Source organism: Planococcus sp. YIM B11945 (genome assembly GCF_050864155.1).
Lineage (GTDB): Bacteria > Bacillota > Bacilli > Bacillales_A > Planococcaceae > Planococcus.
Genome location: NZ_JBOZWR010000008.1, coordinates 113,849 through 170,930, shown reverse-complemented (window position 1 = coordinate 170,930; position 57,082 = coordinate 113,849). Strand labels below are relative to the sequence as shown.

The 57,082-nt window shown below is 47.0% G+C and carries 58 protein-coding genes and 1 tRNA gene (1 of these 59 only partly in view); 49 read left to right on the top strand and 10 right to left on the bottom strand.

All coding sequences use genetic code 11. The annotated features are described in order from the left end of the window. Window positions 1-83 precede the first annotated feature (83 nt). The 3 genes from ACRRQV_RS16150 to ACRRQV_RS16140 are packed head-to-tail and all read left to right on the top strand — an operon-like array spanning window position 84 to window position 2,196. Window positions 84-233: a hypothetical protein gene (locus ACRRQV_RS16150; protein ID WP_432532749.1), complete on the top strand. Its 150-nt coding sequence runs from the start codon at window positions 84-86 to the stop codon at window positions 231-233. Window positions 234-263: 30 nt separating this feature from the next. Then, complete coding sequence (locus ACRRQV_RS16145; RefSeq protein ID WP_432532747.1) at window positions 264-1,013, top strand: ABC transporter ATP-binding protein; 750 nt, start codon at window positions 264-266, stop codon at window positions 1,011-1,013. Continuing rightward, a complete protein-coding gene (locus ACRRQV_RS16140) occupies window positions 997-2,196 on the top strand; it encodes an ABC transporter permease (protein ID WP_432532745.1) in 1,200 nt (399 codons plus the stop codon). The genes ACRRQV_RS16145 and ACRRQV_RS16140 overlap by 17 nt, the downstream gene beginning before the upstream one ends. Window positions 2,197-2,240: 44 nt before the next feature. Here the strand turns inward: ACRRQV_RS16140 and ACRRQV_RS16135 are convergent, their stop codons facing one another. Beyond that, window positions 2,241-3,419 carry a M20 family metallopeptidase gene (locus ACRRQV_RS16135; protein WP_432532743.1) on the bottom strand — a complete coding sequence of 393 codons (1,179 nt, stop codon included), beginning with the start codon at window positions 3,417-3,419 and terminating at the stop codon, window positions 2,241-2,243. Window positions 3,420-3,585: 166 nt separating this feature from the next. Beyond that, entirely contained in the window at window positions 3,586-4,095 is a 510-nt protein-coding gene (locus ACRRQV_RS16130; protein ID WP_432532741.1) for an antibiotic biosynthesis monooxygenase family protein, read from the bottom strand. A 210-nt stretch (window positions 4,096-4,305) separates the two neighbouring features. Here ACRRQV_RS16130 and hemE point away from each other — a divergent pair, with 210 nt between their 5' ends. Genes hemE through ACRRQV_RS16110 form a run of 4 tightly spaced genes read left to right on the top strand, consistent with a single transcriptional unit; the run spans window position 4,306 to window position 8,231 of the window. Further along, a complete protein-coding gene (gene hemE, locus ACRRQV_RS16125) occupies window positions 4,306-5,349 on the top strand; it encodes a uroporphyrinogen decarboxylase (RefSeq protein WP_432532879.1) in 1,044 nt (347 codons plus the stop codon). Window positions 5,350-5,391: 42 nt separating this feature from the next. Further along, on the top strand, window positions 5,392-6,309 hold the full coding sequence (gene hemH / locus ACRRQV_RS16120) for a ferrochelatase (RefSeq protein WP_432532739.1): 918 nt from the start codon (window positions 5,392-5,394) through the stop codon (window positions 6,307-6,309). A gap of 16 nt (window positions 6,310-6,325) precedes the next feature. Next, a complete protein-coding gene (gene hemY, locus ACRRQV_RS16115) occupies window positions 6,326-7,732 on the top strand; it encodes a protoporphyrinogen oxidase (RefSeq protein ID WP_432532737.1) in 1,407 nt (468 codons plus the stop codon). A 28-nt stretch (window positions 7,733-7,760) separates the two neighbouring features. Next, window positions 7,761-8,231 carry a FixH family protein gene (locus ACRRQV_RS16110; RefSeq protein ID WP_432532735.1) on the top strand — a complete coding sequence of 157 codons (471 nt, stop codon included), beginning with the start codon at window positions 7,761-7,763 and terminating at the stop codon, window positions 8,229-8,231. A gap of 512 nt (window positions 8,232-8,743) precedes the next feature. Here the strand turns inward: ACRRQV_RS16110 and yhfH are convergent. After that, window positions 8,744-8,869 carry a protein YhfH gene (gene yhfH / locus ACRRQV_RS16105; RefSeq protein WP_432532733.1) on the bottom strand — a complete coding sequence of 42 codons (126 nt, stop codon included), beginning with the start codon at window positions 8,867-8,869 and terminating at the stop codon, window positions 8,744-8,746. 144 nt (window positions 8,870-9,013) lie between these two features. On the opposite strand from yhfH, the gene ACRRQV_RS16100 reads away from it, so the two are divergent. The 7 genes from ACRRQV_RS16100 (at window position 9,014) to ACRRQV_RS16070 (ending at window position 18,264) form a co-directional block, all read left to right on the top strand. Beyond that, window positions 9,014-10,006 carry a lipoate--protein ligase gene (locus ACRRQV_RS16100; RefSeq protein WP_432532731.1) on the top strand — a complete coding sequence of 331 codons (993 nt, stop codon included), beginning with the start codon at window positions 9,014-9,016 and terminating at the stop codon, window positions 10,004-10,006. Window positions 10,007-10,078: 72 nt separating this feature from the next. Continuing rightward, window positions 10,079-10,783, top strand: a complete 705-nt coding sequence (locus ACRRQV_RS16095) for a response regulator transcription factor (protein ID WP_432532729.1) — start codon at window positions 10,079-10,081, stop codon at window positions 10,781-10,783. Further along, window positions 10,783-11,805, top strand: coding sequence for a sensor histidine kinase (locus ACRRQV_RS16090; protein ID WP_432532727.1), 1,023 nt, complete (start codon window positions 10,783-10,785; stop codon window positions 11,803-11,805). The genes ACRRQV_RS16095 and ACRRQV_RS16090 overlap by 1 nt, the downstream gene beginning before the upstream one ends. Then, window positions 11,786-12,559, top strand: a complete 774-nt coding sequence (locus ACRRQV_RS16085) for an ABC transporter ATP-binding protein (RefSeq protein ID WP_432532725.1) — start codon at window positions 11,786-11,788, stop codon at window positions 12,557-12,559. Before ACRRQV_RS16090 ends, ACRRQV_RS16085 begins: the two co-directional genes overlap by 20 nt. Further along, complete coding sequence (locus ACRRQV_RS16080) at window positions 12,531-14,468, top strand: FtsX-like permease family protein (RefSeq protein WP_432532723.1); 1,938 nt, start codon at window positions 12,531-12,533, stop codon at window positions 14,466-14,468. Before ACRRQV_RS16085 ends, ACRRQV_RS16080 begins: the two co-directional genes overlap by 29 nt. A 99-nt stretch (window positions 14,469-14,567) precedes the next feature. Beyond that, on the top strand, window positions 14,568-16,121 hold the full coding sequence (locus ACRRQV_RS16075) for a fatty acid--CoA ligase family protein (protein WP_432532721.1): 1,554 nt from the start codon (window positions 14,568-14,570) through the stop codon (window positions 16,119-16,121). 166 nt (window positions 16,122-16,287) lie between these two features. Further along, window positions 16,288-18,264: a S9 family peptidase gene (locus tag ACRRQV_RS16070; RefSeq protein WP_432532719.1), complete on the top strand. Its 1,977-nt coding sequence runs from the start codon at window positions 16,288-16,290 to the stop codon at window positions 18,262-18,264. A gap of 692 nt (window positions 18,265-18,956) precedes the next feature. On the opposite strand, the gene ACRRQV_RS16065 is transcribed toward ACRRQV_RS16070, so the two are convergent. Continuing rightward, complete coding sequence (locus ACRRQV_RS16065; protein WP_432532717.1) at window positions 18,957-19,733, bottom strand: enoyl-CoA hydratase-related protein; 777 nt, start codon at window positions 19,731-19,733, stop codon at window positions 18,957-18,959. 100 nt (window positions 19,734-19,833) lie between these two features. Between ACRRQV_RS16065 and ACRRQV_RS16060 the strand changes: the two genes are divergently transcribed. Beyond that, the gene (locus ACRRQV_RS16060; RefSeq protein WP_432532715.1) at window positions 19,834-21,450 is read left to right on the top strand and encodes an ABC1 kinase family protein; all 1,617 of its coding nucleotides are present in this window, start codon (window positions 19,834-19,836) and stop codon (window positions 21,448-21,450) included. 114 nt (window positions 21,451-21,564) lie between these two features. Further along, window positions 21,565-21,930, top strand: a complete 366-nt coding sequence (locus ACRRQV_RS16055) for a hypothetical protein (protein WP_432532713.1) — start codon at window positions 21,565-21,567, stop codon at window positions 21,928-21,930. Here the strand turns inward: ACRRQV_RS16055 and ACRRQV_RS16050 are convergent. Next, entirely contained in the window at window positions 21,927-22,484 is a 558-nt protein-coding gene (locus tag ACRRQV_RS16050) for a competence protein ComK (RefSeq protein WP_432532711.1), read from the bottom strand. The genes ACRRQV_RS16055 and ACRRQV_RS16050 overlap by 4 nt on opposite strands. A gap of 176 nt (window positions 22,485-22,660) precedes the next feature. Between ACRRQV_RS16050 and ACRRQV_RS16045 the strand changes: the two genes are divergently transcribed. The 4 genes from ACRRQV_RS16045 to ACRRQV_RS16030 all read left to right on the top strand — a co-directional run bounded on the left by ACRRQV_RS16045 (window position 22,661) and on the right by ACRRQV_RS16030 (window position 29,208). Then, window positions 22,661-22,903 (top strand): IDEAL domain-containing protein, encoded by a 243-nt coding sequence (locus ACRRQV_RS16045; protein ID WP_432532709.1) that lies wholly within the window; start codon window positions 22,661-22,663, stop codon window positions 22,901-22,903. Between the two features lie 138 nt (window positions 22,904-23,041). After that, window positions 23,042-25,024, top strand: a complete 1,983-nt coding sequence (gene uvrB / locus ACRRQV_RS16040) for an excinuclease ABC subunit UvrB (RefSeq protein ID WP_432532707.1) — start codon at window positions 23,042-23,044, stop codon at window positions 25,022-25,024. A 5-nt stretch (window positions 25,025-25,029) separates the two neighbouring features. Further along, entirely contained in the window at window positions 25,030-27,912 is a 2,883-nt protein-coding gene (gene uvrA, locus ACRRQV_RS16035) for an excinuclease ABC subunit UvrA (RefSeq protein WP_432532877.1), read from the top strand. Window positions 27,913-28,014: 102 nt separating this feature from the next. Beyond that, window positions 28,015-29,208: a DUF4097 family beta strand repeat-containing protein gene (locus tag ACRRQV_RS16030; protein ID WP_432532705.1), complete on the top strand. Its 1,194-nt coding sequence runs from the start codon at window positions 28,015-28,017 to the stop codon at window positions 29,206-29,208. A gap of 124 nt (window positions 29,209-29,332) precedes the next feature. Here the strand turns inward: ACRRQV_RS16030 and ACRRQV_RS16025 are convergent, their stop codons facing one another. The 3 genes from ACRRQV_RS16025 to ACRRQV_RS16015 form a co-directional block, all read right to left on the bottom strand. Further along, window positions 29,333-29,761, bottom strand: coding sequence for a DUF1801 domain-containing protein (locus ACRRQV_RS16025; protein ID WP_432532703.1), 429 nt, complete (start codon window positions 29,759-29,761; stop codon window positions 29,333-29,335). A gap of 28 nt (window positions 29,762-29,789) precedes the next feature. Next, on the bottom strand, window positions 29,790-31,742 hold the full coding sequence (locus ACRRQV_RS16020; protein ID WP_432532701.1) for a GTP-binding protein: 1,953 nt from the start codon (window positions 31,740-31,742) through the stop codon (window positions 29,790-29,792). An 81-nt stretch (window positions 31,743-31,823) separates the two neighbouring features. Then, window positions 31,824-32,369: an N-acetylmuramoyl-L-alanine amidase family protein gene (locus ACRRQV_RS16015; RefSeq protein ID WP_432532699.1), complete on the bottom strand. Its 546-nt coding sequence runs from the start codon at window positions 32,367-32,369 to the stop codon at window positions 31,824-31,826. A 169-nt stretch (window positions 32,370-32,538) separates the two neighbouring features. On the opposite strand from ACRRQV_RS16015, the gene hprK reads away from it, so the two are divergent. The 17 genes from hprK to ACRRQV_RS15930 all read left to right on the top strand — a co-directional run bounded on the left by hprK (window position 32,539) and on the right by ACRRQV_RS15930 (window position 47,193). Further along, the gene (gene hprK, locus ACRRQV_RS16010) at window positions 32,539-33,465 is read left to right on the top strand and encodes an HPr(Ser) kinase/phosphatase (protein ID WP_432532697.1); all 927 of its coding nucleotides are present in this window, start codon (window positions 32,539-32,541) and stop codon (window positions 33,463-33,465) included. A gap of 21 nt (window positions 33,466-33,486) precedes the next feature. Beyond that, complete coding sequence (gene lgt / locus ACRRQV_RS16005) at window positions 33,487-34,296, top strand: prolipoprotein diacylglyceryl transferase (RefSeq protein WP_432532695.1); 810 nt, start codon at window positions 33,487-33,489, stop codon at window positions 34,294-34,296. Window positions 34,297-34,394: 98 nt separating this feature from the next. After that, on the top strand, window positions 34,395-35,330 hold the full coding sequence (locus tag ACRRQV_RS16000) for a nucleoside recognition domain-containing protein (protein WP_432532693.1): 936 nt from the start codon (window positions 34,395-34,397) through the stop codon (window positions 35,328-35,330). Beyond that, window positions 35,327-35,980, top strand: a complete 654-nt coding sequence (ppaX, locus tag ACRRQV_RS15995) for a pyrophosphatase PpaX (RefSeq protein WP_432532691.1) — start codon at window positions 35,327-35,329, stop codon at window positions 35,978-35,980. The genes ACRRQV_RS16000 and ppaX overlap by 4 nt, the downstream gene beginning before the upstream one ends. Continuing rightward, window positions 35,977-36,492, top strand: a complete 516-nt coding sequence (locus ACRRQV_RS15990; protein WP_432532689.1) for an acyltransferase — start codon at window positions 35,977-35,979, stop codon at window positions 36,490-36,492. The genes ppaX and ACRRQV_RS15990 overlap by 4 nt, the downstream gene beginning before the upstream one ends. Window positions 36,493-36,752: 260 nt before the next feature. After that, a complete protein-coding gene (locus ACRRQV_RS15985) occupies window positions 36,753-37,916 on the top strand; it encodes an ATP phosphoribosyltransferase regulatory subunit (RefSeq protein WP_432532687.1) in 1,164 nt (387 codons plus the stop codon). Further along, window positions 37,909-38,535: an ATP phosphoribosyltransferase gene (hisG, locus tag ACRRQV_RS15980; protein WP_432532685.1), complete on the top strand. Its 627-nt coding sequence runs from the start codon at window positions 37,909-37,911 to the stop codon at window positions 38,533-38,535. Before ACRRQV_RS15985 ends, hisG begins: the two co-directional genes overlap by 8 nt. Further along, on the top strand, window positions 38,532-39,815 hold the full coding sequence (hisD, locus tag ACRRQV_RS15975) for a histidinol dehydrogenase (RefSeq protein ID WP_432532683.1): 1,284 nt from the start codon (window positions 38,532-38,534) through the stop codon (window positions 39,813-39,815). The genes hisG and hisD overlap by 4 nt, the downstream gene beginning before the upstream one ends. Beyond that, a complete protein-coding gene (gene hisB, locus ACRRQV_RS15970) occupies window positions 39,812-40,399 on the top strand; it encodes an imidazoleglycerol-phosphate dehydratase HisB (RefSeq protein WP_432532681.1) in 588 nt (195 codons plus the stop codon). Before hisD ends, hisB begins: the two co-directional genes overlap by 4 nt. Next, window positions 40,396-41,049, top strand: coding sequence for an imidazole glycerol phosphate synthase subunit HisH (gene hisH, locus ACRRQV_RS15965; protein WP_432532679.1), 654 nt, complete (start codon window positions 40,396-40,398; stop codon window positions 41,047-41,049). The genes hisB and hisH overlap by 4 nt, the downstream gene beginning before the upstream one ends. After that, window positions 41,018-41,746, top strand: a complete 729-nt coding sequence (gene hisA, locus ACRRQV_RS15960; RefSeq protein ID WP_432532677.1) for a 1-(5-phosphoribosyl)-5-[(5-phosphoribosylamino)methylideneamino]imidazole-4-carboxamide isomerase — start codon at window positions 41,018-41,020, stop codon at window positions 41,744-41,746. The genes hisH and hisA overlap by 32 nt, the downstream gene beginning before the upstream one ends. After that, the gene (hisF, locus tag ACRRQV_RS15955) at window positions 41,740-42,492 is read left to right on the top strand and encodes an imidazole glycerol phosphate synthase subunit HisF (RefSeq protein ID WP_432532675.1); all 753 of its coding nucleotides are present in this window, start codon (window positions 41,740-41,742) and stop codon (window positions 42,490-42,492) included. Before hisA ends, hisF begins: the two co-directional genes overlap by 7 nt. Next, a complete protein-coding gene (gene hisIE, locus ACRRQV_RS15950; protein ID WP_432532673.1) occupies window positions 42,489-43,115 on the top strand; it encodes a bifunctional phosphoribosyl-AMP cyclohydrolase/phosphoribosyl-ATP diphosphatase HisIE in 627 nt (208 codons plus the stop codon). Before hisF ends, hisIE begins: the two co-directional genes overlap by 4 nt. Window positions 43,116-43,196: 81 nt before the next feature. Then, window positions 43,197-44,723 (top strand): tetratricopeptide repeat protein, encoded by a 1,527-nt coding sequence (locus ACRRQV_RS15945; RefSeq protein WP_432532671.1) that lies wholly within the window; start codon window positions 43,197-43,199, stop codon window positions 44,721-44,723. A 67-nt stretch (window positions 44,724-44,790) separates the two neighbouring features. Continuing rightward, entirely contained in the window at window positions 44,791-45,744 is a 954-nt protein-coding gene (trxB, locus tag ACRRQV_RS15940; protein WP_432532669.1) for a thioredoxin-disulfide reductase, read from the top strand. A 432-nt stretch (window positions 45,745-46,176) separates the two neighbouring features. Next, window positions 46,177-46,683 carry a DinB family protein gene (locus ACRRQV_RS15935; protein WP_432532667.1) on the top strand — a complete coding sequence of 169 codons (507 nt, stop codon included), beginning with the start codon at window positions 46,177-46,179 and terminating at the stop codon, window positions 46,681-46,683. 129 nt (window positions 46,684-46,812) lie between these two features. After that, window positions 46,813-47,193: a YciI family protein gene (locus ACRRQV_RS15930; protein ID WP_432532665.1), complete on the top strand. Its 381-nt coding sequence runs from the start codon at window positions 46,813-46,815 to the stop codon at window positions 47,191-47,193. A gap of 178 nt (window positions 47,194-47,371) precedes the next feature. Here the strand turns inward: ACRRQV_RS15930 and ACRRQV_RS15925 are convergent, their stop codons facing one another. Continuing rightward, the gene (locus ACRRQV_RS15925; protein ID WP_432532663.1) at window positions 47,372-47,719 is read right to left on the bottom strand and encodes a hypothetical protein; all 348 of its coding nucleotides are present in this window, start codon (window positions 47,717-47,719) and stop codon (window positions 47,372-47,374) included. A gap of 334 nt (window positions 47,720-48,053) precedes the next feature. On the opposite strand from ACRRQV_RS15925, the gene ACRRQV_RS15920 reads away from it, so the two are divergent. From ACRRQV_RS15920 to ACRRQV_RS15900, 5 genes are read left to right on the top strand one after another with little or no spacing between them, the layout of a single operon-like run. Continuing rightward, a complete protein-coding gene (locus tag ACRRQV_RS15920) occupies window positions 48,054-48,542 on the top strand; it encodes an NUDIX hydrolase (RefSeq protein ID WP_432532875.1) in 489 nt (162 codons plus the stop codon). Beyond that, on the top strand, window positions 48,532-49,413 hold the full coding sequence (gene rapZ, locus ACRRQV_RS15915) for an RNase adapter RapZ (protein ID WP_432532661.1): 882 nt from the start codon (window positions 48,532-48,534) through the stop codon (window positions 49,411-49,413). The genes ACRRQV_RS15920 and rapZ overlap by 11 nt, the downstream gene beginning before the upstream one ends. Before the next feature lie 4 nt (window positions 49,414-49,417). After that, window positions 49,418-50,413, top strand: coding sequence for a gluconeogenesis factor YvcK family protein (locus ACRRQV_RS15910; RefSeq protein ID WP_432532659.1), 996 nt, complete (start codon window positions 49,418-49,420; stop codon window positions 50,411-50,413). Window positions 50,414-50,435: 22 nt separating this feature from the next. After that, a complete protein-coding gene (whiA, locus tag ACRRQV_RS15905; RefSeq protein ID WP_432532657.1) occupies window positions 50,436-51,386 on the top strand; it encodes a DNA-binding protein WhiA in 951 nt (316 codons plus the stop codon). Window positions 51,387-51,442: 56 nt separating this feature from the next. Further along, window positions 51,443-51,700, top strand: a complete 258-nt coding sequence (locus tag ACRRQV_RS15900) for an HPr family phosphocarrier protein (RefSeq protein WP_432532655.1) — start codon at window positions 51,443-51,445, stop codon at window positions 51,698-51,700. A gap of 190 nt (window positions 51,701-51,890) precedes the next feature. Here the strand turns inward: ACRRQV_RS15900 and clpP are convergent, their stop codons facing one another. Then, window positions 51,891-52,493 (bottom strand): ATP-dependent Clp endopeptidase proteolytic subunit ClpP, encoded by a 603-nt coding sequence (gene clpP, locus ACRRQV_RS15895; RefSeq protein ID WP_432532653.1) that lies wholly within the window; start codon window positions 52,491-52,493, stop codon window positions 51,891-51,893. Between the two features lie 178 nt (window positions 52,494-52,671). Here clpP and ACRRQV_RS15890 point away from each other — a divergent pair. The 7 genes from ACRRQV_RS15890 to ACRRQV_RS15860 form a co-directional block, all read left to right on the top strand. After that, window positions 52,672-52,743 (top strand) — tRNA-Arg (locus ACRRQV_RS15890). A gap of 152 nt (window positions 52,744-52,895) precedes the next feature. Next, the gene (locus ACRRQV_RS15885) at window positions 52,896-53,474 is read left to right on the top strand and encodes a LemA family protein (RefSeq protein WP_432532651.1); all 579 of its coding nucleotides are present in this window, start codon (window positions 52,896-52,898) and stop codon (window positions 53,472-53,474) included. Beyond that, window positions 53,471-54,244: a TPM domain-containing protein gene (locus tag ACRRQV_RS15880; RefSeq protein ID WP_432532649.1), complete on the top strand. Its 774-nt coding sequence runs from the start codon at window positions 53,471-53,473 to the stop codon at window positions 54,242-54,244. The genes ACRRQV_RS15885 and ACRRQV_RS15880 overlap by 4 nt, the downstream gene beginning before the upstream one ends. A 17-nt stretch (window positions 54,245-54,261) precedes the next feature. Further along, window positions 54,262-54,492, top strand: coding sequence for a glutaredoxin family protein (locus ACRRQV_RS15875; RefSeq protein WP_432532647.1), 231 nt, complete (start codon window positions 54,262-54,264; stop codon window positions 54,490-54,492). Between the two features lie 108 nt (window positions 54,493-54,600). Further along, window positions 54,601-55,644 carry a sugar-binding transcriptional regulator gene (locus ACRRQV_RS15870; RefSeq protein WP_432532645.1) on the top strand — a complete coding sequence of 348 codons (1,044 nt, stop codon included), beginning with the start codon at window positions 54,601-54,603 and terminating at the stop codon, window positions 55,642-55,644. Beyond that, window positions 55,645-56,649, top strand: a complete 1,005-nt coding sequence (gene gap / locus ACRRQV_RS15865) for a type I glyceraldehyde-3-phosphate dehydrogenase (RefSeq protein ID WP_432532643.1) — start codon at window positions 55,645-55,647, stop codon at window positions 56,647-56,649. It begins immediately after the preceding gene. Window positions 56,650-56,760: 111 nt separating this feature from the next. Next, window positions 56,761-57,082, top strand: the start of a protein-coding gene (locus ACRRQV_RS15860) for a phosphoglycerate kinase (protein ID WP_432532641.1). Its footprint extends 863 nt past the window's final position; only the first 322 of its 1,185 coding nucleotides appear in the window; it begins with the start codon at window positions 56,761-56,763; its stop codon lies off the right edge, out of view.

The window sequence follows — 57,082 nt, the reverse complement described above, 5'->3', positions numbered from 1 at the left end:
CCACAAGGAGCGAAGCGGCCGAGAAGGCTTGGCGCTCGTCAGTAGGAAAGGCATTGACTGAAGGCAGTTCGGGCCATACCTTTTTGACAAAGCGTGTAACGCTGCAAGAGCATACGGTTTTCGCACAGCTGTTTTACGGAATATCGACAACCCTATATATGAAAAATGATTATTTTTTAGTAGTGAAAAATATCACAACCTACACAGAAAAAGAAATCACGCGGAAGTTTTGATACAATATATGAAAGAAAGAGGTGTTGGCAGTGGCTATTTTAGAAGTTGAGTCATTAACGGGCGGCTACACGCGCAAACCCGTATTGCAGGATGTGTCCTTTTCAATCAAAAAAGGCGAACTTGTCGGATTGATTGGATTGAACGGAGCCGGGAAAAGTACAACCATCAAACACATAATCGGGTTGATGCAGCCCAAATCTGGAGAAATCCGCTTGAATGGAAAAACGTTTGAAGAAGATATGGACGCCTACCGGTCGTCGTTTTCGTATATCCCGGAAACGCCAGTCCTTTACGATGAATTGACGCTGCGTGAACATTTGGAGCTGACGGCAATGGCGTACGGCCTCGATTCAGCTGTTTTTGAAAAACGTTCAGCAGAATTATTGAAGGAGTTCCGGATGGAAAAACGGCTGCGCTGGTTTCCGTCCCATTTTTCAAAAGGGATGCGCCAAAAAGTGATGATCATGAGCGCTTTTTTAGTGAATCCTGCTTTGTACATTATCGATGAACCGTTTGTTGGATTAGATCCGCTTGGCATCAAATCGCTTTTGGACCAAATGGAAAAGCAAAAGAAAAAAGGGGCATCGGTCCTTATGTCGACCCATATTTTGTCGACAGCGGAACGCTATTGCGACCGCATCATTTTGCTTCATAACGGGCGTGTTCGCGCGAGCGGCACAATGGACGATTTGCGGAAAGCGTTCAATATGCCGGATGCATCATTGGATGATTTGTATATTGCGATGACTGAGGATGAACTTAATGAAGAATTTGCATGAAGTATGGTCCAGCCGGCTTCAAAAATACACGATTGAAGTCCAAAACTATTTAAAATACATCGTGACCGGGCATATTGCGGTTGTGCTGCTGTTTGCGCTAGGCGCTGCCGGGTATGCTTACAGCGAATGGGTCCACAACATTCCAGAAGGATTTCCGGGAGCTTGGGTAATGGCGGTTGTCTTGGGGATTTTATTGGCCTACAGCCCACCGACCACATTATTAAAAGAAGCGGATGCGGTGTATTTGCTGCCGCTTGAAAGCAAGCTTGATGAATTTTTAAAACCCGCGTTAAAATGGACATTTTTCTCTCAATTGTATTTGCCGGTCATTGCATTCATCGTATCGCTTCCGATGGTAAATGCTTTGTACGGCTTGGATACGTCGATGTTGATCGGACTGCCGATTTTGCTGTTGCTGCTCAAGTGGTGGAATGTCCAGACGGAATTTTCATACCGCAAAATGAACGCCGGGCAGAATGCGTGGGTGGACCGGCTAATCCGTTTTGCTGTTGTGCTGCTTTTCGTTTATTTTTATGTTGAAGCCCAGATTTTATTCGCCGGCCTAATGTTGTTTGCCACCATTATTTACGGCAGATGGGTGCAGCAAAAAGCGAGCGGCAAGCCGTTTGCGTTCGACCACTTTATCGGCTTGGAAGAAAACCGCATGCTGCGGTTTTATCAATTTGCGAATTATTTTACAGACGTGCCGCATATAAGAGGCAAAATCAAAGCTCGGTCTTGGTTGAACTGGGTGTACCGGATAGTGAAACCGGGAGCGAAAAACGCCCATTTGTATTTGGTTTGGCGCACGTTTATCCGGTCGGATGAACTGTTTTATCTGTGGGTGCGATTGACGGCCATTTCCATGCTCGGAGCTTGGCTCATCCCGTTCCCGATTGCAGTCGGCATTTTTTCCGCTGCACTGGCTTTTGCTTCAGCCATCCAGATTTGGCAAGGCTTGACGAAGACGCAGCATTTTCGTATGGACAATTTGTTCCCGTTGTCGAAATTCAACAGGGAACAAGCTGTATGGAAATTGGTGCTGGTGATCCAAGCCGTCCAAGCGCTGCTCACAGCTGCCATAGTGATTGTAAAAGGCGACATGCTGCTGGCGCTTGCTGCCTTTGTGGTGATTTTGTTGGTGTCGATCGTTACGTTATCAGTATCGAAGAGGAAGAAATAGAAAGAACCTCCGCAGAAAAAATGCGGAGGTTCTTTTTAATGGAATCATTTATCTTCGCCATGATATTGGATGGCAGCGGATCCTAATGTTTTAGCCGCAATCAACATTGCTTCTTCTTTAAAATTGAATTTTGGATGGTGGTGCGGGTAAACGTCGCCGTCTGGCATGGCGCCAGTGAAGAAGAAGGTGCCGGGCACTTGTTCCAAGTAATAGGAAAAATCTTCGCCGCCCATTTGAGGCGGGGCGTCATATACTTCTTCAACGCCTGGAACGGTTTCGGCAATGTTCTTCAAATACAGCGTCTCGGCTTCGTGGTTTACTACCGCCGGATAGCCTCTTTCATACGAAAACTCGTATGTGCTGTCAGTTGCCAAACTCGTTCCTTTGATGACGCGTTCCATTTCCACTTCCATCAGCGTCCGGATGTTTTCGCTGAACGTCCGTACTGTTCCGGTCAACGCCGCTTGGTCCGCGATAATGTTAAATGGATTTTCTGCGATAAATGAGCCAACCGATAAGACGGCAGACTCAAGCGGGTCAACGCGACGCGCCACTAATTGCTGCAAATTTGTTACGATTTGAGCACCGATCACGACGGCATCTTTTGTTTCATGCGGGCTCGCTCCGTGGCCGCCGCGGCCTTGGATTTTTAATCGGAACGTATCCGCTGCTGCCATGATGGGTCCAACTCGGTAATCGATGCGACCGAATGGAGTCGTCGACCATAAGTGGGTGCCAAAAATGGCATCAACTCCGTCGAGCGCCCCAGCGTCGATCATTGATTTTGCGCCGCCAGGCACTAGTTCTTCGGCATGCTGATGAATCAAGACGTACGTGCCTTCTAGTTCCTCGCGCAGCGTGTGCAAGGTTTTCCCAAGCACGAGGAGCGTTGCCGTATGGCCATCATGTCCACATGCGTGCATAACGTTTGGCACTTGCGATTTATAGGGAATATCTTCTTTTTGGTCTTGGATCGGCAAGGCATCAAAATCGGCACGCAATGCCACCGTTTTTCCCGGTTTAGCTCCACGGATAGTGGCAATTACGCCATTGCCGCCGACGCCGTGCCTTACTTCCACACCAAGCTTTTCATAAAAGCTGCGAATATACTCTGCTGTTTTTTCTTCATGAAAAGACGGTTCAGGGTTCATGTGCAAATACCGGCGGATTTCCACCATTTCCGCATAACTGCCATCTAATTCAGCAAAAAGTTTTTCAATCATTTGGTTGGCCCCTTTCATAGCGTAAATCCGCTGTATTAAGAATATCACAAAAAAATAAGAATTCATTCTATTTGAACAATAGAAAGGGGGATTTACTATAGAAGAAAACCGATCACATAAAAAACCGCCTTTGCTCCGGGTAGGGAACAAAGGCGGCTGCAAGTATTTATTCGTCTTCCGGTTTTGCAGTATAAGTCGTAACATACGATGAGCCGGAGAAAATATTCGGGCGTTTTTCTGCTGATCCGCCTTCAGGCTTCGCATGGGCTTTCGAAAAGGCCTGGGATTCTTTCCATTTTTCAAAGAATGCAGGAGATTCCCATTCGGTCAACACCACATACGTATCGGAATCCAGCGGCCGGAGCACGCGGAACGCCACGTATCCGGGTTCGTTTTCAATGGCTCCTGCCCGGTTTTTAAAACGGTGTTCAAATATCGGACGGCCCTCGTCGGTCACCGGAATGTTATTGAAAACAAAAAATCCTTTTTCCTTGAACTCACCGGTGCCATCCACCACTTCGTAGCGGCGCGGCGTTTGGAAAACAGTCTTGCCTTCCGTTTCGTGAATCACCAGCGTAGTATTCTCGCCTTGCATGACCACCATGTTTTCGTTGGCGTGTTTTTCGCGCAGTTTCTTCATATATCCGTAAGTTCCTGTCGTCATAAATAAATTCAAACGATTCGCCTCCAATGCTTTTCTTCTACTATACCGTTCCCTGAAGAAAATTGCATGAAACGCAAAATGGCAATCTGGTGAAGGCATAAGAGTCTAATTTATGACATTTGCTCAAGGAATCTATACAATAAAGAACAGACCGTCTATAGTATAAAGCGATATGGAAGCGATATACAAAAGGATAAGCAGATTGAAGGGATGAGTAGACATATGACGTTTAACGATACTTTTTTACGTGCGGCGCGCGGAGAGAAAACGGATCATGTACCGGTATGGTATATGCGCCAAGCAGGGCGTTCTCAGCCGGAATACCGCAAAATTAAGGAAAAATATTCTTTGGAGGAAATCACGCATCAACCGGAGCTATGCGCTTATGTGACCAAATTGCCTGTTGACCAGTACAACGTCGACGCAGCGATTTTATACAAAGACATCGTAACACCGCTTCCGGCAATTGGCGTAGACGTGAAAATCAAAGCGGGCATCGGCCCGGTCATCGATAACCCGATCCGTACGATGGCGGACATTCAGCGCCTTGGCGAAATCAATCCGGAGCAGGATGTGGATTTTGTCCTTGAAACGATTCGCTTGCTGACGCAAGAACAATTGAATGTGCCGTTGATCGGATTCTCGGGAGCGCCTTTTACACTTGCTAGTTATATGATCGAAGGCGGCCCTTCAAAAAGCTACAACAAAACAAAAGCGATGATGGCATCAGAGCCCGAAATGTGGTTTGCGTTGATGGATAAATTGGCAGACACCATCATTCCTTATGTAAAAGCGCAAATCAAAGCAGGAGCGAAAGCGATTCAAATTTTTGATTCGTGGGTAGGGGCTTTGAATGTTGAAGATTACCGCATTTTTATCAAACCGGTAATGACGCGCATTTTCACTGAACTGCGCACTGAAGGCGTTCCATTGACCATTTTTGGCGTGGGCGCAAGCCACTTGGCAAAAGAATGGCATGACCTTCCAGTGGATGTGGTTGGTTTGGACTGGCGGCTTCCGATTTCGGAAGCGCGGCAAATGGGCCTCACTAAATCGCTGCAAGGAAACTTCGACCCTTCGTATTTGCTGGCAGACTGGCCGGTAATCGAAAAACGCGCGAAAGCAATTTTGGATATGGGCTTGCAGCAAGATGGCTATATTTTCAACCTTGGCCATGGCGTTTTCCCAGAAGTAAATCCGGATACATTAAAACGATTGACATCATTCGTGCACGAATACAGCGCAGCTTACAAAGCGCGCATTTAATGCAATATAAATTCTCTTGAGGTGAGCAAATTGAAAAAGACAATGGGATTATTGGTAATGGCGTATGGCACGCCTTACGAAGAAGCAGATATTGAACGCTATTACACACACATTCGCCACGGCCGCAAGCCGAGCGAAGAAAGCTTAGAAGACCTTCGCAGCCGCTATAAAGCGATCGGCGGATTGTCGCCGCTTGCGAAAATTACAAAAGATCAAGCGGAGGCTTTGGGTGCTCGTTTGAATGAAGTGCAAGACGATATCGAATTTAAAGTATACCTGGGCTTGAAACACATTGAACCGTTTGTTGAAGACGGCGTAGCCGAAATGGAACGCGACGGCATCAAAGAAGCTGTTTCGATCGTATTGGCTCCGCATTTCTCGACGTTCTCCGTGAAATCATACAATGGCCGCGCGGCAGAAGCTGCTGAAAAAGCGGGCATTCAATTGACATCAGTGGAAAGCTGGTACACAGAGCCGAAATTCATCCAATACTGGAGCGAAAAAGTAAGCGCGGCATTTGCTGAAATGTCAGAAGAAGAACGTGCGAAATCATGCTTGATCGTTTCTGCACATTCCTTGCCAGAAAAAATTATCGCTAACGGGGATCCGTACCCAGACCAATTGAAAGAAACAGCGCAATTGATTTCGCAGGCTGCTGGCGTTGACCATGTCGAAGTCGGCTGGCAAAGCGCTGGGCAAACTCCAGAACCTTGGATCGGACCGGATGTACAAGATTTAACGCGCGAACTTTTTGAGCAAAAAGGCTATACGTCATTCGTTTATACGCCAGTTGGCTTTGTTGCAGACCATTTGGAAGTCTTGTTTGACAACGACTATGAATGCAAAGTAGTCTGCGATGAAATTGGCGCAACTTATCGACGCCCTGAAATGCCAAATGTTCAGCCGTTGTTTATCGATGGCTTGGCTGACGTCGTTTTAAACAAATTAGCGGGAAAGTAAATTTCTTTTGAAAGCGATGATAAATGTGGAGGAACGTACGCGCCATGTGGCAGTCATTGGCGGAGGCATCACAGGTTTGGCTGCTGCATACTATTTGCAAAAACAGGCGAAAGCGCAAGAAAGGCCACTTCAGATTACTTTGATCGAAGCCACACACCGTTTAGGCGGAAAGATCCACACACTTCGAAAAGATGGCTTTGTCATAGAGCGCGGCCCGGATTCTTTTTCCTCCAGCAAAGACGGAATACAGAAACTGGCAAAAGAGCTGGGAATTGAAAGCAAATTGGTAGCAGGGGCGAGCGGGCAATGGTCCATTATGGCTGAAGACCGCTTGCAGCCCATACCCGATGGAACTATGATGGGCATCCCCACAAAGCTTGGCGCGTTTCTTGCTTCCGATTTGTGTTCATGGAGCGGCAAAGTAAGGGCCGCAGGAGATTTGGTGATGCCTAAATTGTCTTCTTACCGGGACCAAGCGCTTGGCGCCTTTATGCGGAAACGTTTTGGCCAGGAATTGGTGGAGAATTTGATTGAGCCGCTGCTGTCGGGAGTGTATGGCAGCGACATTGACCGAATCAGTTTGGAAGCTGCGTTTCCCGAATACTTGGAAGTGGAACACCGGCACCGGAGTTTGGTGCTGGGCATGAAAAAGACAAAAGCGGCGATAGCCGAGTTGAGTAGCGATAAAGCAGGTTTTCAAACGTTTCAAGGCGGCATGCAGACACTTGTCGAAGCGCTTGAAAAAGAACTTGGCGGCTGTACGGTTTTAAAAGGCGTGAAAGTTGAACGTGTGGCAAAAGAAGCTGCTCAAGCGGTGCTTTATTTGAACAATGCATCTTCGATTGCTGTAGACGAAGCGATTTTTGCGCTTCCTCATTCAAAACTGCAGCCTTTGTTCGAGCCGTTTGGTTTGTTGGATGGTTTAAAGGAAATGCCGATGACTTCGGTTGCGACAATCACAATGGCTTTTTCCGAACAAGCCATCAACTATCCGGACAATCTTGGATTTATCGTTGCACGGACGAGCGACTATACCATCACGGCTTGCAGCTGGGCTGACCGTAAATGGCCAGGAATGGCTGCACCGCCAGGTAAACAGCTGGTGCGCGCCTATATTGGGCGTGTGGGAGATGAAGCTGTCGTCGATTTATCCGATAAAGAAATTGAAAAAATTGTCCTGGCCGATTTGCAAAAAGCAATCGCTATTGAGGCGCACCCCGAATTTACCGTTGTTTCGCGTTGGAAAGACGCCATGCCTCAATACATCGTTGGACATAAAGAACGGATTGTTCAAGCAAAAGCGGAATTGGCTCAAGCTTTTCCGATGCTGCAAGTTGCCGGAAGCTCATTCGGCGGATTTGATTTGGCTGACTGCGTCGAACAAGGCGAAGCAGCTGCTCGCGAACTGCTAAACCGTCTGTAATTGGACAATTCGGGTGGAGGTTAAGGAAATGAAGAAAGTTGCTTGGCTTGTAATGGTGATGCTGCTATTGGGCGCTTGCGGAACAGACGAACCCGCTTCATCTGGCGCTGGCACTATGCCGGAAGAAGTGAAAGTGTCATTTAACACCGAACAAACGGCGGAAGCAATTCAACCAGTCGTTTTATCAGTTACCGTCACGCAAGGCGAAGAAGCAGTAGAAGATGCTGACGAAGTGGTTTTTGAAGTATGGCAGTCGGGCCATCGTGAACATAGCGAGATGATCACCGCTGAACATACGGAAAAAGGCATTTACGAAGCGGTCACTGAATTTGACGAAGACGGCTTGTATTTTGTACAAGCCCATACCACAGCCCGCCGCCTTCATGCCATGCCAAAACAAGAAATCACAGTCGGCAGTCCGGATCCTGCATCCATAATTCCCGATGATAGTGACGATTCCCAAGGCATGGATAAAATGAATGAGCATATGGGGCATTAAGAAAAAACGAAAAGGCAAGCGCAAATTGCGCTTGCCTTTTCAGCTTGTTGAAAAACTCTTTTCAAATGGCAGAAAGCATTCGTTTGTAGTTGCTATTCCGCAAACCAGCTGCGCTTGCCGCGGGCTCGTGCCGAACTAACTCGGGCGAATGCCCGAGTGGATTTCGGCACTTCGCTTTCCCGCAGGCGTCTCCGCTGGTTTGCTCCATAGCTTAAGTGGATAACTTTTCACCAAAAAAGCCGCTACAAGTAAGGAAGCCCATGGGTACACGGGCTCTTATTTACTTTCTATTTCCGGAACTACATCGAGTAAATTCTCTCTTCGAATGAAGCGGAAGGCGGCGACTCCAGCGGGAAAGACGTGAGCCTGAGACCCCGCAAGACGCGCAGCGGCTGAGGAGGCTTAGGCCGCGTCCCGCGGAACGCGTCCGCCTGAAGCGGAATGAGAAGGGTATGCTACTTTCTCGACAGCCTGAAAAGGCAAGCGCAAATGGCGCTTGCCTTTTTTATGTTTTATAATTCGCTGCATGATTCGCATTGCGAGCCGTAGCATTCGTGCTGTTCTTCCACTTTTTCTCCGCAGCTTGTGCATTGTTTAGGGGGCAGGTTCTTGAAATACTCTACGACATTTTCAATCATTCATTCCAGCTCCTTTTTGTTATAGTACTGTTGTTGTTTAGTTAATTGTATTATAACAGAAAAGATTCGTCAACCCTAACCCGTGATTAATATGAATAAATCCGTTAAACTAAAGAGAGTATGGAATCTAAAGGAGAGAAACCCATGTATTTTGTAGACAATAAAGGCATTACTGACCCACGAATCAACTTGGCGATTGAAGAATATTTATTGAATACGATGGATATAGAGAAAGATTCTTTTTTGTTATTTTACATAAATGAACCAGCGATTATCATTGGCAAAAACCAAAATACAGCTGAAGAAATCAATACCGACTATGTTGATTCCAACGGCATTCACGTGGTTCGGCGCTTATCAGGCGGCGGGGCAGTTTACCATGACCTCGGCAATTTGAACTACAGCTTTATCACAACAGACGACGGCAACAGCTTCCGGAACTTCCGCAAGTTTACGGAGCCTGTCGTCAAAGCGCTGCAAAGCCTTGGCGTCAACGCTGAGCTTTCGGGCCGCAACGATTTAATGGTGGAAGGCCGCAAAATTTCAGGAAACGCCCAATTTTCCACAAGAGGCCGCATGTTCAGCCATGGAACATTGATGTTTGATACAGAAGTGGACGCGGTTGTATCTGCATTGAAAGTCAGCAAAGACAAAATCGAATCGAAAGGCATCAAGTCGATCCGCAGCCGCGTGGCCAATATTTCAGAGTTTCTTGCCGAGCCGATGAGCGTTACAGAATTTCGTTCTGCCATCCTTCACTCGTTGTTTGAAGGCGAAGCGAATGTGAAGTATTGGGAATTGACGGATGAGGATTGGGACAATATCCGTGCGTTGTCGAAAAAACGCTATGGCAATTGGGATTGGAACTATGGAAAATCACCGAAATTCAACGTCAAGCATTCTCACCGCTTCCCGGTAGGAGGCATTGATGTCCGCTTGCAAGTAGAAGGCGGCGTTGTAAAAGATGCGAACATTTACGGCGACTTTTTTGGAGTCGGCGATGTAGCGGAAATCGAAAATGCCATCACGGGCATCAAATACGAACGGGCTTCTTTGGATGAAGCAGTAAGCGGATTTGATATTCCGACCTATCTTGGCGGCATCACGAAAGAAGAGTTTTTAAAATTAATTTATTAAGAATTTCTGAAGAGCCTGCTTTTAAGCAGGCTCTTTTGTTAAAATGGAAGAAAACAGGAAGGGGGAATCAGCATGGCAGCTCAACGGATCTTCATCGTAGAAGATGATTTCAAAATTGCGGAATTGTTGGCGGATACGCTGCGCAAATATCATTACGAAGTGGAAACCGCCAAAGATTTCGATCGAATTCTCGATGAGGTGGATGCCTTTGATCCCCATATGATTTTGCTTGATATTAATTTGCCTTCTTATGATGGCTATTATTGGTGCCGCCAATTGCGGTTAAAAACAACATGTCCAATTTTGTTTATATCGGCGAGGTCTGGGGATATGGACCAAGTGTTTGCATTAGAAAATGGCGGGGATGATTTCATCACGAAACCTTTCCATTACGAAATCGTCCTTGCAAAAATAAGAAGCCATTTGCGGCGCGCATACGGAGAATACGCTCCAAAGCAAGAAGAACGCTCGGTCAAGGTGGGGCGCATGGCGCTGTTTATGGAACGGATGGAACTTCACGTGAAAACGGAAGTGATTCCGCTGCAAAAGAAAGAATCGACGATTTTGGAAATGCTGCTTGCGCATTACCCGAAAGTGGTGACGAGAGAGCAGCTATTAGAGGAATTATGGGATGACCAGGCATTTGTTGATGAAAATACATTGAATGTCAACATGACGCGCGTGCGCAAGAAATTGGCGGACTATCATGTATTGTCAACTATCGAAACCGTACGCGGCGCGGGGTACCGCCTGCTTCTTCATGAGGAGGAAGCGTAATGCTGCGATTGTTTTTAAAAGAACATGCGGCATTCATCGTCTTTGAATTGCTCCTGGTCGCATTCATCATGATGTTGTATTGGCTCGACGGATTCCGCAATGTCGACACGGCCGTTTATTCGTTTGTCATCAGCACCCTTTTGATCGTTTCTTTTTTAGCGGCGCGTTTTATCAAACGCTACCGCTATTACCAGAAAGTGATGGCGAAGCCGGGAGACATGGAGCACATGCTGCAGCGGGAAGGGCGGTCGCCTGAACATATCCAAGCGGATTTGTATTTGCAGCAATTGTACAAACTCTATCAATACGAAGTGCAGGCATTATACGCTTCCCAAAACCGGCATTTGCAATTTATGAATCAATGGGTGCATCAAATGAAAACGCCGCTGTCGGTCATGCAATTGCTGCTGCAAGAAGAGCAGGAACTCGACAAAAATAGCGTCCGCGAAGAAGTCGAGCGGCTAAAGTCGGGGCTTGATACCGTATTAATGAACGCACGTCTTGACACGTTTGAACAAGATATCCAAATTGAAAAAGTGAAATTGCGCGGACTTGTTTCCGAAATGGTTACCGAGAACAAACGGTTGTTTATTTCAAAACGCGTTTATCCTGAAATCGACATTGACGATTCGTGTGCCGTTTTGACCGACCGGAAATGGATGAAATTTATCATTGGTCAGTTTTTGACGAATGCCGTAAAATACACCTTTGAACCGAATAAAAAAGTGTATATTTCTGCAGAATGCGAAGAAGATCAAGCAGTGTTAACGATTCGGGACGAAGGAATCGGCATCCCGAAATCGGATTTAGCGCGTGTAACGAAAGCATTTTTTACGGGCGAAAATGGACGGAAAACCGGAGAGTCGACCGGAATGGGCTTGTTTTTGGCAAATGAAGTTTGTGAGAAATTGGGGCATAAATTGACGATATCCTCAGAACGCGGGAAAGGGACGACGGTCTCCGTCAAGTTTTACAATCAAGAAGCAACACAGGAGGAAACAAATGACCTTATTAAAAATTGACGAAGTGACGAAAGTGTATGAAGGCAAAGTGACGCACCGGGCACTGAATCAATTGAGTTTTGAAGTGGAAAAAGGCGAATTTTTAGCGGTCATGGGACCATCAGGAAGCGGCAAAACGACGTTGCTGAACTTGATCTCAACTATCGACACATTGACTTCTGGCGATATTTTAATTGATGGGACAAACCCTCATTCGTTTGATAAAAACGAGTTGGCGCTGTTTAGAAGACGGAAGCTTGGCTTTGTTTTTCAGGACTTCAATTTGCTGCAAATGCTGACGGTTGAAGAAAACCTCGTCTTGCCGTTGACGTTGGATTACATCCCGACAGACGAAATGGCCAAGCGGGTTTTAGACATAGCGAAACGATTGGATTTAACGTCGATTTTGCACAAGCGGCCAAATGAGATTTCCGGAGGAGAAGCGCAGCGGACGGCAATCGGCCGGGCCATTATTCATAAACCGGCGCTGATTTTAGCGGATGAGCCGACAGGGAACTTGGATTCAAAAGCATCCCGCGATGTTTTAGAAGTGTTGTCGGCCATCAGCAGCGAAGAAAATGCGACGATTGTGATGGTGACGCATGATCCAATTGCGGCTAGTTATTGCAACCGCGTGCTGTTTATCAAAGACGGCGAATTTTTTAACGAGATTTACCGCGATGACCGGCGCCAGACATTTTACCAAAAGATTTTGAACGTGCTGTCGTTGTTGGGAGGAAATGTCAATGACCTTTCGGCAACTCGCTTACCGTAACGTCTTTCGAAACCGCCGGAGCTACGCGGCTTTTTTCTTAGCCAGCGTTTTTTCGGTAATGGTGTTTTTTGTCTACTCGATGTTTATTTTCCATCCGCTTTTTGAAGAAGAAGGGCTGCGTTTGCTCGCGGTGCGCGGCATGTTCATTGCAGAAATCGTGCTGTACGTGTTTACGCTGTTTTTCTTGTTTTATTCGATGAGCGCTTTTTTGCAGGCCCGTTCAAAAGAATTCGGCGTGTTGATGCATCTGGGCATGACCAAGAGGCAATTGAGCAAATTGGTCTTTTTTGAAACACTGATTTTAGGCGCTGTTTCTACGGTGGCAGGCATTGCGTTCGGCTTCGCTTTTTCGAAGTTTTTCTTTATGATCGGCCGTGAATTGATGGACTTGGAATCGCTGCCGCTGTATTTGTCTTGGCAGCCGTTCCTTTTGACAATTGCTGCTTTTGCGAGCTTGTTCATCATCATTTCATTGGTCAGCGTCGGATTTATCCGGACAAAGCGCATTGTCGATTTGCTGCAAGGCTATTGGAAAACGGAAGAAGAGACCAATGCGTCAACGATGCTGTCGATTCTCGGACTGTTTTTGCTGGCGGCTACGTATATTTTGGCGGCGACTGTTTCTGACCGGACCGTTGTGCGCATGGTGCTGATCGTGCCGCCGCTGGCGACGCTTGGCACGTATTTGTTTTTTACCCATTCGATTCATTTTTTGCTGAATATTTATAAAAAGAAAAAAAGTATTTATTGGAACAAGACACGGCTTGTGTCGCTTGCTGAAGCTTCAGTTAAATTAAAAGACAGCGCGCAAATGTTCTTTATCGTGACCATCGTATCCACGGTCGCTTTTTTGACGGTCGGGACGCTTGCGTCGTTTACATCGTACACGGGCGATTACCGGCAATTAAATCCGTTAAGCTTAGTGTACATTTCCTTTGAAAACAATGAACTAGAAGAGCAGCACATCAATCAGCTAGTCACGGAATTGGAAGAAAAGCAATTGGCATATGCCCTTGCCCCGCTGACGATCAAGCGGCAAACTTCTGAATTTACCGGAAATGTCGTGGATATTCTAAGCGAATCTGATTTTAACCGGTTGGCTTATGTGCTTGGTTTTGAACCCATCGCCCCCAAAAAAGGGGAAGCGATGTTTATTGCCAATTCCAAGGAATCATTGAATGCGTTGAAAAATAGCCAAGTCCAAACGACGCTGCAAGAAAGTGATGTGCCGGTTTCAATCCGTTCGGTATACCCGTATATTTTATTTCCCAGCAATACATTGAACTCTAACAGCATTGTATTGGAAGACGGCGACTTTGAAGCCATTACAAAACCATTGAGGGGATTTGAAAAAGAAGAGTCCAATTTCACATACTACGCATTCCATATTCCGGATTGGACAAAAACGACCGGCATCGGCGCCAACCTAAAAGCCCAAATGGAAAGTGCGGTAAAAGCGAAAGATTTCAGCAGCATCAATTTCTTTTTTGAAAATCCAGGAGACGATTACCATTGGTTCAAGTCGTCGTTCGCCCTGCTGTTGTTTATCGGGCTGATGGTCGCCGCTGTATTCTTGCTGGCAGCCGGCAGCTTTATCTACTTTAAACTGTACACGGGCCTTGAACGCGACCGAAAGCAGTATTTGCTGCTTGTCCGGCTCGGCATGACGGAAAAAGAGTTAGGGAAAATCGTCAACCGCCAATTGATCCCGCAATTTTTCCTGCCGTGGGCATTGGCGCTTTTGCATAGTGCGTTCGCCTTCATATCACTTCAAGTGGTGTGGGACGAATTTGCCGAACTGTCCATTTTAGGGGAGATGGCATGGGTGCTCGCAGGTTTTACGCTTGCCCAAATTTTATATTTCTTTTTGATTCGGTGGCGCTATGTCGTCCATCTTCAGGCATCGTAAATTTTACGGTGCCTGTTGTATTGTCTGAACATTTATTTTATAATGAAAATAGCGTGAAATATGAATGAGGATTCATTCAATATGAAAGAGGGATGGAAAATGAATTTAGTCGAAAGTGTTCAACGCATTGCTGTACAGAACGCAAGCAAGACTGCTTACCATTTCATGGGCAAAGATACGTCCTATGCTGAATTTGAAGGGACGGTTGCGAAATTTGCAAATGCCTTGGAATCGCTTGGCGTTAGAAAAGGAGATCACGTGGCCTTTCTACTAGGCAATACACCGCATTTTTTGATTTCACTTTATGCTACGATGCGCATTGGGGCGACAGCCGTGCCGATCAACCCTATCTATGCACCTGATGAAATCGCTTACATATCGAACAATAGCGACGCTAAAGTCGTGATTGCTTTGGACGCACTATTGCCGCTTGTTGAAAAAGCCCATATGGCTTTGCCGGCAGTCGCATCTTACGTGATTTGCGAAACCGATCCAGCAACCGCTGAAAAGCTGGCGCAGCTGCCGGAAGCGGTAAAAGGAAAAGTGCATCCATTTTCCGAGCTATTAGCCAAATCATCTACAGCGCACCAAACGGTTTCTGTTGAAACGGATGATACCGCGGTGATTTTGTATACGTCTGGCACGACAGGGAAACCAAAAGGCGCCATGCTGACTCATGGGAACCTATATTCCAATGCACGCGACGTCGGCGAGTATTTGAAGATGTCCGAAAGCGACCGCATCATTGCAACGTTGCCGGTCTTCCACGTATTCGCTTTGACAGTGGTGGTCAATGCACCGCTATTGCAAGGGGCAACCGTGATTTTATTGCCGCGCTTCACGCCAAAAGACGTGTTTGATGCAATAACGGCGCATAAAGCAACGGTTTTTGCCGGAGTACCGACGATGTACAACTTCATGAATCAATTCCCGGAAGCCACAACAGAAGACTTCGAATCAATCCGTATTGCCGTATCGGGAGGCTCGGCCATGCCGGTTGCGCTGCTTCATAGCTTCGAAGAAAAGTTCAACGTGAAAATTTCTGAAGGCTACGGTTTATCTGAAGCATCGCCGGTGACATGCTTCAACCCAATTGATCGTGAACGCAAAGCCGGATCCATCGGCACATCGATCGTCAATGTGGAAAACAAAGTAGTCGATGAGCTTGGCGATGAAGTGGCGGTCGGAGAAGTGGGCGAGCTGGCTGTCCGTGGGCCAAACGTTATGAAAGGCTATTACAAAATGCCGGAAGAAACGAATGCGACCATCCGCGACGGTTGGCTGTATACAGGAGACTTGGCACGCGTTGACGAAGAAGGCTATTTTTACATTGTCGACCGTAAAAAAGACTTGATCATTGTCGGCGGCTACAACGTCTATCCGCGTGAAGTCGAAGAAGTGCTGTTCGCGCATCCTGGAGTTTTGGAAGCGGCAGTCGTCGGATTGCCGGATTCAAATTTCGGCGAAGCGGTGCACGCTTACGTCGTGCTAAAAGACAGCAGCCTGACAGAGGCGGATATCGAAGCATATTGCGCGAAACACTTGGCAAAATACAAAGTGCCAAAGCATTACGAAATTCTGGCAGAATTGCCGAAAAACACGACCGGAAAAATTCTTCGCCGGTCATTGAAAGACAAAGCGCTAAGCAAGTAATAAAAGAAGGTGGTTCTGGGGCGGGGGGCCTGGAACCACCTTTTTGATGCATCGGCATTATTGACGCTTATGAAACAACATTTGATTGAAAAAACTAAAACATTTCCTTATAGTTAAGAAGCATGTATTGCGAGTGTCGAAATAATTTTCACAAGGAGGACTTTCATTGGCGAAAAAAGCAGTAGAAATCAACGACTTGACGAAGTTGGTGTCGGTCACCAACCCCCATATTTCCCCGGACGGCAAAGAAGCCGTATTTATTCGGACGCATATGGATGAAGAAGAAAATACGTACATAACGAATCTGTATCATGTGAATTTGAAAAATGAGGAAATTACGCAGTGGACTCATGGGAAAGAGCGGGTATCGTCTCCGGCTTGGTCGGCAGACGGAAAGTTTGTAGCATTTTTATCAACGCGCAGTGAAAAAAACCAATTATACGTCATGCCTGCGGCAGGCGGTGAAGCGCGTGCTTTGACCGAATTCGAGAATGGCGTCAACGGTTTTCTCTGGTCGCCGTGCGGCACGAAGATTTGGTTTGATGCCGAAGTGAAAGAAGGCAAGGCGTTTACCGACCAAGAAGAAAAAGAAGAAAAGAAAAAGCCGGAACCGTATATCGTCGATAAGATGAAATACAAAATGGACGGGGCGGGGCTGTTGCCAAAAGATGTCCACCGCCACATCGGCGTCATCGACATCGCCACAAAAAACGTGGAACAGCTGACAGAAGGCACGTACCATCACAGCCTTGAAGCGGTTTCGCACGACGGCACGAAATTGGTATACGGCGTAACGCGCGAAGAAAATCTCGATTTTGTTTTCCGCCAGCCGCTGTTTTTGTACGATGTGGAATCAAAAACGGAAACACCGATCATTGAAGAAGAAGGCTATTTCGGCGGCGCAGCGTTTTCGCATGATGATTCAAAAATCGCTTTTGAAGGCAGTACACGCCAATACGAGAATGCTACACACGACAATATTTACGTCTACGATATCGCGCAAAAATCTTCCTTTTGCCTGACGGAAAGTTTAGACGCGCCGATTGGCGACATGGCTGTGGCCGACCATCAGCAAGGAGCATCAGCCCCTTCGGTCGTTTGGACAAAAGATGATCATTTGTATTTCCTGGTTTCAACAATGGGCGATGTGCGTCTGTATTTTGCTTCGCTTGATGGCGCCATTTATCCAGCCTCACCGGAAATGGAGCATATTTACAGCTTTGACATTTCCCGTGACGGCTTGTTCGCCATTATTGCAGCAAGCAACCCGGTCAATCCGGGAGAGTTATATAAACTGGCCATCTCAACAGGCGAACGCACAGCGCTGACGGATTTCAATAAAACCTATTTGGAAGAAACGGAATTGATCCTGCCCGAATCGATCGTGGCGAGTGGAACAAAAGATTGGCCGGTCCACGGCTGGCTCATGAAACCGTTCGGCTTTATCGAAGGGGAGAAATACCCGCTCGTCGTCAATATTCACGGCGGGCCGCATGCGATGTATGCGAACTCTTTTTTCCATGAAATGCAGCTTCTTGCAGCGCGCGGATTTGGCGTGCTGTATGTCAATCCGCGAGGCAGCCACGGCTATAGCCAGGAATTTGTTGACGCAGTCCGCGGAGACTATGGCGGAGGCGATTTTGAAGACATCATGCAATCGCTCGACAGCGCGATTGCAGAAAATAGTTGGATCGATACCGAACGCCTTGGCGTAACCGGAGGCAGCTACGGCGGCTTTATGACCAATTGGGTTGTCGGCCACACAAACCGCTTTAAAGCGGCAGTGACGCAGCGTTCGATTTCCAACTGGATTTCCTTTTTCGGCGTATCGGACATCGGCTATTATTTCAGCGAATGGCAAATGGGCGCAGATATGACGGACGTGGAGAAATTGTGGAAGCATTCGCCGCTCAAATACGCAGCAAACGTAGAAACGCCTTTATTGATTTTGCATTCGGAAAACGATTACCGCTGTCCGATTGAACAAGCCGAGCAATTGTACGTGACGCTGAAAAGCATGGGCAAAGAAACGAGCTTTGTCCGATTCCCGGAAGCGGACCACAATTTGTCGCGCACCGGCAAACCGAACCTGCGTTTTGCGCGTTTGGAGCAAATTGCTAGTTGGATGGAAACGTATTTATAAGAAAAAGAGGCGCCTGGCCATCAGGCGCCTCTTTTTGAGGGGAATTTTTTCTTATGCAGGCGTTTGTTTGCAGAATCCTGAATGTTGTTTGCGGAATACCGGCGTTTATTTGCAGAATTCGGCGATTTGTTTGCAGAATAGCAGACTTTATTTGCAGAATACCGCAGTTTATTTGCAGAAACCAAAAATCCCAGAAAAAAGCCGTGCATCCCTGCACGGCTTGAGCATGTAGACAAAAGAATTTTTATTAAGAGTAGGAACTTGTTATACAAGTATAGAAGTGAAATCTGGACCCTGCGCTTCAGCCGGACGCTTGCCTCGGGCTCGCGCCGAACTAACTCGGGCGAAACGCCCGAGTTAGTTCGGCACTTCGCTGTCCCGCAGGCGTCGCCGGCTTTCGCTCCAGATCCTCAAGTGTCGCACACTAAAAGATATCTTACTTATTCATTTGATGAACTCTAACTCATTCGTCGCCTTGAATTGAAAGCGACGCCCTAACCGGTTCGGCCACGGAGACTCCTGTGGGAGCAGCGAAGCGACACGAGCCGCAGACCCTGGAGCGAGTTTGCGAGTGAAGCGGCTAAGGCCGTGCCCACGGAAAGCGGAGTGGCCGGACCGTTTGGGTTTATTCATTCAAGAATTTGTCTAAAGTCTAAAGCCGTGCATCCCTGCACGGCTTTTCAACACTCAAATCATTTCCCTTTAAATACCGGTTTGCGTTTTTCGCCAAAAGCCACTAACGCTTCAATGCGGTCTTCTGTCGGAATCGTCAGCTCGTAAGCTTTCCGCTCAATGTTAAGCCCCGTCTGCAAATCGGCGTTCATGCCGTTTTTGATGGCGTATTTCGCTTGTTGCAGCGCAATCGGCCCGTTGGCGAGCATCATATCGGCGAACTCGCCGGTAACCGTCGCCAAATCGTCGCGGCTTGCCACACGTGTAACCAAACCGTATTCAAGCGCTTCGGCCGGCTTTAAGCGGCGCGCCGTCAAAATCAGTTCCATCGCTTTCGACTCGCCGATCAAACGCGGCAAACGCTGCGTCCCGCCGGCGCCTGGAATAATTGCCAAGCTCGTTTCCGTCAAACCGAGCAGCGTGTCGTCGGCAATGATGCGGAAGTCGCAAGCAAGTGCAAGTTCCATGCCGCCGCCAAATGCAAAGCCGTTGATCATCGCAATCGTTGGCTGCGGCAAATTCTCGATGACCGAAAACACTTCGCCGATTTTGAAAATATTGCGCTTTACGTGCTGGTCGGTCAAGGTTTTACGTTCTTTCAAATCGGCACCGACGCTGAAGGCCTTGTCGCCAGCCCCTGTAAAAATGACGACGCGGATATCCGGATTGATGCGGATCGCTTCAACCACTTGGCCAAGCTCCGTGAGCATATCGTAATTAAAGGCGTTCATGGAATCCGGCCGGTTCAGTGTAATAAAGGCCAAATTTCCATGTTGTTCGTAGCGAATTGTTTCCATATCCATCCCCCATTCAAAATAGTCCATCCGTTAAAAACATACCACTTTTTGGACTATTGTGCTATCAGTCTCTATAATTAAGCGCAGGAGGGATCGTCTTATGAATCAACTTGCATTTATTCGCATTTTCCGCATTGTTTTTATGGCGGTTAAATTTTACACACAAGCGATGCTCTTCCAGCGCCGCAACCGCGGCAAATGGGATCCCATTGTCCAAGAGAAGTGGGAAAAGATGGTGACGAAGCAAGCAAAAGAATACAAAATTCTGGCGCTAAAACTTGGTGGGCTGATGATTAAGATGGGCCAGTTTTTATCGACGCGCGCAGACATTATGCCGCCGTCGTTTCTTATTGAGTTAGAAGGGCTGACGGACCGGGTGCCTTCAATTGCCCGTGAAAAAATCGTGTCAGTTCTAGAAAAAGAATGGAATTCGCCGCATAGCCGTTTTTTGGCCAATTTATCGGAAGAAGCCGTAGCTTCTGCTTCAATCGGAGAAGTATACAAAGGCGTGCTGAAAGACGGAACAGAAGTGGCGGTAAAAGTGCAGCGGCCGGGCACCGACCGGATTTTGCGCGCGGATTTTCAAGCCATGCGCATCGTCATTTGGTTTTTGCGGACGTTCACCCCTTTGTCCAAGCAAATCGATTTCCGCCAATTGTACAGAGAAATGACGGAAACGATTGGGGCGGAGTTGAATTTCCAGCAGGAACTGCAAAGCGGCCGGGCGTTTTCCGATCGCTTTAAAGAAATGGAAGGCATCCGCTTTCCGGTTTATTTTGACGAATTTTCGACTCGGCATGTTTTGGTGATGGAATGGATCGAAGGAGCGCGCATTACGGATCTGGCGTTTATTGAAAAACATGGACTGGACCGCCATGCGCTTTCGGAACGGCTATTTATTTTGTTTTTAGAGCAAGTGTTGTACGGCGGGCAATTCCATGCGGATCCGCACGGCGGCAATATTTTATTGGAGCCTGACGGAACGATTGTCTTGATCGATTTTGGGATGACGGGCACCATTTCCCAATCGGATGCCCAAGCCGTGCTGCGGATTGCAGAAGGGGTTGTATTCACTAATTATGACCAAGTGCTCGATGCGCTTGAAGAACTGCGCTTTTTGCTGCCGCAGGCCAATCGAGAAATTTTAGCCGATACCATTGCACGGCTCGTAGCGGCTTACGAATCAAACGAACTGATGCAAATGGACAGCTTTGTCGCAGAAAGGCTGCTGCGCGACTTGCAGGAAATCGTCCGTACCCAGCCGGTGCAATTGCCGGCAGAATTCGCTTTTTTCGGCCGAGCCGCTTCCATTTTTGTTGGCGTGCTTCATGTTCTGGATCCGGGAATCGATTTATTGGGCCTTGCGCGGCCGCGCATCCTGGAATGGGCTTCTTCCCAAAAAGAAGGCAAGCGGGTTATCGGGAAAGAAGACGTACTGCGCTGGGCGCTTCATGCAACGGGGCCGCTTCGCGCATTTCCCCAAAAGCTCATCAATTATTTGGAGGAGCCGGAACGGATGCGCCATTACTTGGAGAATCGCGACGGGCGCGTACGGGAGCACCAACGGGATTTGCAAAGCCGGATGTTTGCCGGCATCTTCACAATTTTATCGTTTTTCGGCATTTCCGCCGGTATTTGGTTTTCCCATGAAGCCTTTTTATGGGTATCATCCGCGTTCTTTGTGGGATCGCTGTGGACATATCGGTCAATTAAATAAAAGACTGTGCCGGCATTGGCACAGTCTTTTTTCCTTTTCAAGGCTTGCTTTTTTAAAAATCCCCGGTACAATAAAAATAAGAACAAACGTTCTCTTTTTTAAGGGGGTGTAAACATGCCGTTAATCTCACCAGAAGAAGCCGCCCATTTTGAAAACATGATTTATTTGCCGATGGTTCTCATCATTTTAGAGCGAGACCGTGCTTTGATCGAAAAAGGCTCTTTTAAGTTGAAGAAACCTTATATCGAACTGGTGGATGGAGCAATCAAACAAGTGCAAAAAGAACTGAAAGAAACGAAAATCCATATGCGGAAGCATCACATGAAAATGCTGCGGGGCACAGGCGACGATACATTTACCGAGTACATCTTTTACCATGGAGGATATGAGGACCATCGGCGCTATTTGAATCTGCGCCTCCGCAACCGGGTCGAAGAACTGATGCGGGTCTATTTAACCTTTTCGTATAAAGAACTTTAGTCGCTCGGATATTGGATTCTTGGCGGATAGGTCCGTTTTGTGACGTACGCCATCTGGTGCTTGTGCATTTCTTGTGCCCGTTTAAAATAACGGCGCAGCGAACCGGCAAACGAATGCTGGTTTCTTAAAGCGATGGGCGATACATCCAAATGGACGGTTTCTCCATTGCTCAAATAAACAATGCTGCCGCCTCGTTCGCTGTCATCGCTTTCCACTAAATCGACCGCATCAAAATTAAACCAAACGGCGTCTTTGTTCTTGGGTGAATGAGTCGGAAAGAAAATGAGCGGATTGCCATAGTATTCGCCAACGATAATGGGGGGCTTGTGTTTCACACGAACCGCTTTTTGCGCATATAAAGTGGCACTTTCCAAAGAGCCGCGGTAAAAAGTGCAGGAAGAGCTGATTGTTTTATAGGTAGACTCTTCAACCACAAATTCACTTCGGTCTTCAATTACCCGCGTCCACGTACGGCGGCCATCGTTATATGGCAACAGCGCAAAGGTATTGCTGCAGATTGTATAAGATAAGGGCCTGTGATCATTTTTGCCCATGTAAAAACACCCCCATAATTTACTTTACATATACAATTATAATAAAAAATGGAAATTCTGCAACTGGATTAGTGGGAAAATATATTTTTTTCTATTTCATCGGAATTTTCAAAAAACAATTGATTCTTTATAGCTTTATCATGTATACTAATGAAAAGCATTTGGGGTGAAGCAGAATGGAAAACTATTATTCTTATGCTGATTTCATGAAAGCGATGGCTCAAACAAAAAAGATTACCGAAGCGGAAAAACTGCTTAACGATATCTATTTGGATTTATTTTTAAAGCATGTTCACCGCTCCCAACAAGAATCGCAGCTGATGGCCTTGATCGATGAAGCCCTGGACAATAATGATCGTGAATCTTTTACTACTTATACTGCTCAATTACAGGCTCTAAGGTACGAAGAAGAAGCCTAACATAATGAAACCGCTCCTTGTGAGCGGTTTTTTATTTTGTTTATTTTTCTTGTAAAAAACATATGTTCGCTTTTTGTTAGGGGTTTTTTAGGGCATATGTTAAAATAGAGAGACTGAAAGAACGGGAGGACCTCACACATGAAACAAGAATTTAATCTGCAAGCGCCCTACAAGCCTGCCGGAGATCAGCCTCAAGCGATTGCCGAATTGACTGAAGGCATCATTAACGGCAAACGCTGCCAAACCTTGCTGGGGGCAACAGGAACAGGGAAAACCTATACCATGTCCAACGTTATCCAGCAAGTGAAAAAACCGACACTTGTTATGGCACACAATAAAACATTGGCCGGCCAGCTATACAGCGAGTTCAAGGAATTCTTTCCAGATAACGCTGTCGAGTATTTTGTCAGCTATTATGATTACTACCAGCCAGAAGCCTATGTGCCCCAATCCGATACATTCATTGAAAAAGATGCCAGCATCAATGATGAAATTGATAAATTGCGCCACTCGGCCACCAGTTCATTATTTGAACGAGACGACGTAATCGTCATCGCCTCGGTTTCGTGCATTTATGGCCTCGGATCCCCGAAAGAATACCGGGAGCTTGTCGTTTCGCTTCGCAAAGGCATGGAAATTGAACGCAATCAATTATTGCGAAAGTTAGTCGATGTCCAATATGAACGCAACGACATCAGCTTTACTCGCGGAACATTCCGCGTACGTGGAGACGTTGTGGAGATTTTCCCAGCGTCGCGCGATGAACGGTGTTTGCGCGTCGAATTTTTTGGCGACGAAATTGACCGAATCCGCGAAGTGGACGCATTGACGGGCGAAATTATTGGCGAGCGCGAACATGTCGCCATTTTTCCGGCATCCCACTTCGTAACCCGTGAAGAAAAAATGGTCAAAGCGATTGAAAACATCGAAGCGGAATTGGAAGAACGCTTGAAAGAAATGCGTGCAGAGGACAAATTGCTAGAAGCACAGCGTTTGGAGCAGCGCACGCGCTATGATTTGGAAATGATGCGGGAAATGGGCTTTTGTTCAGGCATTGAAAACTATTCCCGCCATTTGACACTGCGCCCGCCCGGCGCTCAGCCGTACACGCTCATCGATTATTTTCCGGAAGACTTCTTATTGGTCGTGGATGAAAGCCATGTAACGTTGCCTCAAGTACGCGGCATGTTCAATGGCGACCAAGCGCGGAAAAAAGTATTGGTTGATTACGGCTTCCGTTTGCCTTCGGCGATGGACAACCGGCCGCTTACTTTTGACGAATTTGAAAAACATATTTCCCAGGCAGTGTTCGTTTCTGCAACCCCAGGGCCTTATGAACTTGAACACACTCCTGAAATGGTTGAACAAATCATCCGCCCAACCGGACTGCTCGATCCAACAATTGAAGTCCGGCCGATTGAAGGGCAGATTGATGATCTGATGGATGAAATTCATCAGCGTACAGAGCGCGACGAGCGGGTATTGGTAACGACGCTGACGAAAAAAATGTCGGAAGATTTGACCGCTTACTTGAAAGAAGCTGGCATCAAAGTAAACTATTTGCATTCCGAGATCAAAACGCTCGAACGGATTGAAATCATCCGGGAACTGCGCATGGGCGTTTACGATGTGCTGGTCGGCATCAACTTGCTTCGTGAAGGGCTTGATATTCCGGAAGTGTCGCTTGTAACCATATTGGACGCTGATAAAGAAGGGTTCTTGCGTTCAGAACGTTCGCTGATCCAAACGATGGGGCGCGCTGCGCGTAACTCGAATGGACACGTTATCATGTATGCAGACAAAATGACCGATTCCATGAAAAAAGCGATTGATGAAACCACGCGCCGCCGGACGATCCAAGCGGAATACAACGAGAAACACGGCATTACGCCAGTGACAATCCAAAAGAAAATCCGGGACGTTATCCGTGCGACAGTGGCTGCGGAAGATGCGGAAGAATATGTATCAAAAGCGGCAGCAGGCAAGAAGCTGAACAAAGAAGACCGCATGAAGCTGATTACATTGATGGAAAAAGAAATGAAAGAAGCAGCAAAAGCACTCGATTTCGAACGGGCGGCCGAGCTGCGTGATACAGTTCTTGAATTGAAGGCGGAAGGATGAGCAAAGTGAAAAACCAGGAAATTCGAATACAAGGCGCCCGCGCGCATAATTTAAAAAACATTGATGTAGTAATCCCCCGAGATCAGCTGGTTGTTATGACTGGTTTATCGGGTTCAGGAAAATCTTCATTGGCGTTTGATACGATTTACGCAGAAGGGCAGCGTCGCTACGTCGAGTCCTTATCTGCTTATGCACGCCAATTTTTAGGACAAATGGATAAACCGGATGTCGACTTGATTGAGGGCTTATCGCCTGCAATTTCGATCGATCAAAAAACCACTAGCAAAAACCCGCGCTCAACCGTAGCGACGGTTACGGAAATTTACGATTACATGCGGCTCATGTATGCACGCGTCGGAAAACCGATATGCCCGAACCATGGCATTGAAATTTCATCTCAAACAATTGAGCAAATGGTCGACCGGTTGGTGGTTTATCCGGAAAAGACCAAAATGCAAATTTTGGCGCCGATTGTATCCGGGCGTAAAGGAACACACACAAAATTGCTGGACGACATCAAAAAACAAGGCTATGTCCGGGTCCGCGTCAATGGAGATTTGATTGACCTGGATGATGACATCAACTTGGATAAAAACAAAAAGCATTCAATTGAAGTGGTCATTGACCGCATTGTCATGAAAGATAACATTGCACCACGCCTCAGCGATTCCCTTGAAGCGGCCTTGCGCCTTGGAGAAGGGCGGGTACTGGTCGATGTCATGGACCAAGAAGAACTGCTGTTCAGCGAACACCATGCATGTCCGATTTGCGGATTTTCCATCGGTGAACTAGAACCGCGCATGTTCTCATTCAACTCCCCATTTGGCGCTTGCCCTGAATGCGACGGAATCGGGCATAAACTGGAAGTGGATCCTGAATTGGTCATCCCAGACCCGAGCTTGTCATTAAACGAAGGTGCAATTGTTCCATGGCAGCCAACCAGCTCGCAATACTATCCACAGCTGCTCAAAACAATCTGCAAGCATTACAACATTGACATGGATGTACCGGTAAATGAATTGCCGGAAGAACAGCTGAAAGTACTGCTGAAAGGATCGGGAACAGACAAAATCCGATTCCGTTATGAAAATGATTATGGCCAAATTCGCGACAATCACATTTATTTTGAAGGAGTTTTAGCCAATGTGGACCGCCGCTACCGGGACACAGCATCTGACTGGATCCGTGACCAGATGGAAAAATATATGGGCGAACAGCCATGCCCGACCTGTGAAGGGTACCGCTTAAAGCCTGAATCGCTTGCGGTTAAAGTAAACGGCCTGCATATTGCCGAGGTCTCGCAATATTCCATTATGGAAGCTGATCAATTTTTTGCTAATCTGAAGTTGAGTGAAAAAGACCAACAAATCGCAGCGCTAATTTTGCGGGAAATTGCTGAGCGTTTGGGATTCCTAGTCAATGTCGGCTTGGATTATTTGACGTTGAACCGTGCTTCAGGAACTTTATCGGGCGGAGAGGCGCAGCGGATCCGCTTAGCTACTCAAATCGGTTCAAGGCTGACGGGCGTGTTGTATATTCTCGATGAACCATCAATCGGCCTGCATCAGCGCGACAATGAACGGCTCATCAGCACACTAAAAAACATGCGGGATATCGGCAATACGCTAATTGTCGTGGAACACGATGAAGACACCATGCTTGCGGCCGATTATTTGATTGACGTTGGCCCCGGAGCAGGTGTGCATGGCGGTGAGATCGTTGCAGCTGGAACACCGGAAAAAGTGATGAAAAACAAAAAATCGCTGACTGGCCAATATTTAAGCGGCAAAAAATTCATTCCGCTGCCGGCAGAACGCAGAATACCGGAAGAACGCAAAATATCCATCCGTGGCGCCAGTGAAAATAATTTAAAGAAAGTGAATGTTGATATTCCACTTGGCGTATTTACCGCAGTAACAGGTGTATCGGGATCCGGAAAAAGCACCTTGGTCAACGAAATTCTTTATAAGTCGCTTGCGCAAAAGCTCAATCGGGCAAAAACGAAACCTGGCCGCCATGAATCACTGGAAGGCATCGAAGGCCTCGAGAGAGTAATCGATATTGACCAATCGCCAATTGGCCGAACTCCGCGTTCAAATCCGGCGACGTATACCGGCGTTTTTGACGATATCCGCGATGTGTACGCTACGACAAATGAAGCGAAAGTGCGCGGCTATAAAAAAGGCCGGTTTAGTTTTAACGTCAAGGGCGGGCGCTGTGAAGCTTGCCGCGGGGATGGTATTATAAAAATAGAAATGCATTTCCTGCCCGATGTTTATGTGCCATGTGAAGTATGCCACGGCAAACGGTATAATCGGGAAACACTGGAAGTAAGGTATAAAGACAAAAACATCGCAGATATTTTGGAAATGACAGCAGAAGATGCTTCCGTGTTTTTTGAGAACATTCCCAAAATCAGCCGTAAATTGAAAACGATTGTGGATGTGGGCCTTGGCTATGTTACACTCGGCCAACCAGCAACTACGCTGTCTGGCGGAGAAGCGCAGCGCGTCAAATTGGCATCTGAACTTCATAAGCGCTCAAATGGCAAGTCCTTTTATATTTTGGATGAACCGACAACGGGTCTGCATGCCGACGATATTTCCCGCTTGTTGGCTGTATTGCAGCGTTTGGTTGATAATGGCGACACTGTGCTGACAATCGAACATAATTTAGATGTCATTAAAACCGTCGACCATATTATCGATTTGGGGCCAGAAGGCGGCGATAAAGGCGGAACCATTTTAGCGACCGGAACGCCTGAAGACATTGCCAAAGTAAAAAATTCCTATACCGGAAAATACTTGAGCCCAATCCTTGAACGCGACCGTGCGCGGATGGATGCCCTTGTCACCAAAGCAACGCGCAAGAAAAAAACCGCAAAGTGAAACCTTTTCGTGTACGAAACGTATCAATTAGAAGAATACACTGTCCAATTGAAAAGCAGCAGCTTTGCTTTTCACTAACCGGACAAGAGGAGGCCGCACTACATGCAAAGCGAAAAAGAACGAATATTGGACATGGTGGAGAACGGAACCATTTCAGCAAGAGAAGCAGTGGAATTGCTGCGCGCAATTGACGGCGGCGATTCACAGCGAGATTCTTCTTATGGCCGCAATCATCGTGATCGCGACAGAGACCGAGACAGAGATCGACGCGGCAGCAAGCGGGGCTTTTTCCGGCCGGAAGACATGATCAAGAAGTTTACGAAAGACGTATCTCGTGATATGTCCCGTGACTTTTCGAAAAACGTCTCCAAGGATATCAATCAATTAGGCGACCGCATGATGCACTTTGTGCAATCATCCGTCGGCAAATTGAAAACGATGGAATTCGATTCTCCATTTGGCGAAGCTATCCAATTTGAGCATACGTTTACAGAAGAAAATACAAACGTCAGCAAAATTATTGCGGATATTGCCAACGGCCAGTTGGAAATTTTCCCTTCGCAGGACAATATGCTTCGCGCGCATTGCACAGTCAAAGCTTATCGGTCTGAATCGGAAGAGCAGGCAAAACATGACTTTTTTGAGAAGTTCATTTTTATTGCCGATGACCAAAAATTGCGGATCATCAGCGATTTAAAAACGACTCAAGTCAATATCGTTTTGTATGTGCCAACAGCTACTTATGATGAAATGATCGTTCGCTTGTTCAATGGGGGCTTTTCAATGAAACGCATTGATTCCAAATTGATCAAAGTGAAAACGGCCAATGGCAAAATCGATTTGAAAACTTTGGCGTTTGACGATGCTGAATTGGAAACGGCGAACGGAGCGATTCAAGTGATGGAAGTGACCGGCAAAGTGCTGGAAGCGGAAACCTTGAACGGCCGCATTTACGTAGACGGGGACATCCAGACAATCGAAGCGAAATCATTGAATGGCAACGTGGTCGCCACGTCCCGATGCAAAGAAGCCCGCAAAGTAGAAGCCAAAACATTGGCTGGCAATGTTGAACTTTACATTCCTTCGCATTTGCCGCTTAAAGGCGAAGTGTCATCCAATCTAGGCAAACTCGATGTGCTGTTATCAGATGTCGACAACACACACGAGCAAGGCCAATTCATGCAAAAAACCATCCGCTTCTCGAAAGAAAGCGGCCAAGCAGTAGCAGCGCCATTGCTTGTTTCCGGCGAAACCAAAACCGGATCGGTTCTTGTACGTTATTTAACAATCGAATAAAAGACGAACAAAGCCGGCGCATGATTTTGCGTCGGCTTTTTTATTCGGAGAAATTGCAGGATTGTGGAAACAAAAAGGAAGAAAAAATGCCCGATGATCGCATTTTTTCTTCCTTTTCCATTGTTCATTGTTTTTGGTCAGGATACATTTCCTTCATAAATTGCATAGACTGCACAATCATCTTTTTTAATACGTCGGTATCGATGTCTTCGAGTTTGTTGACGTAGACGCATGATTTGCCGGAAGAGTGTTTGCCGAGTTCCGCAAGCAACGGCTCCCGCTCGGCGTCGCCGATTGTCACATACAAGCTGTGTTTAGCTTTTCGAGGAGAAAAGCCGACAAGCGGGGCATCGCCAGAATGGCCGGATTCGTAGACGTAATGGTACGAACCGAAGCCGATGATGCTTGGACCCCACATTTTTGCAGGATAGCCGGTAGTTTCTTCAAAAAGTTGCAAAAGCTTAAACGCTTCTTCACGCTTTTTAGGGTGTTCCACGTTTTCGATAAATTCGATTACGTCAACATCGGTTTCTTTCATTTTTGGTTCGTACATACGGAATCCCTCGTTTCGTTTGGAATTTTTACAAACAGTGCATGGCGCTTTCGGCTTCATCCCACGGCACTTTATAGCCATGGCCTTTCGCACAGAAAATCGAAGTGGACGTGTATTCGGGATCTGCCTCTTTATTATAAGCTATTTTGTCAATGATTTCTGCTTCATTATGGCAAAATTCATATCCAGAAAAGACGAGGTGAAGCATGCCTTTACCGTGGGTAAACGAAGCGAATTCGGTGCTGTAGTTCATGAATGTCGCAACCGGAACCGTCCCTTCAATAAAGGCTTTTTCACCATTCATCACCGGCGCATCGAAGCGGCCATGCGCTTGTTGAATATCCGACAAGACGCGGCCCATTTGATCGATTTCCACTTTGATTTTAAAACGGTAGACCGGTTCGAGCAGGCGGTTCGCGGCTTTTTCAAGTCCTTGGCGAAGCGCCCGGTACGACGCTTCCCGAAAGTCGCCGCCGGAAGTGTGTTCGTTATGGCCGCGGCCGGTCAATAACGTAATCTTGACATCGGTCAACGGGGATCCGGTCAATAAGCCGTGATGGTCGCGTTCCCTTAAATGGTGGAGCACCAAGTTTTGGTTGCCGACCGATAGTGCATCGGCATGGCACATATTGGCCAATGTGATGCCGGTGCCGCGCTCTGCAGGTTCGATGTTCAAATGGACTTCTGCGTAATGGCGGAGCGGTTCGAAATGGCCATAGCCGACTACGGCCGTTTCAATCGTTTCTTTGTACAAAATTTCCGGTTGAGTGAAGGAAACCGTGAGACCGAATCGTTCTTGGACCACTTGCTGGAGCACTTCAAGCTGGATGGCGCCCATGACATGGATGTGGATTTCCTGGAAATGTTCGTCCCAGATGACCGAAAGCGTCGGGTCTTCCGCGTCCAATCGTTTGAAAAACTTCAGCATTTCTTTCGGGTGGACAGCAGAATCGAACAAGATTTTGGATTTCAAGGCAGGAATCGAATCTTCGCTTTTCACGCCGGGATGCGCACCAAAACCGTCACCAATGGCGGATTCAGTCAAGCCGATCACCGCGAAAAGATCGCCGGCTTCCACTTGGTCCACGATTTGGAATTTGCTGCCGTTGTAGCGGCGAAGCTGGGTCGCTTTTTCGCGCTGGCGGTTTTCGCCAGTGCCATAATCTATTTCGTCGCGCACACGAAGCGAGCCGCTTAACATTTTGGCGAACGTGATGCGGCTGCCGTTAGCTTCGTGGCGGATTTTGTATACTTCGGCTGCAACCGGCCCGTCCGCTTGGTAGCGAGTTTCCGTCAACAGGTCGACTTTCTCGAAAAAGTCGAGGATGCCGATATCTTGAAGGGCAGACCCTTGGGCGCACACAAAGGCGCTATTTGTCGAAATCATTTCTTTTAAGACGGCAAGCCAACGCTCTGAATCATAGCCCGAATCCATATAAAAATCGAGCAGTTCTTCGTCCCGTTCTGCAATCCATTCAATCAGTTCTTCTTGCATCTCGCCATTTTGGAACGAATGGGTGACGTCGATGGCGTTTTCCGACAGCTGGCTTGTGATTTCTTGCATCACCCGCTCGGCGTCGGCACCTTCACGATCGATTTTATTGATAAAGAAAAATGTCGGCACTTGGTATTTTTGCAGCAGCCGCCAAACTGTTTCCGTGTGGCTTTCGATGCCTTCAGCTGCGCTGATGATGATAATCGCATAATCCATTGCCCGGATGGCACGCTCCATTTCCGGAGAAAAGTCGACGTGTCCCGGAGTGTCGATAAAAAAATACGTGGAGCCATTATACGAAGCCACCGCTTGGTCGGCAAATATTGTGATGCCGCGGTTTTTCTCGATTGCATGGCTGTCGAGAAAAGCATCTTGGTGGTCGACGCGCCCGCGCTGCCGGATGCTGTTTGTATGGAAAAGCAGCTGTTCCGAAAACGTCGTTTTGCCGGCGTCGACGTGGGCGAGAATTCCGATTGTTTTTTTCATGATTCACCTCTAAAAGAAAATTTCTATGTGAACAGTGTAGCAGAAAAACAAAAACCCGCGGGGATTCCCCCGCGGGCTCGGTTATCCTTTTTGGTAGCAATCAATGCCGAATGCAATTGCCCGGGCACAGCGCTTCCGGTACGCATCCGATTGAAGCAATGCTAAATCTTGTAAGTTCGTCATAAAGCCGCATTCCACTAAGACAGCTGGCATTTTCGTTTCCCGCAGCACCGCAAAATCGGCATACTTCAGGCCGCGGTCTTTTCTGCCGGTCGACAAAACCAACGCTTGGTGGATGCTGGCGCCGAGCCGTTTGCTGGCGGCTTGCGGTTGTGTGTAGAGATAGGTTTCAATGCCATTGGCGGAGTTGAACGCCGCACCGAATGCATTGGCGTGGATCGAGACGAATAAATCCACTTTTAAGCGGTTCGCCAATTGAATCCGTTCATTTAACGGCACGTCATGCGACGGGTGGTGGCTGAATATGGCGGTGTGCCCCGCTGCCGTTAATTGCCGTTTTAATTCATCAGCGACAGGCGAATTAAAATGAAATTCCCGCATCCTGCCGTCAGGCGAACGTTTGCCGGCTGTCTCCGGGCCATGTCCTGCATCAATCATTATTTTCATATAGAAAACCCTCCTTTACTGGCCATATAGAGAGTCGCCTGCCAAAAGGAGACACGAAAATCTTTAATTTAAAATTTTCCGTGTTAAAATAGGAGCAAACCGTTAAAGAGTTGGATGGAGCAGGCAAAGCCTCAGAAAATCTTTTGCGTAAAAAGGAATGAGGGGAAAAATGGGACAGGTAACTGCAAAGCAAGTGATGGAAATGTTTGATTTGAAGTTGATCAGCGGACAGGAAGGAATTGGCCGGCACATTCCAATCAGTGATATTTCACGGCCAGGACTGGAAATGGCGGGTTATTTTACTCATTACCCAGCAAACCGGGTGCAATTGCTTGGGAAAACCGAGCTATCGTTTTTTGAAATGCTGGAAGACGGGGAACGGAAAGAGCGCATGCTGAAATTGTGCACTGATGATACACCGGTCGTCATCATTGCGCATGATATGGAAGTTCCGAAAGAACTGATCGAGGCCTCTGGCAAAAAACACGTACCGGTATTGGCCACAAAAATGCCGACGACGCGTTTTTCAAGCTTGTTGACCAATTTTTTGGAAAGCCAGCTCGCTCCGACGACTGCTGTCCACGGCGTGTTGGTTGATATATATGGAGTCGGCGTGCTGCTGACCGGTAAAAGCGGAGTCGGAAAAAGTGAGACGGCTCTGGAACTTGTGAAAAAAGGGCATCGCTTGGTCGCGGATGATTGCGTGGAAATACGCCAAGAAGGCGAAAATACGTTGATCGGGCAGCCGCCTAAACTGATCGAGCATTTGTTGGAAATCCGCGGAGTCGGGATTATCGATATCATGACTTTGTTTGGCGCAAGCGCGGTGCGGACATTCAAACGGATTTCGTTGATCATTGATCTGGAAATTTGGGATGCTGAGAAAACGTATGACCGCCTTGGCTTGGAAGAAGAAACCATGAAAATCATCGATACGGAAGTGACAAAGCTGACGATTCCTGTCCGTCCAGGGCGAAATTTATCGGTTATTATCGAAGTCGCGGCGATGAATTACCGCTTGAAGCGCATGGGTGTCAACGCAGCGGAAGAATTTTCAAAGCGGCTCAATGACGTAATCGCTTTAGATACACATTAATGGAATGGGCAGGTGCAGCACATGGATTGGATTTTAGCTTCAATTGACCCGGTCGCTTTTTCATTAGGCCCGATTAAAGTCCGCTGGTATGGCGTTATCATCGCAGCGGGCATTCTTCTTGCCTTTTTGGTCGGCCAGCGGGAAATGGTCAAGCGGGGGCTACACCCTGAATTTTTGACCGACTTATTAATATGGGCAGTGCCGCTTTCGATTGTGGGCGCGCGCATTTATTACGTAGCGTTTCAATGGGATCATTATAAAGCGAATCCCGGGCAAATCATTCAAATTTGGACTGGCGGAATCGCCATTCACGGTGCATTGATTGCGGCAGTGATTGTCGCTTATCTGTTCACCAAAAGCCGGAACACCCCGTTTTTGAAAGTGGCGGACATATTGGCGCCGAGTATTTTGATCGGCCAAGCCGTTGGCCGTTGGGGAAATTTCATCAACCAGGAAGCACACGGGGGCGAAGTGTCCCGAACCTTCTTGGAAAACTTATATTTGCCCGATTGGCTTATCAATCAAATGTACATAGATGGCGCTTATTACCATCCGACGTTTTTGTATGAATCAGTGTGGAGCTTAGTTGGCATCTTGATTTTGCTGGGGCTGCGCCGAGTCAACTTGGTGCGCGGAGAAATGTTTTTCTTCTATATGATTTGGTATTCGATCGGCCGCTATTTCATCGAAAGCATGCGGACAGACAGCTTGGTGGCAGAGGGGCTTCGGGCTGCCCAAGTCGTTTCGGTACTTGCCATAGTGATTGGTATTTGCTTGATTATCTACCGCCGTGTTGCGCTTAAAAACCCTCCGCGTTATAAGGATGAATAAGTGATAGTAAACGATGATATCTGCTTCGGCCGCTCTGGAGATGTCTGCTGGAGTGTAGGGGAATATGCGGTTTAACATAAACAGAAAGAAGAGATGGAATGTCAACTTTGAAAAATGGTTTAAAAGCAGGGCTATTGACGACTTGGACATTAGGGAAAGTCATTTTTCCCATCACCTTGATTGTGACGATGCTGCAATTCACACCGGTTTTGCCGTTCGTTATCGATCTCGTGTCACCTTTGATGGGGCTCTTCGGATTGAGCGGCGATGCAGCGATTCCGTTGGTGCTTGGAAATGCCTTGAACTTATATGCCGGAATTGCCGGTATTTTATCGCTCGACTTGACGGTCAAAGAAGTGTTCATTCTGGCGGTCATGCTGTCTTTTTCCCATAATCTTTTTATTGAAACGAGCGTCGCCTTGAAAGTAGGCGTAAAGCTTTGGGTCGTGCTGCTCGTCCGTTTCGGACTGGCAGCGGTATCGGGAATTGTCATCAATTTGCTGTGGAAAGGCGGCGGCGAAATTGCCCAGTACGGATTTGCGCCAAAAGCGGCCGCGACGCCCGACAACTGGTTTGAGATTTTTTTGTTCGGCCTTGAAAAAGCGGGATCCGGCGTATTGCAATTGGCGATAATCGTCATTCCGTTAATGCTTGTCATTCAAATTTTAAAAGACAGACACTACTTGAAACGCATTTCGGATTTCCTAGGGCCGTTGACGCGAGTGCTTGGCATTGAAAAGAATGCTTCACTGACGCTTGCATCCGGATTGGTTTTTGGACTGGCGATGGGAGCCGGCGTGATGATCCAAGCGGTTAAAGAAGACGGCGTCAGCAAAAAAGATGCGACGCTCGCCTTTATTTTTCTCGTTGCCTGCCACGCGGTTGTTGAAGATACGTTGATCTTCATCCCACTCGGAATTCCCGTGTGGCCGCTGCTTCTTATTCGAGTGATTACTGCTCTTGCATTGACGATCTTCATTTCTTATATTTGGCGTAAATCGGAACAAAATCGGAAGGAAGTGCTTTCAACATGACCAAGCCCATCACGACGCTATTATTCGACTTTGACGGAACGCTGCTTGATACGAATGAACTGATTATCCAAACGTTTACGTCGGTGCTCGGCAGCCGCTATCCTGGACGCTTTAGCAGGGAAGACATTTTGCATTTTATTGGGCCGTCGCTCAAACAAACCTTTGAAGCAATTGATCCGGATAATGCCGAAGAACTGATTGCTGAATACCGCTCGTTAAATAAAACCTTGCATGACGAATTGGTGGCTGAATACGATGGTGTGCCGGAAACGCTTCGATTATTGAAAGCGCGCGGCTTGAAAATGGCCATCGTTTCCACCAAACGAAGAGACACCATTGTGCATGGCCTTGGATTAATGAACATTCCCGATATTTTTGATGTGGTCATTGGACTCGATCAAGTGACGAACCCGAAACCCGATCCCGAACCGTTAAAACTGGCATTGGACTTGTTAAATTCAACGCCGGACGAAGCGTTGATGATCGGCGACAACTCACATGACATCGAAGGCGGAAAAAATGCCGGGGTGCGGACCGCTGGTGTCGCTTGGTCGATCAAAGGGGAAGCATTCCTGTCTTCCTACGAACCGGACTTCATGCTTCAGCACATCAGCGATTTGCTTGAACTGACGAAAGAAGCTGTGCAATGAGACGGACCGAACGCCATTTTGTAACTGGGGCAAATTCGCTTTGGCATATTTATAAAACGGTTCCGTTCTGGAAAGTTGCAAAAAATTTTGTTGTCATCCAAATGGCGCGCTATACGCCGTTTTTGCCGATGAAAAATTGGCTGTATAAAACGTTTCTCAAAATGAAAATTGGCGATCAAACGTCGTTCGCTTTGATGGTCATGCCGGACGTTATGTTTCCGGAAAAAATCACAGTCGGGAAAAATTCGGTCATCGGCTATAACACAACCATTTTGGCGCACGAGTACTTGATCGAAGAATACCGCCTGGGCGAAGTCAACATCGGCGACCAGGTGCTGATCGGCGCGAACTCCACCATTCTGCCCGGCGTAACAATCGGCGACGGTGCCATCATCTCAGCCGCGACGCTCGTCCACAAAGACGTGCCCGCTGGCGCTTTTGTCGGCGGCAACCCGATGCAGTTGATTTACACCGCTGAACAAATGGCCGAGCGCCAAGCCGATTCTGAATAAAATTAAGCTAAACACCCAGGACCTTACTGTTCCTGGGTGTTTTTTGTATGAAGAAGAATATTGCTCCTCGAACAAGGTTAACGCTCATAAAATAGGGAAAAACGCTCATAAGGACCTGAAGCCTGACTAGAGTCGATTTGAGCAGAGCGAAACTTTCGCATCTATCTCTTGACGCTAAACAGAATAATGCGTTAAAATAAATAAATACTTCACCGCATTAGCAAACTAAAGTAAAATACCCATAAATAGGAAGTGTTCTTATGACCATTCAGATGTTCGAAAAGCCGCTTGGCATGCGTGATGATTTTCCGTTTATTGCCAAAAAGAAAGCGGAGCTGCGCGATAAAGGGACAAGAATCATGCAGCGGGCAGGCTATGATTTGCTGCAAACGCCGACGCTGGAATATTACGAAACGATCGGCAAGATTTCGGCCATTCCGGACAATGCCTTATTTAAATTACTCGACAGCCAAGGCGAAACGCTCGTGCTGCGTCCGGATATGACGTCTCCAATTGCGCGTGTTGCGGCATCGAAGCTGCTTAAGGAAAAAATGCCGGTCCGGCTGGGCTATTATTCGAATGTCTTCCGCGCACAAAAGCGCGAAGGCGGAAGGCCAGCTGAATTTGAACAAATGGGTGTGGAATTGATCGGAGACAACTCGCTGTATGCAGATGCGGAAGTGATCATTCTGGCTTCTACCATTTTGCGGGAACTGGAAGTGGAATCCGGTCGGGTCGTTATTGGGCATACGCAATTGCTGCAATTGATCTTGGAAGATTTCGGTTTGGATGCTGACCAGATCGAGGCAATCCGCGAAGCGCTCGTGTCGAAAAACAGCGTCCGCTTTGAAGGGTTGGCCGAAGAGTTGGCCATTGACATTGGAAAAATCGAATCGTTTAAAGCGCTAAACCGCACCAAAACCTTAGCGGACTGGCGGCAATGGGTAGATTTTTCAAATGCCGAACAAGCGTCGTTGTACGAAGAAATGCTGCGGCTAGAGAAAATCATCACCCGCAATGGATTAGCAGAAGCGGTTACGTACGATTTGTCGTTTATTAGCCACATGACCTATTACACAGGGCTGGTTTTTGAATTTTACGGAGCGGGCAGCGGATTTCCGCTCGGCAACGGCGGGCGCTATGACGGATTGATGAAGCAGTTCGGCTTGCATATCGGAGCAACCGGATTTGGCTTGCGGGTCGACCGGCTGCTAGAAGCCATTTCGCCAAACCGCGTAAAAGAAGCCAATACGCTCATTTTGTTTGATGAACTAACAGAAGAACAAGCGCATCAAGAAGCCGAAGAACTGCGGGCACAAGGCAAGCATGTGACGCTGCAATACGGACCGGCTGTGCAAGCGATAGATGAATTCAGTGCGTTGTTTACGGAAGTTATACGAATGGAAGGTGCCACCAATGGATGAATTGACGATTGCCATGCCGAAAGGGCGGATATTTGAAGAAGCTTACGAACTGCTGCTCAATGCAGGCTATGATTTGCCGAAAGAAATCGATGATTCTCGCAAGCTGATTGTCGAAGCGCCGAAAGAAAACATCCGTTTTATTTTGGCGAAGCCGATGGACGTTCCGGTATATGTTGAACATGGAGTAGCGGATATCGGAATTGCAGGCAAAGACGTTTTGCTTGAACTCAACCGTTCGGTGCACGAACTGCTCGACCTCGGCATCAGCCGCTGCTATATCGCGACAGCCGGATTGCCGAACACGGAAATGAACCCGGTGACGCCGCGCATTGCAACCAAGTACCCGGGCATCGCGTCGCGTTTTTACCGAGGCAAAGGCGAACAAGTGGAAATCATCGAATTGAACGGTTCGATTGAATTGGCGCCGATGATTGGACTCGCTGACCGCATCGTCGATATCGTCTCAACAGGAAAAACCTTAAAAGAAAATGGCCTCGTGGAATATGACAAAATCGTCGACATCACATCTCGCCTAATTGCCAATCCGGTCAGTTACCGCCTCAAGCAAGAGCGGATCCAGGAGCTTGTGGAAAAGCTTAGAAAGCAGGCAGCCGAATGAAACAACTCAAACTCGCTTCAGGCGTTTCCATCAGACGAACAATTGCCGAAGGAACCGAACAGCAAACGAAAGCCGTGAAAGAAATCATCGAAGCGGTGCGCCAAGAAGGCGACGCGGCATTAATCCGATTCGCCGAAAAATGGGACGGGGCAGCATTATCCAATTTGCGCGTTGCTCCAGAAGAAATTTCCGAAGCCCTGGAGCGGTTTAATCCGCAATTGCTGCAGGATTTAACGGAAGCGGCAGAAAATATCCGCACATATCACACTAGCCAACAGCAGCAAGGCTACAAACTCGAAAACAGCGACGGCTCCTATGTAGCCCAGCGCGTCGCGGCGATTGAATCGGCCGGCTTGTACGTGCCGGGCGGAACAGCGGCTTATCCATCGTCTGTTTTGATGAACGTCATCCCAGCGCAAGTGGCGGGCGTTTCCCGCATCGTGCTGATATCACCTCCCGATAAAGACGGCAAGCTATCAGACGGTGTGCTGGCCGCAGCGCATATTTTGGGAATTGATGAAGTGTACAAATCAGGAGGGGCGCAAGCGATTGCGGCGCTTGCTTACGGCACCGAATCAATCGCGCCGGTCGATAAAATTACGGGGCCGGGCAATATTTTCGTCGCTTTGGCGAAGCGGGAAGTAAACGGCGACGTTGCGATCGACATGATCGCCGGACCGAGTGAAATTGCCGTCATTGCCGACGACACGGCACATCCCGACGAAGTCGCAGCGGATTTGTTGTCGCAAGCAGAACACGACCCGATGGCAAGTGCGGTCTTGTTGACAACGAACACGCGTTTAGCGGAAGCCGTGTCCCGGGAAGTGGATAAGCAACTGGCGAGCTTGCCAAGGCAGTCGATTGCGCAAGCCGCGATTGAGGACTTTGGCATGATCTACATCGGCGAAACGCTTGAACAAGTGATTCAGGCAGCCAATCAATTAGCGCCGGAGCATTTGGAAATCATGACCGAAGATGCCGAAGCCGTTGCCGAACAAATCCTCCACGCCGGCGCGATTTTTATCGGCCGCTATTCGTCGGAGCCGGTCGGCGATTATTTTGCCGGCACGAACCACGTATTGCCGACAAACAGCACAGCGCGTTTTTCAAGTGCGTTGTCCGTTTATGATTTTGTCAAACGGACGAGCATCGTTTATTACAGTGAACAGCAGTGGCAAGAAAACAAAGACAAAATCGCCCGTTTGGCACGTTTGGAAGGCCTTGAAGGCCATGCGCGCGCCGTTGAATCCCGGTCGTGGAAAAAGGAGAGTACGTCATGAGAAAAGCCGAATTAAAGCGTGATACAAATGAAACGAAAATAGCGGTATCTTTTTCACTCGATGGAGAAGGAAACGCATCGATCGACACCGGTGTGCCGTTTATGGACCACATGCTCGACTTGTTCATCAAGCACGGGCTGTTTGACGGAGACATCAAAGCGGACGGCGATACGCACATCGACGACCACCACACGACAGAAGACATCGGCATCGTGCTCGGGCAAGCCGTGAAACAAGCGCTTGGTGATAAAAAAGGCATACGCCGCTATGGCAATGCGTTTGTGCCGATGGACGATGCGCTCGCCCAAGTAGTCATCGACTGCTCGAACCGGCCGCATCTGGAATTCCGCGGCGACATTCCAACTGCCAAAGTCGGCACGTTCGATACGGAGCTGGTCTATGAATTTTTATGGAAATTCGCGCTGGAGTCTCGCATGAACGTTCATGTCATCATTCATTACGGCAAAAATACGCACCACATCATTGAAGCAGTATTTAAAGCATTAGCGCGCGCGCTTGATGAAGCAACGAGCATTGACCCGCGGGTGAAAGGCGTACCGTCAACAAAGGGGCTGCTGACATGATTATCGGCATTATCGATTACGGCATGGGCAATTTGTTCAGCGTCGAACAAGCGCTGAAAAAACTGGATTGCACGGTGATTTTATCGGATGACCCGAAAATTCTGGGAAAAGCGGAAGGGATCTTATTGCCGGGAGTCGGGGCATTCCCAGATGCCATGGAATTATTGAACAAAAAGGGATTATCAGCATTTATCCAGTCGCTGCCGAAAAAAAACATTCCGCTGCTTGGCATTTGCCTTGGCATGCAGCTATTGTATGAAGACAGCACAGAAGTCAAACCAACAACAGGGCTGGGCTTGTTGCAAGGCCAGATCCGGCGCTTTGAAAAAGGCACAGACCGCATCCCGCACATGGGCTGGAACCGGCTCGAGTTTTCGCGCATGCCGTACTGGCTAACTGACGTTCAAAGCGATACGCATGTCTATTTTGTACATTCGTTTTTAGCGGTCAACACGGCGAAAGAAGAAGTATGGGCAACAGCGGAATACAGCGGAGCCAATGTGCCAGGAGTAGTCGGCGATGGCTGGATCACCGGCATGCAGTTCCATCCTGAAAAATCAGGGGATTTTGGCCATTATTTACTCGAGCAATGGATTGCGAACGTCAGGAGGAACCGAGATGAGCAAGTTTCAAATTTATCCCGCGATTGATTTGCGCGGCGGCAAATGTGTCCGCCTGTTTCAAGGCGACTATGCGCAGGAAACGGTGTACGGCGATTCGCCGTACGACATGGCGAAAAAGTTTGCAGACGCCGGAGCTGAGTGGATCCACATGGTCGACTTGGACGGCGCCAAAGACGGCGTGCGGATCAACGACCAATCGGTCATTCAAGCGGCGGCGCTTCCGGTCAACGTCCAAGTAGGCGGGGGTATCCGGACGCGCGAAGACATCGAACATTATTTGTCGAACGGGGTGAGCCGCGTCATCATTGGCAGCCTGGCAATACGCGAACCGGAGCTCGTCGTTTCGTTTATTGAGGAATTCGGCCCTGAGAAAATCGTTATCGGCATCGACGCGAAAGACGGCATGGCCGCAACCGAAGGCTGGATCGAAACGTCCGGCCAATCGGCGCAGGACGTCGCCAATTTCTTTGCGTCAAAAGGCGCTAAGCATTTTATTTATACCGATATCGCAACAGACGGCACACTCGCCGGGCCGAATATCGAAGCCAATGAACGACTGGCGGATTCTCCGGAAGCCGAAATTATTGTCTCCGGCGGCATCGGGTCGCTCGAGGATGTCCAAAACGTCAAACAAGCAGCCCAAAAAAGCAACATTGCCGGCGTCATTATCGGCAAAGCGCTGTACGAAAACCGCTTTACGCTAGAGGAGGCGCTGTCATGCTGACGAAACGGATCATTCCCTGCCTCGATGTCAAAGAAGGCCGCGTCGTCAAAGGCGTCAATTTCGTTTCGCTGCGCGATGCCGGAGACCCGGTGGAGCTGGCCCGGTTTTACGATAAGCAAGGAGCGGATGAGCTAGTCTTTTTGGATATTTCCGCCTCTCACGAAGGCAAAGAAACGATGGTCGAAGTCGTCAAAATCGTGGCATCCGAACTGTCGATTCCATTCACCGTCGGCGGCGGCATCCGGACGCTTGACGATATGAAACGCATGCTGCGCGCTGGCGCGGACAAAGTTTCCCTCAATACGGCGGCGCTTGACCGGCCAGAGCTGATCAAAGAAGGTGCGGACTTTTTCGGTTCGCAGTGCATTGTCGTCGCAATCGATGCGAAACGAAATGGCGATAGCTGGGACGTATATACCCATGGCGGACGCAATAAAACCGCGTGGGATGCCATCGAATGGGCGAAAAAAAGCGTGGAGCTTGGAGCCGGCGAATTGCTGGTGACGAGCATGGACAAAGACGGAGCGAAAAACGGCTTTGATTTGGCGTTGACCAAAGCAATACGGGATGCGGTTGAAGTTCCGGTCATTGCGAGCGGCGGCGCTGGTGCTCGCGAGCATTTTGATGAAGTGTTTAAACAAGTGGACGTTGATGCGGCGCTTGCCGCTTCCATCTTCCATTACAAAGAAACAAGCATCGCTGAAGTGAAGGATTATTTGCGGAAAGAAGGAGTGAACGTTCGATGACTGAAATCAAATTTGACCAAGAGGGCTTAGTGCCGGTTATTATCCAAAACGCCGAAACAAAAGAAGTGTTGACGCTTGCTTACGCCAACGAAGAAGCAGTTCAAAAAACGATGGACACAAATGAAACATGGCTGTATTCAAGAAGCCGAAGCGAGTTGTGGAACAAAGGCGCAACAAGCGGCAACACCCAGCAAGTGACAGCCGTCCGCTTGGATTGCGACGGCGATTCATTGATATACGAAGTGATTCCGAATGGCCCAGCTTGCCACACCGGCGAAACGAGCTGCTTCCACAATACCCTCCAAGGCACACCGAACGAATCCAAAGTGGACATGTTCACAGAACTAACCGAGCTGATCCGAAACCGTGAGGAAAACATGCCGGAAGGCGCGTATACGACGTATTTGTTTACCGAAGGCGTCGACAAGATCTGCAAGAAAGTCGGCGAAGAAGCGGCGGAAGTCATCATCGCAGCCAAAAACCGGGATCCAAAAGAATTGTCGATGGAAACCGCCGATTTGTTCTATCATGTGCTGGTTTTGCTGCAAGAACAAAAAGTCAGTTTGAATGACGTAATCGACGTATTAAAAGAGCGCCATGCAACGAAAACTACAAGTAAATAATAGGGAAATATGCTATAATAACAGTATATTTAAGTATAGGAGCGAACCTTTTCGTTCCTTTTACTTTTTCGGAGGCATATTTTGGAGAATAAAAAGAAAAAACTCAAAGAGAATGTCCTGTCATTCATTCCCACAGGCGAATACTATTACAAAAAAGCACTGAAAGAATTGCAGCGTGACCAATTTCCAAAAGCCCACAAGTACTTGCAGCGCGCTTCGGAATTAAGCCCAAAAGATCCGCTCATCCTCATGCATTACGGCATCGTGCTGATGGAAATGCAGGAATTCGAACAAGCGATGGACGTTTTGCGCGATGCCCACAGCATCGACCCGGAAGAGACGGATATTTTGTTTTTCTTAGCGGAAGTGCATGCGCATTTGGGTATGTTTTTGGATGCCCGCAAATATGCGAAAAAATACGTTGAACAAGATGTGAACGGCGAGTATGCCGCTGAAGCGCTGGAAATCATCGATTTTGCTGAACAGGAAGACTGGCAGCTGTTCGATGATGAAGGAGAAGCCCAAGACAGCGAGTATTTTTACCAGCAGGAAAAAGCGCGACGCTGGATGGAGCAAGGGAACTTCCCGGGTGCCATCAATTTGCTGGAAAAACTCATTGAAGAGAAACCTGATTTTTGGGGAGCGCATAACAATTTGGCGCTCGCTTACTTTTATATCGGGGAATCGGAAATGGCCAAAACGCTGCTACACGATGTCCTTAGACGGAATCCCGGGAATTTGCACGCATTATGCAATTTAGCGGTTTTCCATTATTATGAAAAAAACGAAGAACTTGAAGACGTTCTCGATTTACTGAAAAAAATCCGTCCGTATGTGTTTGAACACCGCTATAAATTAGGGGCGACATTTGCCCTCGTCGGCAAATACAAAGAAGCGTACCGCTGGCTGAGAAGTTTGCAAAAACGCGGATTTGACGGAGATCCGGCCTTTTATTTCTGGCTGTCTCATGCGGCTTATCACTCCGGGCACGAAGAAGTGGCCAAGCAAGCATGGAAACAGTTGACGAAAATGGATCCCGAAAAAGACGGCTATGAGCCGTGGTCGGAAAATGCGGTTATGCCGCATGCCGATGCCCTCGAACATGACCGCGATTATTTGGTGGAGAAATTGGATCATCCGCATAAAAGCGAGCGGCTATTCGGCTTGTTTTTGCTTGGTAAATCCTCTCATAAGCAAGAAATTATTTCCCATCCCCAATGGCTAAAAGCAGATCAGCCGACCGTGCTGGAAACGTATTTGCTCGGTTATGCGCTGGGCCACCCGTTCAAAGATTCCATTCTAGAAGAACGAGTGTTTATGCGGGCCATGGAAGCAACGGAAATTATGTATGCCAAAGAAGGCATGGTCACGCAGCAAGGATCGTACCTGTTCCAAATGTGGTTCATGATTTTTGACAAAGCGTTTGGCCGGCATTATGAATTCAAAAACCCGAATGCACTTGCAGCGGCAGCCGATTATATGTTTAATTCGTCGCGCGATCATTCCGTAACGAAAAAAGCGGTGGCAGAAGCTTACGGCGTATCCGCTGCCACGTTGACCAAATACGTCAATGAACTGATTCAATACTTGCCTCTTTTTGAATCATAAGCATAAAAGTTGATGAAGGTGCGAGAATCTTATACGATTTAGCTACTGGGAACTTAGGAGGTTCAATATGACTGAAGACATTAAAATCTATGACGTAATAATTATTGGAGCAGGGCCAGCGGGGATGACAGCCGCCGTTTACACTTCACGGGGCAACCTTTCCACGTTGATGCTGGAGCGCGGAATTCCGGGCGGCCAAATGGCGAATACGGAAGAAATCGAAAACTATCCGGGATTTGACCATATTCTTGGGCCGGACCTCTCCACAAAAATGTTTGAACACGCAAAAAAATTCGGAGCCGAGTACGCTTACGGCGACGTTAAAGAAATCATCGACGGCGAAGAATATAAAACGATCATCGCCGGATCAAAAGAATACAGAGCGCGTGCCATCATTATTACAACTGGCGCGGAATACAAAAAAATGGGCATCCCAGGCGAAAGCGAACTTGGCGGCCGTGGCGTCAGCTATTGCGCAGTTTGCGACGGAGCGTTCTTTAAACAGAAACAACTGGTTGTAGTCGGAGGCGGCGATTCAGCAGTTGAAGAAGGCGTCTACTTGACGCGTTTTGCAGACAAAGTGACGATCGTTCACCGCCGCGATGAATTGCGTGCTCAAAAAATCCTTCAAGACCGTGCATTTGCCAACGACAAAATCGATTTCATCTGGAGCAATACCGTGAAAGAAATCCACGATGAAAACGGCAAAGTTGGAAGCGTGACATTGATGTCGACAAAAGACGGCGCCGAAACCGAATTTAAAGCAGACGGCGTGTTTATCTACATCGGCATGCTGCCATTGACAAAACCGTTTGCGGATCTGGGCATTTTGAATGCAGAAGGCTATGTCGTAACCGATGAAACGATGGCAACGGCCGTTCCGGGGATTTTTGCAGCTGGCGACGTTAGAGACAAAATGCTCCGCCAGGTAGTAACAGCTACTGGAGACGGAAGCATTGCTGCTCAATCCGTTCAGCATTATGTTGAAGAATTAGCAGAAAAAATCAGCTTGAAAGCATAATTTTAACGCGTTCTTAACCGCTTTGTAACACCCTTGTCATGAATAGGGGGTATAGTAAGAATAGTAAATTGACCCCCTTTTTATAAAGAACTTTTGATAGACCGTTTTCCGGGTTTTCCGGAAAATGGTCTTTTTTTTGTTTTGGGAAAATAGGTGAAAGAGCTGTTACTGAGGGCCTAACAACTCGAAAACTATCTTTTCTTATAGGTATTTGCAAAAGTGTCTATAAGTTAGCGACCGTTCGTAAAGTGTTTTAACACATTTGCAAACGGTTTTTTTACCCTTTTCAACTGTTTTTATACTGTTCGTAAATGAAACACTTCTATCTTTTTTGTATGACTAAAAGAAGGCACTCAAATGGTTATGATATAATAGTTTGGAAATGAAAACTTAAAATTCTGATTATAAAAATTATTAAGCGGGAGGACTTAAATGGGCGGTACAGAAGTGCTTTACACTTTAAAAAAAGATCTTAACAACTATTCACCAGAACAACTGCGACATATTCCAGAAGAAGGTGTATGGTCTATTGGGCAAATGTATGACCACATAGTCCTCGTTGCGCATGAGTATCTCGATAATGTGGAAATTTGCGCTGCGGCAAATGAGGAACAACTTTTAGGAAAAACCCCGTTTGGTAAGGAATTATTTAAGAATAAGAGATTTCCGCCAATCAAAATCAAATTGCCAGACGAAATGAATTCTCCTCCAAATAATACAGACAGCAAGGAAGACCTTATTAACAGGATGGAAGGATTAATTCAGAGGCTGAGACGGCAGGAATCGGAAGTGGAGGCTATCTCCCCATATTATAAAGTTGAACATGGCGGGTTCGGCTGGCTGAATGCAAGAGAGTGGTTTGACTTAGTAGAGATGCATTCTCGTCACCATTTGCGCCAAAAAGAAGAGTTGGAAAGTTATCTAAGGAAGAATTTTTAGGTATTTAGAAAATTGTGATGTAACAAATATTTATTGGGAATGGGTTTTACCGTTCTTAACTTTAACGAATGGTTTAAAAGAGTCTTTAGTATGGGAGAAAGCAGAATTTACACTAAGGGAGGTTATTAGATGAAGTACTTATGCTTGGGTTACTTCAATAAGGAAAAGATGGATACATTGCCAAAGGAAGAAATTGGTGAAATCATGCGGGAATGTCAGCTTCCTCTCGAGGAATTGTTAAAAAGTGGCCATGTGCTGGTAGAGGCGGGCGTTGCACAAGAAGTGAAGAGCTTGCAAAGGGTGGAGGGGAAGATACAAGTCAGTAATAGCCATAGCCATTTAACTCAGCTGGAAAAAATGATTGGAAGTGCGTTCATATTAGAAGCTAGGAACATTGAAGAAGCAATTCAAGTGGCTTCTTTACACCCGACTGTGCAGGTCGCTCGTGGAGGACAGCTTGGTTGGGAAATTGAGATCCGCGCTATCGACTCTTTCTATATGAAGGAATAAAGGGATTGCAACTGTAATCCCTTAGTTAACTTTACTATTTTCATTTTTAATAGCCATCAACTAGCTAATTGGGCGTCTGTTTAGAGTTAGAATCCAAGAGAAATAAGTCGAAAATGAACGGCTAATAAATAAATGGAATTTTCTCTTTTAAAAATGGAGCCTTTGGTACTCGATTGGTTCAATTTCTCCGGCGCTCCAGTACTTTCTGAACCATTTCGAGCTTGGCGGCCCGCAATTTGCGCTCGTAGGGATCAGTCTCTGATTCAGGCTTGGCGAGATAGTCCGCATTGTACTTGATTTCCAGATGGAGGATAGACGTTGCCTCTCTGACAGCGTGGCGTTCTGACCTCTCCACTTCGACTTCAATCTTTGCCGCCTCGTATTCCACCGGATCTCGCCGAGCAATTTCCGAAAGAAGGACATTAACCGATCGCGTGTCCGGTATTTGTTCTTCTTGCAGCCGCTTTAACTTATTATACAATTTCTTGTTGCTGAACATTTTAATTCGAAATTTGTAGTATCTCACTCACATAGCCTCTCCTGTTTGTGGAATTTAACTTATTTTAACATTTAATTATATAGGATGAAACTATAGGGGGATAATGCCGTTTTCAGATTCTTTGTTTAGGCGCAGACATATGCGATATGAACTGCCACCGCTTACTCTCCAAATAAAACAGGCTAAACTAACCGATATGGCACAAGCAAGAATATCTCCCGAGTGAAATTACCTCAAGCAAATACGTCAATCTGTTCACAAGGCGCAGAGCAAACTATTGCGAGTGCTTTTCTTTTTTTGCATGACACGCCAGGATAGTTGTATAATGGAGAGAGTTTACAATAGATACGGAGTGTCGAATGTGCAGCGAATCGCGAATTTATTAGTTATCCAAAACAATCGAGTGTTATTGTTGAAAAAACCCCGGCGCGATTGGTATGTAGCTCCGGGCGGCAAGATGGAAGCCGGAGAATCTATTTACGAAGCGGCAATCCGGGAATTTACCGAAGAAACCAATGCAAAACCGCTAGGAACGCATTTAAAAGGGATATATACAATGGTCATCCAAGAAGAAGAGCAAGTAGTGGACGAATGGATGTTGTTTACATTTGTTGCTAACGGTCTGATCGGCACGCCTTTTGAAGAAACGCGCGAAGGGATACTCGAATGGCATCCGGTTGAAAGTTTGGCATTTTTGCCGATGGCAGAAGGCGATCGGACCAATTTGCAATTTGCAGTCCAGCAAAGAGGCATGCAATACGGCACGTTCCATTACACGACCGAGTTTGAATTATTAAAAGAAAATATTCAAATGTCAACGGAAGAGGTGAACCACTCTAATGGAAAATAACCACGATGAAACTGAATTGATTGTCATTACAGGGATGTCAGGAGCCGGCAAGACGGTGGCAATCCAAAGTTTCGAAGATTTAGGGTTTTTCACTATCGATAATTTGCCTCCAGCGTTGCTTGTCACGTTCATGAAACTGATGCGTGATTCCGGCAAGTCGATGAAGCGTGTTGCGGCAGTTATGGATTTGCGCGGCGGCGACTTTTTCGACAGTTTGGTCGATGCCATTGACGATTTATCGAAAGAACCGAAAATTTCCATCACCATTTTGTTTTTAGATGCTGACAACCAAACGCTTGTCAGCCGCTATAAAGAATCCCGGCGCTCACACCCCTTATCACCGGGCGGTTTGGTGCTTGGCGGCATCAAAAAAGAGCGGGATATGCTAGAAGATTTGCAAAACCGGGCGAAGTTCATTTACAACACATCCTCCATGACTCCGCGGCAGCTGAAAGAAAAAATCAGTGCAGACTTTTCTACGGAAACTAGCAATGTGTTCACGGTCAACGTGATTTCGTTTGGCTTTAAGCACGGCATGCCGATTGATGCGGATCTTGTTTTTGATGTTCGCTTTTTGCCCAATCCGTATTATATAGAAGAATTAAAACCGTTATCAGGCCTCGATGAACCGGTTTCCAGCTTTGTTCTCGAACGAATTGAAACGCAAACCTTAATCGAAAAATTAACCGATTTGCTCGAATACATGATTCCACTCTACAAAAAAGAAGGAAAAGCGCAGCTGGTTATTGCGTTTGGCTGCACAGGCGGCCAGCACCGATCTGTCACGCTCGCCGAGTATTACGGGAAATTGTTGGCGGACGACAACAAAACCATTATTTCACACCGGGATGTCAAAATAAGAAAGGGCTGAGTGCATGGAACCAATTTTGCACCGGAAGCGCATCGTCATAATTGGCGGCGGCACTGGGCTTTCGACTCTCTTAAGAGGGCTGAAAAAATTCCCGCTTGATTTGACGGCTATCGTCACTGTTGCGGACGACGGCGGTAGTTCTGGGCGTTTGCGCGATGATTTGGATATTCCGCCGCCGGGGGATATCCGCAACGTCATGGCGGCAATGTCGGATGCGGAGCCATTAGTAGAAGAAATGTTTCAATACCGATTTAAGGAATCGATCGATCTTGGCGGCCATTCGCTTGGCAATTTGATGCTGGCAGCGTTAACGGAAATTACCGGCGACTTTTCCCACGCAGTGCGTGAAATGAGCCGCGTGCTCAATGTCAACGGCACCGTTTTGCCTGCAGCCAACCAATTGGTGACGCTTTACGCAGAGCTTGAAGACGGAACGACCGTAAAAGGGGAATCGAAAATTCCCGCTTATTTGCAGCCGATCAAACGCGTCTTTTTGGAACCTCATGACGTTCAAACATTGCCGGCTACAGTTACCGCTATCCAAAATGCCGATGTCATTGTAATTGGTCCTGGATCTTTGTATACGAGCATCTTGCCAAATTTACTGGTAATTGATATTAAAAAAGCACTTGTTGCATCAAAAGCAAAAAAAATCTACATTTGCAATTTGATGACCCAAGCCGGCGAGACTTACCGCTATAAAGCATCTGACCATGTCAAAGCGCTTTACGACCACGTGGGAGAAGCGTTTTTAGACGACATCCTGATGGACAAAGCAGAAGTTCCGCCCAAAATTGCCGAACGCTACGAAAAGCAAAAATCGTGGCCTGTGGAATACGATGAAGAACGGCTGCGGAAAATGGGGCTAGGCATCTTTAAAGAAGACATTGCCAACGTCTTCGGGGAAGCTGTCCGGCACGAACCGATGAAAGTAGCAGAGTGGCTTTTTGAATATGCTGGAGGGCACACAAAAGAAGATTCAAAGCAAATGTATTTTTAGTGCTTGAAAGGAGGAACGCGCTTTGTCTTTCGCGTCAGAAACAAAAAAAGAAATGACCCAAATTGAAGTGGACGATTGCTGTGGGAAAGCTGAACTTTCCGCATTGATCCGGATGAATGGCACATTGTCGTTCTCCAACCGGCAATTGAGCTTGGACATCCAAACTGAAAATGCCGCCATCGCACGGCGCATCTATACTTTATTAAAGCGATTTTATCCGGTTTATCCGGTCGAATTGCTGGTCCGGAAAAAAATGCGTTTGAAAAAGAACAACGTTTATATTTGCCGAATCCGTGAAGGATCGAAACATATACTTGAAAACTTGTTTATCATTTCGGAAGGCTTTCAATTCCAGCACGAAATCGATAAAGAGCTGATCGAGAAAAATTGCTGCAAACGCGCTTATTTGCGCGGGGCATTCTTAGCAGGAGGCTCGGTCAACAATCCGGAAACGTCTTCTTACCATTTGGAGATTTATTCACTATACAAAGACCATGCAGAATCGCTCGTCGACTTGATGAACGAATTCCATTTGAACAGCAAAACCATCGAACGAAAAAAAGGGTTTGTCACCTATTTAAAAGAAGCGGAAAAAATTTCGGATTTCTTAAGCATTACCGGAGCGCATTCGGCGCTGCTGAAATTCGAAGATGTTCGGATCATCCGCGACATGCGCAACAGCGTAAACCGCTTAGTGAACTGCGAAACCGCTAATTTGAATAAAACCATCGACGCTGCGCTCCGCCAAGTGGAAAACATCCGGTTTATCGATAACGCAATCGGAATCGATCAATTGCCAGAACGGCTTCGCGAAATCGCGCGGCTGCGGGTTGAATTCCAAGACATCACGTTAAAAGAACTGGGCGAGATGGTATCGGCTGGAAATGTCAGTAAATCTGGTGTCAATCACCGCTTGCGGAAAATCGATGAAATTGCAGAGTCTTTGCGAAAAGGGGAAATGATCGGCCGGTAAATCCGCGCTGTTCTTTTATAAATCAAAATTTGGTGAGTTTCTGGAGGAGGATCAGCATGGTTGAAAAACAAGTGAAGGTTTTATTGAACACAGGGCTGCAAGCCAGGCAAGCGGCGTTGTTCGTACAAGAAGCGAACCGGTTTAACTCGGACGTCTATTTGGAAAAAGACAAAAAGAAAGTCAACGCCAAAAGCATCATGGGCATCATGAGCCTGGCAATCAGCAAAGGTACCAGCATCAGCATTTCGGCTGACGGTTCCGATGAAGAAAGAGCGGTAGAGTCTTTAACATCGCTTGTTGAAAAAGAAGCATAGTTTTACTTAATTAGTTCAATATTAAAAGGCTAGTTCAAGTTGGAAACTATACTTGTACTGGCCTTTATTTATGTTCTAATCTTGGAACATTTCAAGTGAGCTCTCTTCGAATGAAGCGGAAGGCTGCGCTCCAGCTTTCTTTATAGCATAAAAAAACTCACAGCCTAGCCGGCTGTGAGTTTTTATCTTATTAAACTGTTTCGTTTGGCAATTTGCTGCGAGTGATGATTTTGTCGATCAAACCGTATTCAAGTGCACGTTCAGCAGTCATAAAGTTATCGCGGTCTGTATCTTTCGAGATCACGTCTAACGGCTGGCCTGTACGTTCTGAAAGAATTTGGTTCAACTTCTCACGCAAGTGCAAAATGCGTTTCGCTGCGATTTCAATTTCAGTTGCCTGTCCTTGAGCGCCGCCTAGAGGCTGGTGAATCATTACTTCTGCGTTTGGAAGCGCATAGCGTTTGCCTTCAGTTCCTGCTGCAAGAAGGAATGCGCCCATTGAAGCGGCCATACCGATGCAGACCGTTTGAACGTCCGGACGGATAAATTGCATAACGTCGTAAATTGCCATACCGGCAGTGATGCTTCCGCCCGGGCTATTGATGTAAATGGAAATATCTTTTTCTGGATCTTCTGCTTCTAAGAAGAGAAGTTGAGCGACAATCGAATTGGAAACATTGTCATCGATTGCACTACCAAGCATGATGATGCGGTCTTTCAGCAAACGTGAATAAATATCATACGCGCGTTCGCCACGGCTTGTTTGTTCAATTACTGTAGGGATTAAGTTCATAGAAAATGTCCTCCTCGTATAAGTAATGAATAGCGTTGCTGAGATAGATCCCAGCTGTAACATTATCATACACATTTTGGTCAATGAAGGTCAAATATTATGATTTGAAAAAAGCGGGTTGCTTAATTTAAAAGTCTTTTGTATAATAGAAAAGTCGCTAATAGCGAAATAGTAATTTGCCCTCGTAGTGTAATGGATCACACGCAAGATTCCGGTTCTTGAAATGGGGGTTCGATTCCCTCCGAGGGTATTAAATGAAAAAGCCGATTCCACAGCTCGTGTTTACAAGCTGTGGAATCGGCTTTTTCTTGTATTTTTTTACAATGAAAGGCTTGAAGTTTAGCTATTTGCCATTTCAGGGAAATGGTTACTATTACAGATTGAAGAAGGAGCACTGCCAAAATGAAAAAAGTGTTAATTCCTATCATTATTCTTGTCGTTGTATTAGGCGCAGGAGCAACCGCTGCAATAGGCAACTACAACGGATTTGTCGGGCTTGAAGAAGACGTCAACGAATCGCAAGCACAAATTGAAAACCAGCTGCAGCGCCGCCAAAATTTGATTCCCAATCTGGTGGAAAGTGTAAAAGGCTTCGCTAACCAAGAAAAAGAAATCATCCAAAGCGTTACGGATGCACGGGAAAATTTGGCTGGTGCTAATTCGATCGAAGAGCAAGCACAAGCTGACACGGAATTGAGCGGAGCGTTAAGCCGTTTGTTGGTCGTTGTAGAAAATTACCCGGAACTAAAATCAAACGAAAACTTTCAACAATTATCCGATGAACTGGCTGGCACGGAAAATCGGATTGCAGTGGCTCGACGGGATTACAATGCAACAGTGGGGGAATTCAACCGGAAAACGAAAAGTTTTCCTGGCAGTTTAACGGCAGGGGCATTCGGCTTTGAAGAAAAATCTTATTTTAAAGCAGATGCCCGTGCAACGGAAGTGCCTGCAGTCAATTTTGGAAGCGATAAAGAATGATGAAGAAAATCTTATTTCTGCTCGGGGGATTCTGCTTGCTGGCTGCATCGCCGGCTTTAGCCGTCGAATTTCCTGAGTTAACAGGTGATATTTACATACAAGATATTTCCGATGTCTTAACGCCTGAAGAAGAAGACGAATTGCGTCAATTGGGCACCGAGCTGGAAGACGCGACTACGGCCCAACTTGCGGTCATGGTTATTCCTTCTTTAGAAGGAGAGCCGATTGCCGATTATGCACTGAAAGCTCTTCGGCATTACGGTGTAGGAACCAAAGAAGAAAACAACGGGGCTCTCATGATTGTCTCTACGGGCGACCGAGAGATTTACATCACAACAGGCTATGGCCTTGAAGAAATTTTACCTGATGGCGAAGTGGGCCGGATTTTAGACGGTTATGCCATTCCTTATTTAAAGGAAGACAATTACGCTTTAGGAATCAGGAACACCTATAAAGCGCTTTACAGAGAAGTGGCAGCTGCATACGATTGGGATGACGGCTCAAAAGCGCCTCAAGCCTTGCAGGCGGCTGCTCCTGAAGAGAAGGATGTTTGGCTGATTCCCCGGATGGTCCTTGTGATTGGTTTTGTTATTTGGGTCATCGTTTCCTTGTTTGGAGGAGGCGCTGGCAGAGGCAATAGCAAAAACCCTGGCAGATACGGAAGTTCCTCTCGCTCCTCAAGCAGAGGCAGTTCGCGAAGCAGCGGCAGCAGTTCGCGCAGAGGCCGCGGAGGATCTGGCGGCGGCGGTGGAGCCGGAAGAAAATTCTAATAGGAAGAAGGGAGAAAATGATTACGTTGTATACACGGCCCAATTGTCCGCTTTGCGATGAAGCAAAACTGATGCTGCAGTTGGTGCAGGAAGATTTTCCAGTTGAATATGAAGAAGTGGACATCGAAAGCAATGATGTGCTGCATGAGAAATACATGCTGATGATTCCGGTAATTGAAAAAGACCAAAAAGTATTGCTTTACGGCAATATTGGCTATGCAGAACTCTTAGAAGCGTTAGAATTTTAACGCTTCTTTTTGTTTGCTTTTTAATAGCAGGTTAGTTAGAATGAATCTAGTGGGACATAAATAAATATAGTGGGACAGAAAACGTCCAACTTGAAACGGAGTGAAACAATGGACCCATTAACGGAAGCGCAAAAAAAGCTCATGCCGGAAATGACCGAACTCCTAAAAAGACGCTATCAAATTTTACTGACGATCAAACTGGAAGAGCCAATTGGCAGGCGAACTTTGTGTGAGCTTGCCGGAGCTACCGAACGGGAGATCCGAAAAGAAACCGATCTGTTGCGCAATCAGCAGCTGATTGAAACAAGAACCGCAGGGATGGTTGTTTCTGAACAAGGCCTGGCTGTGCTGGATGCATTAAAAGAGTTTATGCGCGAAGTATCCGGCCTCGCCGCGATGGAAAAGCAGTTGAAATCCATTTTAGGGATTTCTAAAGTGCTGATTTTGCCTCAAGACAGCGATGACATTCCGGCAGTAAAAGCCAATATCGGGAAAGAAGCGGCTCGGTTATTGGAATCCTTTTTTACGCAAAACAAAAAAATTGCAGTAACTGGCGGCAGTACGATGGCTGCCATTTCAAAAGAATTGTCGACTGAAAAAAAAGACAGTTCACTGCAATTTATTGCGGCCCGTGGCGGCCTTGGGGAAGATGTTCTTCACCAAGCCAATACAATTGCTTCCTCATTTGCTGAGAAAACCGGAGGGTCGGTCAAGACCCTGTATTTGCCTGATCACTTGAGCGCGGAAGCGTTCGAGATGATGATGCGGGAACCGGTGATTAAAGAAATGATGGACTTGTATGACCAGACCGATGTTGTGGTCCATGGGATTGGCAATGCCGAAGAGATTGCGCTTCAACGAAAGTCCTCTTTGGAAGAAGTTGAACGGATCCGTTCTGGTGGTGCGATAAGTGAAGCATTCGGCTATTACTTCGATAAAGAAGGAAAAGTTGTTTATCGCATACGAACAGCGGGAATTCAATTGGAACAAGTTCAAAAAGCCCGAGCGATTTTGGCAGTAGCCGGGGGCCGCTCGAAAGCAAAAGCGATTCTTTCCTATTTCAACATTGCGGCGAAGCAGACAGTGTTAATCACCGACGAAGGCGCCGCACGAAAAATAATTGAGTTAACTCAAAAACAGGAGGAAATTTAAATGACTTTAAAATTAGCAATTAACGGATTTGGACGTATCGGACGTATTGTATTCCGCCAAGCATTGGCAAACAAAGAAGTAGAAGTAGTGGCAGTAAACGATTTAACGGATGCAAAAATGCTCGCACACCTTTTGAAATACGATTCAATTCATGGCATCTTAGACGCTGAAATTTCAGCTGAAGGCAATGATTTGATTGTTAACGGCAACAGAATCCATGTTTACTCTGAAAAAGATCCTGCGAACCTTCCGTGGGCAGAAAACAATATCGACATCGTAATCGAATCTACTGGATTCTTCACAAACGCTGACGATGCGAAAAAACACATCGAAGCAGGCGCTAAAAAAGTTATCGTTTCAGCTCCAGGCAAAGGCATGAAAACAATCGTAATGGGTGTTAACGACGACAGCTACAACCCAGAAGAAGACGATGTAGTTTCAAACGCATCTTGCACAACTAACGGCCTTGCCGGAATTTCTAAAATCTTGAACGACCGTTTCGGCATCAAAAAAGCGATGATGACAACAATCCACTCGTATACAAACGACCAAATCTTGTTGGATTCACCACATAAAGACTACCGCCGTGCACGTTCTGCAGCAGAATCTATGATTCCGACAACTACAGGCGCAGCAGTTGCCGTAACTCAAGTATTGCCAGAACTAAAAGGCAAATTGGACGGAATGGCTATCCGCGTTCCTACACCAAACGTATCATTGATTGATTTAGTTGCTGAGTTGAATACTGATGTAACAGTAGAAGACGTAAACAACGCTTTGAAAGAAGCAATCGACAAAGACGAAAACGGCTTCTTGAGCTACAGCGAGCTTCCGCTTGTTTCACGCGACTATAACGGCAACACTTCTTCATCAACTGTCGATCTATTGTCTACAATGGAACTTGGCGGCAACATGGTGAAAGTCCTTGCTTGGTATGATAACGAATCAGGCTACTCTGCACGCTGCATCGACGTTGCATTGCACATGTACAAAAAAGGCCTATAATCTCAAAATCATAGCTTAATTTCTTGTGAACCTCTATAATAAAAGAGGGTAAAAGGGGTGGGGATTTACCCCGCCCCTTATTTTTTTTGAAGACAAACGGGAGGTATTTTCATGACGAAGAAAATGACCATGAAAGACGTAGACTTAAAAGGAAAACGTGTATTTTGCCGAGTCGATTTTAACGTGCCGATGTCTGGCGGAAAAGTGACGGACGACACACGCATCCGCGCTGCTTTGCCAACGATCGAATACTTGATCGACAATGGAGCAAAAGTAATACTTGCAAGTCACCTGGGCCGACCGAAAGGTGCTGTCAACGAAGAAATGAGGCTGAGCGCTGCTGCAGCCAAACTGAGCGAATTACTACATAAAGAAGTGAAAAGCCTCGATGAGTCAATCGGAGAAAAAGTGGAACAAGAAATTGCATCGATGA

What these genes read in the sequence shown, in the direction of transcription:
- ACRRQV_RS16140 (WP_432532745.1), top strand. Translation starts at nt 997, where the DNA reads ATGAAGAATTTGCATGAAGTATGGTCCAGCCGGCTTCAAAAATACACG.
- ACRRQV_RS16135 (WP_432532743.1), bottom strand. Translation starts at nt 3,419, where the DNA reads ATGATTGAAAAACTTTTTGCTGAATTAGATGGCAGTTATGCGGAAATG.
- hemE (WP_432532879.1), top strand. Translation starts at nt 4,306, where the DNA reads ATGACGTTTAACGATACTTTTTTACGTGCGGCGCGCGGAGAGAAAACG.
- hemH (WP_432532739.1), top strand. Translation starts at nt 5,392, where the DNA reads ATGGGATTATTGGTAATGGCGTATGGCACGCCTTACGAAGAAGCAGAT.
- hemY (WP_432532737.1), top strand. Translation starts at nt 6,326, where the DNA reads ATGATAAATGTGGAGGAACGTACGCGCCATGTGGCAGTCATTGGCGGA.
- ACRRQV_RS16110 (WP_432532735.1), top strand. Translation starts at nt 7,761, where the DNA reads ATGAAGAAAGTTGCTTGGCTTGTAATGGTGATGCTGCTATTGGGCGCT.
- yhfH (WP_432532733.1), bottom strand. Translation starts at nt 8,869, where the DNA reads ATGATTGAAAATGTCGTAGAGTATTTCAAGAACCTGCCCCCTAAACAA.
- ACRRQV_RS16100 (WP_432532731.1), top strand. Translation starts at nt 9,014, where the DNA reads ATGTATTTTGTAGACAATAAAGGCATTACTGACCCACGAATCAACTTG.
- ACRRQV_RS16095 (WP_432532729.1), top strand. Translation starts at nt 10,079, where the DNA reads ATGGCAGCTCAACGGATCTTCATCGTAGAAGATGATTTCAAAATTGCG.
- ACRRQV_RS16090 (WP_432532727.1), top strand. Translation starts at nt 10,783, where the DNA reads ATGCTGCGATTGTTTTTAAAAGAACATGCGGCATTCATCGTCTTTGAA.
- ACRRQV_RS16085 (WP_432532725.1), top strand. Translation starts at nt 11,786, where the DNA reads ATGACCTTATTAAAAATTGACGAAGTGACGAAAGTGTATGAAGGCAAA.
- ACRRQV_RS16080 (WP_432532723.1), top strand. Translation starts at nt 12,531, where the DNA reads ATGACCTTTCGGCAACTCGCTTACCGTAACGTCTTTCGAAACCGCCGG.
- ACRRQV_RS16075 (WP_432532721.1), top strand. Translation starts at nt 14,568, where the DNA reads ATGAATTTAGTCGAAAGTGTTCAACGCATTGCTGTACAGAACGCAAGC.
- ACRRQV_RS16065 (WP_432532717.1), bottom strand. Translation starts at nt 19,733, where the DNA reads ATGGAAACAATTCGCTACGAACAACATGGAAATTTGGCCTTTATTACA.
- ACRRQV_RS16060 (WP_432532715.1), top strand. Translation starts at nt 19,834, where the DNA reads ATGAATCAACTTGCATTTATTCGCATTTTCCGCATTGTTTTTATGGCG.
- ACRRQV_RS16055 (WP_432532713.1), top strand. Translation starts at nt 21,565, where the DNA reads ATGCCGTTAATCTCACCAGAAGAAGCCGCCCATTTTGAAAACATGATT.
- ACRRQV_RS16050 (WP_432532711.1), bottom strand. Translation starts at nt 22,484, where the DNA reads ATGGGCAAAAATGATCACAGGCCCTTATCTTATACAATCTGCAGCAAT.
- ACRRQV_RS16045 (WP_432532709.1), top strand. Translation starts at nt 22,661, where the DNA reads ATGGAAAACTATTATTCTTATGCTGATTTCATGAAAGCGATGGCTCAA.
- uvrB (WP_432532707.1), top strand. Translation starts at nt 23,042, where the DNA reads ATGAAACAAGAATTTAATCTGCAAGCGCCCTACAAGCCTGCCGGAGAT.
- ACRRQV_RS16030 (WP_432532705.1), top strand. Translation starts at nt 28,015, where the DNA reads ATGCAAAGCGAAAAAGAACGAATATTGGACATGGTGGAGAACGGAACC.
- ACRRQV_RS16025 (WP_432532703.1), bottom strand. Translation starts at nt 29,761, where the DNA reads ATGTACGAACCAAAAATGAAAGAAACCGATGTTGACGTAATCGAATTT.
- ACRRQV_RS16020 (WP_432532701.1), bottom strand. Translation starts at nt 31,742, where the DNA reads ATGAAAAAAACAATCGGAATTCTCGCCCACGTCGACGCCGGCAAAACG.
- ACRRQV_RS16015 (WP_432532699.1), bottom strand. Translation starts at nt 32,369, where the DNA reads ATGAAAATAATGATTGATGCAGGACATGGCCCGGAGACAGCCGGCAAA.
- hprK (WP_432532697.1), top strand. Translation starts at nt 32,539, where the DNA reads ATGGGACAGGTAACTGCAAAGCAAGTGATGGAAATGTTTGATTTGAAG.
- lgt (WP_432532695.1), top strand. Translation starts at nt 33,487, where the DNA reads ATGGATTGGATTTTAGCTTCAATTGACCCGGTCGCTTTTTCATTAGGC.
- ACRRQV_RS16000 (WP_432532693.1), top strand. Translation starts at nt 34,395, where the DNA reads ATGTCAACTTTGAAAAATGGTTTAAAAGCAGGGCTATTGACGACTTGG.
- ppaX (WP_432532691.1), top strand. Translation starts at nt 35,327, where the DNA reads ATGACCAAGCCCATCACGACGCTATTATTCGACTTTGACGGAACGCTG.
- ACRRQV_RS15990 (WP_432532689.1), top strand. Translation starts at nt 35,977, where the DNA reads ATGAGACGGACCGAACGCCATTTTGTAACTGGGGCAAATTCGCTTTGG.
- ACRRQV_RS15985 (WP_432532687.1), top strand. Translation starts at nt 36,753, where the DNA reads ATGACCATTCAGATGTTCGAAAAGCCGCTTGGCATGCGTGATGATTTT.
- hisG (WP_432532685.1), top strand. Translation starts at nt 37,909, where the DNA reads ATGGATGAATTGACGATTGCCATGCCGAAAGGGCGGATATTTGAAGAA.
- hisD (WP_432532683.1), top strand. Translation starts at nt 38,532, where the DNA reads ATGAAACAACTCAAACTCGCTTCAGGCGTTTCCATCAGACGAACAATT.
- hisB (WP_432532681.1), top strand. Translation starts at nt 39,812, where the DNA reads ATGAGAAAAGCCGAATTAAAGCGTGATACAAATGAAACGAAAATAGCG.
- hisH (WP_432532679.1), top strand. Translation starts at nt 40,396, where the DNA reads ATGATTATCGGCATTATCGATTACGGCATGGGCAATTTGTTCAGCGTC.
- hisA (WP_432532677.1), top strand. Translation starts at nt 41,018, where the DNA reads ATGAGCAAGTTTCAAATTTATCCCGCGATTGATTTGCGCGGCGGCAAA.
- hisF (WP_432532675.1), top strand. Translation starts at nt 41,740, where the DNA reads ATGCTGACGAAACGGATCATTCCCTGCCTCGATGTCAAAGAAGGCCGC.
- hisIE (WP_432532673.1), top strand. Translation starts at nt 42,489, where the DNA reads ATGACTGAAATCAAATTTGACCAAGAGGGCTTAGTGCCGGTTATTATC.
- trxB (WP_432532669.1), top strand. Translation starts at nt 44,791, where the DNA reads ATGACTGAAGACATTAAAATCTATGACGTAATAATTATTGGAGCAGGG.
- ACRRQV_RS15935 (WP_432532667.1), top strand. Translation starts at nt 46,177, where the DNA reads ATGGGCGGTACAGAAGTGCTTTACACTTTAAAAAAAGATCTTAACAAC.
- ACRRQV_RS15930 (WP_432532665.1), top strand. Translation starts at nt 46,813, where the DNA reads ATGAAGTACTTATGCTTGGGTTACTTCAATAAGGAAAAGATGGATACA.
- rapZ (WP_432532661.1), top strand. Translation starts at nt 48,532, where the DNA reads ATGGAAAATAACCACGATGAAACTGAATTGATTGTCATTACAGGGATG.
- ACRRQV_RS15910 (WP_432532659.1), top strand. Translation starts at nt 49,418, where the DNA reads ATGGAACCAATTTTGCACCGGAAGCGCATCGTCATAATTGGCGGCGGC.
- ACRRQV_RS15900 (WP_432532655.1), top strand. Translation starts at nt 51,443, where the DNA reads ATGGTTGAAAAACAAGTGAAGGTTTTATTGAACACAGGGCTGCAAGCC.
- clpP (WP_432532653.1), bottom strand. Translation starts at nt 52,493, where the DNA reads ATGAACTTAATCCCTACAGTAATTGAACAAACAAGCCGTGGCGAACGC.
- ACRRQV_RS15885 (WP_432532651.1), top strand. Translation starts at nt 52,896, where the DNA reads ATGAAAAAAGTGTTAATTCCTATCATTATTCTTGTCGTTGTATTAGGC.
- ACRRQV_RS15880 (WP_432532649.1), top strand. Translation starts at nt 53,471, where the DNA reads ATGATGAAGAAAATCTTATTTCTGCTCGGGGGATTCTGCTTGCTGGCT.
- ACRRQV_RS15875 (WP_432532647.1), top strand. Translation starts at nt 54,262, where the DNA reads ATGATTACGTTGTATACACGGCCCAATTGTCCGCTTTGCGATGAAGCA.
- ACRRQV_RS15870 (WP_432532645.1), top strand. Translation starts at nt 54,601, where the DNA reads ATGGACCCATTAACGGAAGCGCAAAAAAAGCTCATGCCGGAAATGACC.
- gap (WP_432532643.1), top strand. Translation starts at nt 55,645, where the DNA reads ATGACTTTAAAATTAGCAATTAACGGATTTGGACGTATCGGACGTATT.